Raw genomic sequence first — 57,671 nt, forward strand, 5'->3', positions numbered from 1 at the left:
TTCCGGAACAACGAGGACAGACAGTGGTGGATCGCGAGTGCTTGCAGCCGGGCCGGTGCAGGGCACGGCCCTGTCCGGCGCTTCGTCCCGGCCAGCCGCGGTTCAGACGGACACCAGCACGTCGCCCTGAGACTCGGCCAGCACGTGCTTGGTGACGCTCCCGAGCAGCAAGTCCTCCAGCATGCTTTCGCCGTGCTTCCCCATCACGATCAGGTCGCAATCCTGTTCCTGCTCCTGCTCGATGATGTTCCGCGACGCATCGCCGTGGACGACGATCAGGCGCGTGCGCTCCAGCGGCAACCCCACTTCGTCGCGCAGCTCGCGCAGTTTCGCCAGCGCCTCCTGCCGGGCGGCGATGCGATAACGGGCAAGCAGGTCATCTTCGATACCCGCGAATCGCAGCTTGCTCTCGAAAGGCACTTCGAACGCGTGCAGCAACACGACGTCCGCCGCGGGCGCGACGGCTTGCGCATTGCGCAGCGCCCGCAGCGAAAACGGCGAAAAGTCGACCGGCACGAGCAGTGTCCGGTACGGCTCGTGGGGAGGTTGCTTGACGATGAGCATCGGCCAGCGCGTCTTGCGCACCATCCGCTCGGCGGTGGTGCCGATCAACAGGTGTCGCATGAAACTGCTGCCGCGTGCCCCGAGCACGAGGAGATCGGCGGATATCGTGTCGGCGCGGCCGATGATTTCCGCCAGCACCGGACCCGATGCGACCTGGACCCCTGCTGCTATGCCGTGATGCTTCAGCAGATTTGCCGCCAGCTCGCGCATTTCTTCCCGTGCCGAATCGAGGACCCGCTGTCCGGTTTCGGCCGGGACCTCGGCAATGAGGAGGCGGAGCTTTTCCAGCGCCGTGACATTGGCGACATGGAACAGGTCAAGGCTCGCGCCCACTTCGCGGGCCACGAGCGCGGCGCGGTCGGCGGCGTGACGCGCCGGAGCGGAAAGATCGGTTGCGACTAGCAGCCGCTTGACGGGATTCATGGCTGCGGCCCTCCATTCGGCAAGAGATGCATTGCAGCGAGCATAACTGCCGTTGCGTTCGACATGACGCAGACCGATCGGTAGAATTTCCCGGCGCTCGCTGCAGTGCGTCAACACATGGCTACGATATTACCTTACGCCTGCACGAAGGAGTCCCGATGACGCAGATTCGCCCGGAGAACCTGTCAGTGACCGACGTGCGAGACATTCCCGGTCCGCACGCCGCGTCGGTCCGATGAACGACCGGTTAACGGCCGAGTCCTTCGAACGCGCGCCTGAACAGTGGCACACGCTCGATCCGGACGAGATTCGGCGACGCCTGCAGGCCCCGCAGGGCGGGCTGCCGGAAGTCGAAGCGCGGCGCCGGCTCGCGCAATACGGGCCGAACCGGCTGGCGCCGCCGAAGCGCCGCGGCCCGCTGCTGCGTCTGCTGATGCAGTTCCACAACATCCTGTTGTACGTGATGATGGGCGCGGCAGCGATCACCGCGGTGCTCGGCCATTGGGTGGATACGGGCGTGCTGCTCGCGGCCGTGGTGATCAACGCGATCATCGGATTCATCCAGGAAGGCAAGGCGGAAGCGGCGCTCGACGCCATCCGGGCGATGCTGTCCCCCCATGCCACCGTGATCCGCGACGGCCACCGGCGCGAAATCGACGCCGCCGACCTCGTGCCGGGCGACCTCGTGCTGTTGGGCTCCGGCGATCGCGTTCCGGCCGACCTGCGCCTGGTCTGGGTGCATGAACTGCGCGTCGAAGAAGCGGCGCTCACCGGCGAATCGCTGCCGGTCGAAAAGGGGACGCAAGCGGTGGCGGCGGAGGCGCCCCTCGGCGATCGCTACGACATGGCCTATTCGGGCACGCTGGTCGTCTATGGCCAGGCCAAAGGCATCGTCGTCGGCACAGGCGGAGCGACCGAACTGGGCAAGATCAATGAGCTGCTTACCGGCATCCAGGCCCTGAGCACCCCGTTGTTGCGCCAGATCGACCGTTTCGGCCGCCTCCTGGCGATCGCGATTCTCGCAATCGCGGTGGCAACGTTCCTGCTCGGCACGCTGGGGCGCGGTCATCCCGCTTCGGAAATGTTCATGATGGTCGTGGCGCTTGCCGCGTCGGCGATTCCCGAGGGACTGCCGGCGATCATGACCGTCACGCTCGCACTCGGAGTGCAGCGCATGGCGCGCCGCAACGCGATCGTCCGGCGCCTGCCCGCGGTCGAAACGCTGGGCTCGGTCACCGTAATCTGTTCGGACAAGACTGGCACGCTGACGCGCAACGAAATGACCGTGCAGCGCGTCGTGTGCGCGGGCCACGTGTTCGACGTCGGGGGCGTCGGTTATGCACCGGTGGGCGATTTCAGCGTCGACGGGCACATCGTCGACACCGACCGCTATCCGGCCCTGTCATTGGCGATCCGCGCCGCCGTGCTGTGCAACGACGCGCATCTGCGCGAAGACGACGGCCTGTGGCGGGTCGAAGGGGATCCCACCGAAGGCGCGCTGCTGGTTCTCGGCGACAAAGCCGGCTTCACGCGGAACGTGGCGGATTCCGATTGGTCCCGCCGCGACAGCATCCCGTTCGAATCCGAGCACCGCTTCATGGCCACCTACCACCGCGACGCCGACGGCGACCCGTGGATCTTCGTCAAGGGAGCACCGGAACGCATTCTCGACATCTGCGCGCAGCAACTCGGTCACGACGGCGAGCGCCCGCTGGATGCCGATTACTGGCGCCGCATGGCGACCGACACGGCCGCCCAGGGGCTGCGCCTGCTCGGCCTCGCGTGCAAGCGCGCCGCTCCCGCGGAAGAACACCTGCGTTTTGCCGACGTGGAGGAAGGCTACACGCTGCTCGCGCTGGTCGGCATCATCGATCCCCCGCGCGAAGAGGCGATCCATGCCGTCGGCGAATGCCACCGCGCCGGCATCCGCGTCAAGATGATCACCGGCGACCATGCCGAAACGGCCCGCGCGATCGGCGCGCAGCTTGCGATCGGCATCGGCAAGCCGGCCGTCACCGGCGCCGAGGTCGCGATCATGGACGACGCCGAACTGCGCCGCGTGGCGATGGAGGTGGACGTTTTCGCCCGTGCGAGCCCGGAGCACAAGCTGCGCCTGGTGCAGGCGCTGCAGGACGACGGCCAGGTAGTGGCCATGACTGGCGACGGGGTGAACGACGCTCCGGCGCTCAAGCGCGCCGACGTCGGCGTCGCGATGGGCATGAAGGGTACCGAGGCAGCCAAGGAAGCGGCCGACATGGTGCTCGCCGACGACAACTTCGCAACGATCGCCGCAGCCGTGCGTGAAGGCCGCGCCGTCTACGACAACCTCAAGAAGTTCATCCTGTTCATGCTGCCGACCAACGGCGGCGAGGCGCTGGTCGTGATCGCCGCGATCCTGTTCGAGCTGACCCTGCCGCTGACCCCGGCGCAGGTGCTGTGGATCAACCTGGTCACGTCCAGCACGCTGGGCCTTGCGCTGGCTTTCGAACCGTCGGAGCGGAACATCATGGCGCGCATGCCCCGTCCGCCCCGCGAGGCCCTGCTTTCTGGTTTTTTCATCTGGCGCGTCGTGATGGTCTCGTTCCTGATGATGACCGGCGCACTCGGCCTGTTCCTGTGGGAACTGGAACACGGCACGAGTCTCGAAACCGCCCGCACGATGGCGGTCAACGCGGTGGTGGTCGCTGAAATGTTCTACCTCGTCAACAGCCGCTACATTTTTGCGCCGGTGACCAATCGGGAAGGACTCACCGGCAACCGCTACGTGCTGGTCGCCATCGCCGCGTGCATCCCGCTGCAGCTGGCGTTCACGCACGCTCCGGCGATGCAGGCGATCTTCGGTTCGGCGGACCTGTCGGTGCTCGAATGGCTCAAGGTCATCGGTGCCGGGCTGCTGGTGTTCTGCATCGCGGAGCTGGAGAAACTGGTGATCCGGCGGGCGCGGCTGGCTGCGCGTGAAATCCAGGCTTGAGCGAATCAGCAGCAGGAACCGCGCGTCCAAGCGCCGCAGGACGTAAAATCGGCCGATGACATCGAATGCATTCAACGACGAGGCGGAGGACAATTCGCCGCCTTCGGTCAAGGAACCACGCCTGTGGCGTGACGACGGATGGACTGCCCGCGTCATCAAGAACGAAGACGACGAAGGATGGGCGGTCGAGATGATCATGGACGGCGAACCCGAGCCGGCCCTGGTCGGACCGTGGACGATGGGGCGCGACAAAAAGAACCCGAAGCCGCTCGACGTCAACGCGTTCAACACGCTCGTCAAGACCGCTTCCGAGGTCCTGCGCCGCCACGAGCAGCAACGGCATGCGATGTTCCACCAGAAGGTCACGGTGAACACACCCTCCGGACGGATCAGCGTCACGCTCGACATCGTCCCCGACGAATTCGACCCGCATGCATTGCTCGCGGCGTTTGATGCCAACGGTGAGGAACTGGCCGCGCTGCGCGTGGACGCCGGGTTCAAGCTGACGACGACCAGCGCGAACGCGTGGCTGGAAAAGCTGCTGCCGGATCCAAGCGGTCCGGACCCGGATTCCGTTCACCGCGATAACGGGGATTGACCCGAAGCGGGCACGTGCTCGCCCGGCACATCGGGAGTCGATCACCGCGATTCAGATTCATCGAGCAGGAACGAGATCGCATCGCGCCACCAGCGCTCATCGACGTGATCGACCCAGTCGTTGTGTTCCGCGCCCTCCACCACCGCCAGCCGCTTGGGATTCCCGAGCGCCCGATAAAGGGCGGCGCCGAAGCGGGCGGGAACGATGCTGTCCCGCTCCGCGACCACCACCAGCACCGGGCGGCCGAACGACGCCAGGTGGGCGGCGCTGTCATACCGGTCATACAGCAGCCACTGCACGGGCAGCCACGGATAGTGGAACGTCGCGACGTTCTCGAGTCGGTCCCAAGGCGTGATGAGCAGCAGCCCGGCAATCCTGTCGCGCTGGCTCGCGCTTGCCGCCGCCACGACGCCGGCGCCGAGTGATTCGCCGATGAGCAGCAGCGGCCCGCCGTGCAGGCGATAGGCGAGCGCGATGGTATGTTCGGCATCGGCGACCAGGTTCTGCTCGCCTACCGCGCCGCCGCGCGGGCCGTAGCCCGGATACTCGGCCAGGATCACGCGCAGCCCCAGCCTTGCGAGCAGGGCCGCGTAGAAGTCCCGATGGCCGGCATGGCCGGCGTTGCCGTGAAAGACGATTGCCGTGCCGCGCGCGGGGCCTGCCGGCTCGGCGATAAGGCCGCGAAAGTCCTCGGGCGTCGGCCACGCGCGCAGCCGGTCGGACACCACCTCATCGAGCGTGGCCCTGTCGGGGAAATAAAGCCAACGGTCCTGGAGCATAGTGACCCCGGCAATCATGATCAGAGAGGCAATGGCAAGCCGCAGCATCGTTCGGGAGAGCACTTTCGCCTCGTGCGAGCCCGGCCTGCGCCAGCCGACGCGTTGCGCCTCGCGGGATTGCTACGTGCGCCCTTTCAGCCGCGCCTTCAGATCCGCGAACGGCTGGTGCGTGGCCGGGGAAAGCTCCTCGCCCCCCGCGCTGCGCCCTGCGCAATCCAGGACTCGCGAATGCTCGGCGTCGTGGCAATACACGCAGAGCAGTTCCCAATTGCTGCCGTCGGGCGGATTGTGGTCGTGATTGTGGTCGCGGTGATGCACGGTGAGCTGATGCACGTTCTCGCGCGTGAATTGGCGTGCGCAGCGGCCGCAGATCCACGGATAGATCTTGAGCGCCCGCTCCCGGTACCCCTGCTCGCGCTGCTCCCTGGCGCGTCGCGCCTCGGCGACGAGCCGGTCTAGCCGCTCGTGATCCGGTTTGCTCATCTCGACTGCTCCCGCGAAATGGCCATGCCGGCGCACATTGTCGCGCGGCAACCGAGGCAATTCCAATACCCCGGGCACGACCGGCGATCGACTTGTCCGGAGCAAGGATGTTCACCCGCCCCAATCTGCCCTCGCGCGCGATGGCGTTACCATGAGCGGCTACGGCAACCACGATGAGACGCGCCTCGCAGTTCGAGGCGATTACTTTGGAGCGAGCAGGATGGATATTGCAGTGATGGGTGCCGGCGCGGTCGGCTGCTACTACGGCGGGATGCTCGCGCGCGCAGGCCACGACGTGGTCCTGATCGGGCGGGCGCCGCATGTCGAGGCGGTGCAGCGCGACGGGCTGTTCCTCGATACGCAGACTTTCCAGGCCCATGTGCCGATGCGCGCGAGCACCGACGCCGGCGCCGTGCGCGGGGCGCAGCTCGTGCTGTGCTGCGTGAAGTCGACGGATACGGCCGATGCAGCGGCGCAAATGGCGCCGCATCTTGCACCCGCCGCGCTGCTGCTGAGCCTGCAAAACGGCGTCGACAACGCGTCGCGGCTGCAGGCGCTGCTCGGACGCGAGGTGGCACCGGCAGTGGTCTATGTCGCGACCGAAATGGCCGGACCGGGTCACGTCAAACATCATGGGCGCGGCGAACTCGTGATCGGTCCGTCGGCCGCCAGCGAAGCGCTGGAGAAGCTGTTCGCCGAAGCCGGCGTGCCAGTGCAGATATCGGACAACGTCATGGGCGCGCTGTGGGCCAAGCTGATCCTCAACTGCGCCTACAACGCGCTGTCCGCGATCGCCCAGCTGCCCTATGGCCGCCTCGTGCGCGGCGAAGGAGTCGAAGACGTGATGCGCGATGTCGTGCGGGAATGCCTCGCCGTCGCGCAGGCCGAAGGCGTGAATGTGCCGGGGGATCCATGGGACGCGGTGCAGCATATTGCGCGCACGATGCCGACACAGTTTTCCTCCACCGCGCAGGACCTCGCGCGCGGCAAGCGCACCGAGATCGACCATCTCAACGGCTACGTGCTGCGCAAGGGCGAAGCCTTCGGCATTGCGACGCCGGTCAATCGCGTCCTGCACAGCCTGGTCAAGCTGCTCGAAGCGCGGCAGGCCGGCTGAAAATCCCGCAAGCCAACCCGCCCTGTACGCGCGGAAAGCCGCTCCGCGCGGCCGGACTTATTCGCCCTTGAGCGAGCGCTGCAGGACTTCGAGCACTCTCCTCAGGTCCTCGATCGGCACCTGTCCCGGCGCGGACGCCTTCTGGCCGACGGCGAAGCTCACCGACGAGCCGAACACCCAGCCGAACAAGCGGCTCAGCGAACCATAGGCGCCCATCGACATGCTGATGACCGGAAGCGAAATCTTCTTCTGCGCTTCCAGTGTCGCCTGCAGCAGCGTCAGCACGTCCTCGAGCCCCTGCGGCATCACCGCGACCTTGGCGATGTCGGCGCCCGCTTCTTCCATCGCCACGAGCGTCGCGACGATCTCGTCGGCCGGCGGCGTCTTTTGGAAATTGTGGAACGATGCGATGAGCTTCGTGCCGGTCTCGCGGGCGAGCGCGACGGCCTGCTCGAAATGCTCCGGCTCGCTGCTCAACTCATAGTCGAGAAAGTCGACCGCGCCCGAACGGGCGACCGCTTGGTATATCGACAGCACCTGCTCCTCGGAGAGGCCGATCGTCTCGCCGCCTTCGCGGATCGAGCGGCGCGTGAAGATGAGCGGAATACCGGCCGAACTCCTGCGGATCTTCTTCGCGAGCTCGACGACGCGGTCGACGTCGGAGATGCCGGAGTAGAAGTCGACCCGCCACTCGAGGAGATCGGGCCGCTTCGCGACGATCACCTCCAGCTCGTGCAGCACCGCCGCTTCGTCCCTGCCGACGAGCGGCGCGCAGATCAACGGCTCCTTGCCGCCGGCCACCGGCCGGCCTTTCACTTCGAGCGACCGCGTCATTGTCATGGGTTGATTTCCTTGAAATCTCAAACAGGTCCGGGTTTCAGCACGCCGCCGAACCCCTGACGGAGGGATGCCGGGATTCCCGAAAACACAATTCGCGCCCTACAAACCCGGCCGGCCGACAGCATAGCGTCGGCAGCCCGTTCCTTGCCGGCCCGCAGCTTGTTTCGACACTTTCCAGCAATATTCATTGACAGCACCTATGAGGCCGACTATAGTTCTGTTTCTCCGACGCGGGGTGGAGCAGTCTGGCAGCTCGTCGGGCTCATAACCCGAAGGTCGCAGGTTCAAATCCTGCCCCCGCAACCAAATAAATCAAGCACTTAGGCCAGTTCTCACGGACTGGCCTATTTGCTTTCTGGCCTCGTGTAAGCACTTTGTAAGCGCCAGCGCAAGCCAGTGTAGTCACTGGGCCGGGCTCCCCTGCAAAAACATCGGGCGCAAAAAACCGCCTCGGGGGCGGTTCGGTCGGGACGGCGCGCGGCCGGGTCGGGGGTGGGGGCGGTCAAATCTTCAGGCGTTCATGGGCCGTTACCACCGGGTTCCATCGCTTCGCACAGCCGCGAAATGGGGCGGTTTTCCGTGGGATGCACGCGGCCGGCGTTGCGCGGGTCTGGCGGGTCTTGCCGGCCTGTCTGTCGTCTCTCGTGGCGAAATGACCTCTTTACCGGGCTGAACGTGCTCGTCGGGGTGAATCGTGCTCCCGTCCGGGCGGTCCTCTGTAAGACGGTCAACCGTAAGACGGTCAACTATCTGATGTCAGATGTCTGACACAAGATAGCCCGGAGTCGAGCACGTGCGGTTCCGAAAACGAGAAACCCGGCGCGGGGCCGGGCGTGCGGCTGCCACTGCGTCGCAGTTACGGACGCGTCGAGCACCACGGGCGCAGCTCGCCAAACGGGAACGGCTTAGCGGCCGCTGCCCCTTGCTCGCCCTCCAGAAAGGCGAGGAGTTCCGCCGGCTTCGCGCCATTGGCCTTCAAACGCGCCAAATCGGCCACCAAGCGGCGTTTGACGACTTCGGCATACGCGAGCCCTTCCGCATGCGCGCGGCGGTTCAGGAGGCTTGTAACGGTTCGGGGAAAGTTCTGCATGGTGTCTCCTGCGCGCGAGCTGATGTCGCGCACGATGTTTCGGGTTAGCACTTGTTCGACGGGAACCGGGCGGTTACCGGGGTCGAAGCGCCAGACTTTCGATGCCCCCCTCCCTCCTACGCCTGCCGGCCGATTGCCCACGGCTTGCGCTTCGGTTCCAGCTCGGCCGGTAGCACGCTCGCCAAGTCGGTGGTGATGATGTCAATTCCCTTGCCATGCAGCCGGTAGGCGCGCGGCCCGGTCGGCTCGATGCGGATGCCGTTCCGCTCGCACAGTTGGCGGATGTTGGCCCGGCGTTGTTCGATCAAAGTCATGTCGTGTCCTCGGTATGCCGGGGGAAGCCCCGGCGCTTGTCGTCAGGCGGCTTTCGCGTCGCGCTCGGTCGCGGTGAAGAGTTCGCGGTTCAGCCAGTGCGGCGCGGTGATGCTCGGCTCTTGCCGGCCGAAGCCACCCATGACGAGTTCGTCAAGCAGCGCGTCCTCGGCAGCAATCGCGGCCTGAAGTTTCCGGATGGCCTCGCTCCACCGCATGCGGATGGCGGCAACGGCCTTTTCCCGGTCCGCCAAGGCTTCAGCGCGGGCGCGGATGCGCTGATGCTCCATCTCGCTCGGCTGCGACCGCAGCGCGGCGTTCAGCACTTCCAGCCGTTCGCGGATGGCAAGGTCACGTGTGCGCAGCTCGTCGAGTTCGCCGGCCCGATTGCTCGGCACGGGTGGGCCCTCAAGAATCGCCTTGGCCCGGTCAATCGTATCCGGCAGCGGCATGCGCTCGGGGTTGTCCCACCGCATGCGGCCGTGGATGGTTGCCTGCTCGGCGGTCAGGCGGTCACGCTCGGCGGTCAGGCGCTCCAGCAGGTCTTGAGCGGCGGCGAATCCGGCGTGTTCGGTTACGTGTTTCATGGTCAGTTCCTTTTGAGGATTCCCGGCCCGGCCGGGGCGGTTTGCTGAAAAGATGCAGCGCCAGAGGTGAAGTGTTTTTCCACTTCCCCCGGCACCTCGAAGGGGAAGGAAAAACGGAACTGCGCCGTTTTCCATTCCCCCTTTAGGGGGCGCAGTTGCGCAGTTCGATTTCTCCTTTTAAATCAATGACTTGGAAACTGCGCAAGGCTCTGCGCAGAAAGGGGTCTGCGCAGTTCGAAATGAGCATGAAACCCGCGCCGTTACTGGGTTTTCTAAAACTGCGCAGGATTGAACTGCGCGGCGCAGTTCGGTTTTCTGCGCAGTTCGTTGGCATACTGCGCAGGCTCATTCCGTCACCTCTGGCGTTGCCTCTTCGGCCTCTGGCGTCGCCGGGATGGCGGTTTCCGCATCGGCCGGCACGAGTCGCGCCCCTCCCCGGTAGGTCAGGCGCTTGATGTTTCCGTCTGCCAGCAGGCGGCCGGCCTGTTCCTCGAACCATTGGCGTTGCTTCTCGTGGAAGCTCTCGGGCAGCTCGAAGCGGCGGCCGTGCAAGCCGTTGTGCCCGGATGCGGAGGCGGCATAGGCTTCCCCGCGCTGCCACGCCTCGCGGATGGCGCGCAGCAGGTCCATGCGCATGGCGTCGGTGTCGCCTCCGGACAGGGCGTTGTATGCCTGCGTGCGGTCGGTCAGGATGCCGCGCTCGTTGCGGACGAACACGGAACGGTCGCGCCTTGCATCCCCGTAGGCTTTCGCCACGAGTCCGAAGGCAACGCGGCCTTCCTTGAACTCGGTCCCCAGCACGTCGCACACGTTGCGGCCCCCATCGGCCGGCGGCCACAGCACGTAAGCGGCTCGCGCGCTGCCGGCAATGGCTCCGCTTCCCCGGATGGCTTCCATCGCATCCAGCGCGCTCCTGATTTCCTTCGTGCTGCCCTTGGCGACGTGGTGAATCAGCACGACACAAGCGCCGGTCGCGCGGGCCAGCGCCGTTGCTTCGTTCATCAGGGGTTGCGTGGCCTGCGTCGTGTTCGTGTCGCCACTCGTCAGGGCTTGCAGCGTGTCGAGAATCACGAGCCGAACATCCGGCAGCGCGCGGATTTCGTCGGCAAGCTCGGACCATTCGCGGGTCGCGCGGAACTCCTTTGTCATCGGGTCGGGCTCGATGATGCCGAAGTGCCCCACGTCGGGCAGGCTCAGGACATGCAAGCGGTCGGGCATGTCGCTACCGCACAGGGCATGCAGGCGGCGGTGAATCTCGGGCTCGTCATCCTCGGCAGAGACATACACGGCGCGGCCATGCGCGGCCACCAGCGCGCCGAAGGCGACCGGCGGGCATTCCCCGTCCCGGCGGCCGGCGACCTTCGCGGCCAGCTCAAGCGCGAGGAACGATTTCCCGACGTTCGGCGGGCTCGCCAGCAAGCACGTCACGCCAAGCGGGAAGATGCCCGTCACCAGCCAATTGACCGGGGGCGGCTCGCCTTTGAACAGGCGCGCGGCGGTGCGCTCGGCCAGCTTGAAGCGGCGCGGCTCCACGGTGTCACGAATCAGCCGGGCTACAGCCTCGCGGCCGGCCTGCTGCGCCATGTCGTTGAAGTCGCTTCCGTCGTCACTGGCAAAGCTCGGGAATACCGTGATGGCATTTACCAGCTTGGCGGCCTCAAGGGCTTTCGTGCGGCCGGGGTTGCCCTCGGTCTGGCGGTCGTCGTCGCCGGCAATCACCAGCTTGGCGCGCGGGAAGCGTTCGCGCACGTTGCAGGCTACCGGGCGCAGGTTTCCGGCGGTGAAGCAAACCGCCACGGGCCAGCCGGTCGCCTCGCGGAGACTCGCGCCAGTGGCGAAGCCCTCGCACAGCACCAGCACGTCGGCGTCGGTCGGTTCGCCAAGCCAGACGCGGCCGCCGGTCATCTTCCCGCCGGGCATGAACCGCTTTTGGCCTTGTGCGTCGATACTCTGCACGGACTGAACGTTGCCGGCGTTGTCGAACACCGGAATGACAAGCGAGCCGTTCCGCTCACGGGCGATATGCGGGCCGATTTGCTTTGCAGATAGGTAGGGATGCCCTTTCGCCTGCTCAGCCGCCTGAAGCGTTGCAGCGGCCTTGCTGGCGGCCTGTCGATAGCCTTCCTCGCGCTCGGCTTCGGCTTCCCTGCGGATGCGCTCGGCATTGGCGCGGATGCGGGCCAGTTCGGCGGCGTCGGGGGCGGGGCCGTCCTTCTCGCGCTGCCACGTCCAGGCAGTGCCGTCGCGCCAGCTTCCGAATACCGCGCCGTCTTGGTCGGGGAATACGCGCAGCCAGCCGGCGGCATCGCCCTTGTGGCCATTGGTCGAGAAGCGCGCAAGGCGGCCGGGCTCGGGGTCGCGCTCGGGGAACGGCAGGCCGGCGCGCTCGAAGGCGTCGTATAGGCTCGGGGCGAATATCAAGTTCATGCGCGCTTCCCTCCCATCGGAATAGCGTCCGTCGCCAGCCGGAACCGGGACAGCACAACGTCCTTCGTGACCGGCATGTGAAGGCGAACTTCCTTCTGCTTCTGCTCGAACTTGCACAGCCAGATGCGGGCTACCGGCGGGCGAACAGGATTCAGCGGCGCGCGCATCGGCTACCTCCGTCCAGAAGCGCCAGCACGCGCAGCAGGCTCAGGCCGGACAACCAGCCGGCGAGCCATGCGCGAATCGCAGCGCGGCGGATGGCGTTACGCATGGCGGCCACCTCGCAGGTGCATCCAGCGGCGCACCTTGCGGCGGTCGGCTCCGGTCAGGTGATAGACGCCGGGGCGGCAGGGGTTGCCGTCACGGTCGAGGGCCGGCACGCGCTCGCAGGGAAGATCCAAGCCACGGCGGCGCAGCTCGGACGCGAGGTCGGGGAAGTTCGAGCATCCGGCGCGGGCGTCGAGTTCTTCGCGCTTGGCGGGGCGTTGCAACAGCAGCGCGAGGGCGCGCAGGTGACGCGGGTTCGTCGGTTCCTTGAAAGCGGCCTGCGGTACAATCGCGCTGTTCGACGGCGCTCGGGACTGCGGTATGGGTTCCGGGCGTTTTCATTTCAAGCGCCCTCCCCGGCGGTCAGGCGGGCTACTGCATCGGCAGGCCACGCCAAGAAGCGTGACGGCAATTTACGCGGGACGATGCCGGCGTAATGCCCGTCGCGGCAAAGGGCGGCGCGCAGGGTTTGCGGGCGGATGTGCAGGGCGGCGGCGGCCTGCTCGGTCGAGAGGGTGCGGGCGGCGAGCGGCGCATCATTGCGCCATGCGACAGGGATGGTTTGATTCTCGTTTTGCATGTATTTTTCCTTCGCTGCACAGCAGCGGCTAGCATTCGCCTCGTTCAAGGCGGCCACGCGAAGGTCATGCAATCAGGTTTGGTCCCCTTTACTGCGCCGGGCATGTTGTCCCGCCGGTTTCCCCTCATTTTCAGAGAGGAGGGTCGTTTGACTGCTTGATGAATCGTGACGGAACCACGATATTTAGCGGTATTGCATGGCGAAATTCGGGCGGAATGCCGGCGAAAAAATGGCGACTTTCCGGCGGTTTCTCGCCTCAGTCGCCTATTTCGCTGGCGGAAAAATGGCGGTTTAGTCGAAGTCGCCTGTCAGCAGGTGCCGCGAATCGAGCGAGCGGGCCGGAAGGTTATTGGCAAGCACTCGCGCGCATCGCTCCCACTTCCAGCCGACAGGGGCTTTCCTCGACAGCCACCAGCAGGCGGCGCGGTAAGGGTTGAACATCGCCCGACTCTCCCGTGCGGCATTCGCGAGGCCATTACTGGCGGCTTTGTCTGCATAGTTTGCCCACCCTTTGTCTGGAAACATCGCCTCTAGCTGCTCTTTTGCCACCGGGTCAAAGAGTGCGGCTAGTTGCGCGTCGGCGTCGTCTTGCGGGTCGCTCTGCTTCTGGTCGTCAGACGGAATGCCTGAATCCTGTGCAATGGCCTGCATCGCCATGAACTCATCTTCGATTGCTGAAAGCCTCTCCGCGATTTCGCCGTGCGTGACAATGCCTTCAGCTTCCGCCCACGCCGAGAATTCCGCCAAATCGACGGCGAGCGATGCCGAAAAATGCTCTCCGCAAAGCAGCCAGCCATTGAACGTCATCATCAGCTCGGCCGCACGCCGTTTGCTCTCTGGCGTTCGTGTATCGGGGAGGGCCGCGCGCTCCCATTGGACGATTGCTTCTATATTCGGCAGTTCGATGTTGTCTGCGGGCAGTCGCGTAAGGCTATCCCGCGCCTTAAACGCGCCTCTTCGCGCTGCCTCAGCGAGCGCAGCGTTCAGCCGAACAACCGCGACGAGGTAGCGGTGATACTTCCACCGCCATCGCTCGTTTGGATGCAGCCTGATTTCCGGCCTTCCCTCCTGTGCGCTTTCAACTGCTCGCAGGGCGAGGGCATGAACAATGCGGCGCAGGGAAACCGCCCCTTTCAAGCATGGTTCGCGTTCGAGTGCAAGGTTCCACTTCGTGTCGCGCAGCCGGCGTTTGCAAGCCAGGTCGATATCGGCTGCCGTCGCCTCTATTGCGGCATTCACCGTCGATTGAAAATCGTCCATCTCGTCGCGCTCCATCTCGCGCACCATCGAAAAAGGTGCCGCGCCGGCCGGGCGATGGTGTCCCGGTTTTCCCTCCGTCGAGGTAGGCGCGGCATTGCTCGTCAGGCCACTACGCGCAGCGCGGGCGCGGCCTCTTGCTCGGTCGGCTGCTCGATACCGGCCTGTTCCAGAATCCAGCCTTCAATCTTCGTGTGCCACTGGCGCAGCAGGTCGAGCGGCCGGCGGCGGTAGTGCTTCTCCGCGATGGCGCTCGGCTTATGCCCCATGATTTGCGCGCTGATGCCGGCCGGGCATTCCACCCATTCCGCCAAAGTGCCGAAGGAACGGCGCAGGCCGTGCAACGTCAGCTCCGGCAGGCCGGCGGCGGCCAGTGCCTTGTTATGCGGGATGCGCGGCTCTTGCAGTCGGCCGGATGCGGACGTTTTGCTGCTGAATACCCAAGGCGAAGCCTCCCATGCGTCGAGGTCATTGGCGATGCGCTTGCCGTGCAGAATGCGGTACTCCGGCGGCGGGGTGTCGTTGCGTGCCTTCAGGTCGCGCAGCAGGCCGGCGACATAGGGCGTAAGCGGAATGACGCGCTCGCCCTCCACCTTGTCCCGAATGGTCATGCTTCGCCATTGAAAATCGACATCATCCCACCGCAGGCCGGCCAGCTCTTCCCGGCGCGCTCCGGTCAGCAGCAGGGCTTGCAGGTAGGCGGAATGTACCGGGTTGCTGATGGCGCGCATCTGCTCGAACCACGGGCGCAGCATTTCGCGTTGCAGGCAATCGTCCTTGGCGGCCTTCTTCGGCAGTTGCTCGCGTGCCACGCGGGCGGCGCATGCGTCGGGCTGCACTTCCTTGGCGTACTCCGGCCGGTCAGCGCACCAGTTGAGGAAGGTCCGCAGGTTGCCGAATGCGATACGGGCTTGCGTCGGGCGCTTGGCGGCTTCATCCGCCAGCCATGCGCGCACCCGCTCCGCGCTCAGTTGCGCCAGAGGAAGCACCAGCAGCGGGCGCAGGATGCCGGGCTGCTTCTTCGTGTCCTTGATGGATTTTCGGCCTCGGGTTTTCGGCTCTCCGCCTTCGGCCGATAGGCGCTGATGGTCCAACAGGTTGCGGGCGCTCCACCGGGGGGTGCGGGCCTCAAGGTAGGCGTTCCATGCTTCCAGCGCAGGCGCGGCCGTGCGGCGGGCATCTTCGCGCTTGGCCTCGGTCGCGGCGATGCGTTCGGCCTTCTCTTGGCGCGGGTCGGTGCCCTGGTCAATCAGCGTTTGCAGGCGGCGCGCTTCGGCGCGGGCGTCGTCGAGGTTCCATGAGCGAACGTCGCCAATCGTTGCGCGGATGTCCTTACCGTTCAGCTTGCCTTGGAAGATGTACGCCTTCCCCTTGCTGTCGTCTCGGTTCGTGCTTCCCGGCGTGGCACGCACGGCGAGGCCGGGCGCTCCGGTGTCCCACAGGAAGGATTGGGCTTTGCCGGACGGGCATGTGAAGTCACGAATGCAGCCGGCGGTCAGTTTGATGCGTGCCATGTTCTCGGTCTCCGTCTGGCGCTTACATCGGGCCTTCCATGTAAGCACTTTGTAAGCGGTATTCTAGAACACGGCTCAATCTGTATCAACGTCGAAATGTGCTATTTCATTGTTTTTGCTCTGTTCTATGCCTTCTCGTGCATCTCATTCAACATAGGGAAATATGCTTTCTTTCGTTCTCATAACCCGAAGGTCGCAGGTTCAAATCCTGCCCCCGCAACCAACGTTATTTGACGTCGCTTCGATTCCCGGGATTGAGGTGACGGCAAAAAAGATGAACCCGCCGCAAGGCGGGTTTTTCTTTTCCGGATGCCTTCTGCACCTGCGGAGGCCTGGCTCCGGACGAACGCCGATGTCCTCCTCGTATGATGGCCCGCCTATTAGCGAAGACGGACGACCGTTGTGAGCCAGGGGGCATCAGTTCCCAGTCTTGCCGCTAACCCACTCATGATGCAGCAGGGTGTTCCCGCATAACCACGGATGATTCCGGCCGCAACGTTCGAAGTTACGCCAAAACCTACGTCGGCAGGAAACTGCCCGGGACGCGTTAATTTCAATGCAGCCCCGCGCATCAACCATCTGATTCGCGCCGTCCGGCACGCCCCGTTCGCGGGGATGGGCAAACGAGAGCCATGTCGACGCAACTTATCCGGATACTGGTCCCGCCCCGTCAACGACGAGCAACGCCTCGTTTGCCCGGTGGAGATGCCTACCTTCTCATCGCCGCGGGCGGTACCGCTGATGAACTCTCGCAGGGCTGCCGATTAGGCTGCGCGACGAAGGGTCCGCCGGAACCCGTCCTGGCGAGCCTTGTTGGGCGACATCATAATATCCTCGTCGGCCGGATGGGGCGCACCACCTTATCCCTCCCGAATCGTGAAGGTAATCGGCAGATGATCGCTGAGCCCTCCACGTCGACACCGCCACCGGCCGACGGACGCGAGAATCGTCGCGGGTGCCCGTTCTTGAGGCGGCTCGAACAGTTCCGGTTCCTCGTTTCGCTTGCCTGAATTGCGCTGGCAGTTGGGCGCGACTACGCTTTGAAGGAGCGCTTGCCACCGGCTCGCGCGGCATCCGGTCAGCCCCTGCAACCGGAACGGCCTTCGGGCCTGGGGCCCGGTGTTCCCACGCCTCCCGACGCAGACATCGTCTCGAGATTTCTCCTCGGCAGCTAGCGTAGGGGGATCGCTGCTTGTCTCACGACATCGCCCCCTGGGACGAGCGGTTACGCCGACGTTCTTCTCACACCGCCCCGTCGTCGATACCTTCTTTCCCTCCTGGACAGTCCGCCGGGGGAACTGGCTACAGCGCGAGGGGCAGAGCCCCTGTCTGTGCACGTCGCCCGCGGGTCGCTTCCTGCTCGCCGAGTCGCACCGCGCCGACAGGCAGCCAATCAAGAGGCTGCAAGGCGATCGATCATCCATGAGCGGGCCGGAGCGATTCGCCCCGGACGCAGCGGATTCCGACAACAGAAAACCTCGTTCGGCGCTGCAGGCCGAGATGCCGCGAAGCGCTTGCAGAGGGGGTCGCTCGAGCGTACATTTTGAACCGTCGCAACGACACTGTGCTCTTTCCATAGGCGCAGGGCTGCCACAATCGCCCTGCATGCCCGTCCTTCTCGCTGCCGTCTTGCTTTCGTTGAGTCGCGCACTGCGCCGCTCGACCTCATCGCCCCAGGCACTCGCCATTTGTTGCGCGTTGCGAACCCTTGAATCGTCATCGGCTGTTGCTCGGCCGAGTTCGCTGTGCGCAACCCTGAACAGGTTACTCATCCCGTCGGCGCCTCATCGTTTCGACGCATGAATGCGGGGCGCTTGCCGCCCGCAGCGTACGTCCTCCTCGCAGTCGTTGCTCACGGTCGCCCTCGGGCTCCCGTCGCGGCTTCGACATTCGGCGCCAAAGGCCCGCAGGGCCAAGCCAGCAGGTCATCAGCAAACGAGAAGAGAAAGACACGATGGAGAGATGCCATGCATACGAGAGCCAAGCTTCCCCGCGAGGACACCGACGATCCGGGCGAACTGACAGGCGCGCTGCTTGACGGCGACCGGAGTGACGGTGCGCATGAACCGAAGGATCCAACGAGTGCGCGCGTGCTCATCGTCCACGACGACCCCAGCGCCCGCGTGGCGCTGCGCGACGCACTGGAACTGAACGGCTTCGTCGTCGACGAGGCCGACAGCGGAGCATCGACGATCGGGCGCATCGCGCACACACGCCCCCACCTCCTGCTACTCGACGCGGCGAGTCCCTGCATCGACGGCTTCACTACCTGCAGGCGGCTCAAGGAACTACCGCAGTGCGGGGAACTGCCGGTAATCATGATTACGTCACTCGACGAGCAGCAGATCGAGCGAGCCTTCGCCGTTGGTGCGAGCGACTACGTCACTGAACCGCTGCACCCCCACGTCGTCGTGCAACGCGTGCACCGCGCCCTCGAAGCGAGCCGCGCCGAGCGCCATGTCCGCCACCTCGCCTACACCGATTCGCTCACCGGTCTGCCGAACCGCACCCGCTTCGAAACGATGTTGCAGGCCCGGCTTGTCCCCGCCAGGAACGCTTCACCGGGGCTCGCCGTGCTGTTGCTCGACCTCGACCGCTTCAAGTTCGTCAACGACACCCTCGGTCACGACATGGGCGATCGCCTGCTGCGAGCAGCCAGTCGCCGACTCGAGCGTGCGGTCGGTGCCGGCGTCGAGGTCGCGCGCCTCGGCGGCGACAAGTTTGCCGTCATGCTCGAAAATGTCTCCGCTCCCACCGTCGCATCGGTCGCTGGGACGATCACGATCGAGCTCGCAAAGCCCTATGTGCTCGATGGCTACGACATCTTCGTCAGGGCCAGCATCGGAATCGCTGTCCATCCAAGCGACGGCGAGGACGCCGACGCTCTGCTCCGCCATGCTGAGGCCGCCATGTACCGCGCGAAGCGCTCGAGCCACCGACGCGCGTTCTATGAAGCTGCAATGGAGGGGAGCGCCCGCGAGCACCTACGGCTCGAAAGCGACCTGCACCACGCCATCGGTCACGGCGAGCTCGTGCTCCACTACCAGCCCGAGATGGAGGCGGCGACCGGCCGCATGGTCGCCGTCGAGGCGCTTGTGCGTTGGCAGCACCCGTCGCGCGGCCTGATCGGCCCGGACAGGTTCATCCCGATTGCAGAGGAAGCCGGTCTCATCGGGCCGATCGGCGCTTGGGTGCTCGAGAGCGCGTGCGCCCAGCTAACGGTGATTGCGATGGCCGCCACCCCTGATGATGAAAGAGAATTCGGGGTGGAAGGAGGCGGGAAGAGGTCGCGCAATTTTTTGGCGGCTCGACCCCGCAAGCTAACGTGACCCGCCGAACTGACTCGTACCCCGGATTGCTTCCATAGAGAGCGCACGTTAAACAGGCCGTCGGCGACTTGTCGCCTTCAGGCACTTTCAGTTCTGGCACCCGCCCCCTTCCACTGTTGAGTGTAATTCGACGGGAGATGGCATGGAACTGGTAGCGCTACACAAACGAGTCATCGGACTGGATGTGCATCAGGCGCAAATTACGGCCTGCGCGATCCTCGAAGAGGCCGACGGCACGACGCGTATCGAACAGCGGCAATTCGGTGCGTTCAAACGCGATCGGCGCGCACTGGCCGACTGGGCGGCATCGCTTGCTCCCGATCAGGTGGTGATGGAGAGCACGGGCATCTACTGGAAGAGCCCGTATGCCGCACTGGAAGCGGTGGGCATCCGTGGGCAAGTGGTCAATGCCCGGCACGTCAAGAATGTTCCCGGACGCAAGACCGATGTCGGCGATGCGCAATGGTTGGCGACGCTCTCGCGTGCCGGATTGCTGCGCGGTTCGTTCGTGCCGCCGGCACGGCTGCGTGAGTTGCGTCTGATTTCGCGGCAGCGGCAGAAACTGGTGGGTCTGCTGGCCTCCGAGAAGAACCGCCTGCACAAGGTGCTGACCGACGGCGGCATCCGCCTGGGCGTGGTGGTGAGCGATCTGCATGGTCAGTCGGCACGCGCCATGGTCAAGGCCATCATCGAAGGGCACTCGCCGAACGAGGTGCTGAAGTTCGCCAGTCGGCGACTCAAGGCCAGTCGCGAGGAAATCTTCGATGCCTTGCAGGGGGAACTGACCGACAGCCATCGCTTCGTGCTCGATGAACTGATGCACCATGTCGAGGAGATCGAGGCGCGCATTGCGCGCTTCGATGCGCGACTTCTGGATGGACTGCAGGACGAACGAAACGCGCTCGCCTTGCTGCAAACCCTGCCCGGCGTCGATCTGATCGGCGCAGCCATGCTGCTGGTGGAAATTGGCACCGATATGGAGGCATTCGGCTGCGCGGATCGGCTGACGTCCTGGGTCGGCATCTGCCCGGGCAACAATGAGTCGGCGGGCAAGCGCAAATCCGGACGCGTTCGCAAGGGCAACCTCTATGTCCGACGCCTGCTCTGCGAGTTCGCTCATGCCGCCAGCCGCACCAAATCGGCCTTGCAGTCGAAGTTCCAGTCGCTCATCGTTCGCCGCGGCCACAAACGCGCCATCGTCGCCTTGGCACACAAGATTCTGCGCACCATCTACTTCATGCTCAAACGTGGCGAACACTACCGGGATTCAGCCACCGACTATGAGGCGCTTTCCGTTCAACGCAACGCTCCACGCTGGATCAAGGCTCTGACTCGCTTCGGCTTCATTCGCGCAGCCGCCTGATTCACCCGCCCTTCCACCCCATGACCTTCAGCGGTCAGGCGCGCGCTCGTCTCGGATGTGGGCTCTTTCACGTTAAAGGCGTGGCGCGACGTCGGTCACTCTTTGCGGGTCGCCGTCAACTTCTCCGCCGACCAGTTGCAGGATAGCGGCATCGCCGACAAGGTCGCCACCGCGCTCAACCGCTTCGGCCTGCCGGCCGACGACCTCGTCGTCGAGATCACCGAAAGCGTATGGCTGGATCCTCAAAGCGCCGCGATCGACAACCTCCACCGCCTCAAACGCCTGGGCGTTCGCCTCGCGATCGACGACTTCGGCACCGGCTACGCTTCGCTCAGCTACCTGAAGCACCTGCCCGTCGACATCCTCAAGGTCGACCGCAGCTTCGTCACCGACCTCGCCAACGTTGGCGTCGACGCCGCGATCGTCCGCGGGATCGTCTCGATCGCACACAAACTGGATCTGGAAGTCATCGTCGAAGGCGTCGAGACTGAGACGCAGTGCGAACTCCTGCGTGATATGGGCTGCGACCTCGTGCAGGGGCACCTGCTCGGCCGAGGCTTGCCCCCGACCGCGTTTACCGAAGCGCATTTCGGAAAACCTCCGGGATCTGAGCCGTTTCCCCCCTATCGCCGCTGACTCAGTATCGGCCTGGATCAACGCCGCGACGGACCGGCAGTGCCACCGCCCCTGCCCCACCCGCCGCTGCACGAAAGCCCTGTACGCCTCCGGGCTCGGCGCCTCAGGCCTGGCATGCCGCCTTCCGTTACAGCACAGACACGCCGCGCCGATGTTCCGCGCCCCCGAGTTCGACAACTACCGGGCGAAGGACTTCTCGCCCGTCTTTCATCATCGCGCGAAGTTCACCGACGACATCGTATGCACCATCGCGGTCGCCGACGCGCTGGTGAATGAGCGCGACCCGGCCGTGGCCTTCAAGGACTGGGGCCGGCGCTACTGGGACAACGGCGGCTGGGGGCAACGCTTTGCGCTCTGGCTCGCGTCCGAGGAGATGGGCCCTTATGGCAGCTACGGCGCGGCCATGCGGGTAGCCCCGGCGGGTCTGCTCGCCACCTCCGTCGATCATGCCATCGAGCTTGCGCGGGCCGTAACGCGCGTCACCCATGATCATCCGGAGGGGCTCAAGGGTGCGGAAGCGACCGCCCTGGCGATCTTCCTTGCCAAGCGGCGGGTGACGCCACACAACATCAAGGTCGCGATCACGGAGCGTTTCGGTTACGACCTCGAGCGAACCGTCGACGAGATCCGCCGCACTTACCGCTTCAACGAGACCTGCCAGGAAACCGTGCCGCAGGCGTTCGTGTGCGCCCTCGATGCGAAGGACTTCGAAGACGCCATCCGTAATGCGATCTCGATCGGCGGCGACAGTGACACGGTGGCCGCCATCGCCGGTGGCGTCGCCGAGGCCCTGTTCGGGATTCCCGACGACATTGCCGATGCCGGCTGGTGCTACCTCACGCACGAGATGCGGGAAGTCCTGACGCGCCTGTACCGCGAGGTCGGGGAACTCGTGTGAACGCGGAGACCATGCTTGTATGGCGACTTCCAGTCGCCGAGACCCAGTTCGGACGAACCACAGGTAATGGTATTGAACCGGCACAACTCGGCCACGAAGGCCGGCTGAGAGGGGCTTCGGACGGGCCCCTTGACGCCCTGCCGTTGCCAAATGACTATGCGGCCTGAAACCCATCTCACTCGAGTCTCATGGACCGCACGGAGCGCCTGTACCGCATCGATCGCCTTCTCAACGAGCGCGGTGTCGTGCCGCTTCGGATGTTCCTGGACGACCTCGAGATCTCGCTGCCGACGTTCAAGCGGGACCTGGAGTATCTGCGAGAGCGTCTGAACGCACCGATCGTCTGGGACCGCGAGGCCCGCGGCTACCGCTTCGACGTGGCGAGCACCGGCCCTCGCTACGAACTTCCCGCGCTCTGGTTCAACGCCTCCGAGGTCTACGCGCTGCTCACGATGCAGCAGCTCCTGAAGAACCTCGAGCCCGGCCTCCTCGCCCCCCACGTCGAGCCGCTGCTGTCCCGGCTTCGCATGCTGCTCGACCGCGGCGACATCTCTCCCGCCGAAGTTGAGAAGCGCATCCGCTTCCACCGGCAGGCAGCCCGCGCACACGACACCAAGCACTTCGCACCCATCGCGGCAGCGGTGTTGCAACGTCGGCGGATCGTGGTGCAGCACCACAACCGCGCGAGAAACGAGTCCTTGCAGCGCGAAGTCTCACCTCAGCGGCTGACGTTCTACCGCGAGACCTGGTACCTCGACGCGTGGTGCCACCTTCGGGACGAGCTTCGCAGCTTCGCATTGGATGCCATCAAGGACGTCAAGCTCAGCACCAACCCGGCTCACGAAGTGCCCGACGAGGACATCCGCCAGACGCTCGACGCGGGCTACGACATCTTTTCGGGCAAAGGCGTCCAGTGGGCGGAGCTCGAATTCACGCCCGAGCGAGCCCGCTGGGTCAGCCGCGAAACCTGGCACCCCCTGCAAGAGGGGCGCTTCGCCGAAGACGGGACATACCGGCTGCGCGTGCCCTTCAGTAATCCCACCGAACTTATGATGGACATCCTCCGTCACGTGCCCGCGGTGAAGGTGCTCGCGCCCATCTCACTGCGTGACGGAATTCTCGGACAGTTGCAGGAAGCGCTGAGATCCGCGTGAGAGGCTCACCGACTGAGCCACCATATCAATACAATTCCGTTTCCATGCAAATGACAAGGGAAACGGGATGCAGAAGCGTGGCGGGCAGGTCCTGTACTCCGCGGCCGATATCGTAGACGTTTTCGAGTGTGAACATCTGACCTCGCGCGATCTGATCAACCTCGATACGGCTCTACTCAGTACCGTGGATAACGACGAAGTGAAGCTGAAAGAGACCAAGGGCCACGCCCACGAAGACCGCTTTGTGGTACGCCTGAAGACGCAACACCGGACATTGAAATCGACGCGCTGGGCGGAGGACTGCAGGCAATGTATTTAGGGATCAAGCGGGGTAAGCCCCGCGGCGGCCGGTACCCGGCCTGTGTGCAGCAGATCTCCGTCTCAAGCAGAGATTGAAATCTGGAGTTGCCTTTTGCCCATATTGATGGCTGGGAGCGTCTGACGCATATCCAGGACGTCGCCACGAGAATCTATCCGAAGGTCTCAGTTGCACCGAGTGAGACGTTTCTGCATCACCCCGTAAATTTGATCACGGCCGCGGGTGCCGGATTAATGCATGCTATTCGGATCTATGGGCTCCATGTCTTGGTGCTGACCAGGGCAGTCTAAGTTCGCGCGACCTCGGCGCAAGAGGGTGCGCGCTATGTCCGTCGGATCGAAAATTTCAGGAGAGCGCCATGTATGTGGAGCTAGATCAATACGCCGCAGCGCTGCGCACCTACATCACCTCGACCTACCATGTCTCTCACCCGGCGCTGGTCGACCTACGTGATGACCTACTGGTCCGCCGGGGCGCGATCGCGCAGACGCCGTATATTGAGAGCACCGCTCGGTACGCGGCATCTCGCCAGTACGCGACCCTTTCGATCCCGCATGAGGTTAAGGAACTGCTCATATGCCTCGGCAAGCGCGGGGTGGTGTTCGACCCGCCGTACGACCACCAGGCCGACGCGCTGGAGTTGGCACTAGCGCCGTCGCACCGAGACCTCGTCGTTACGACCGGCACCGGGTCAGGTAAGACTGAGACCTTTCTCCTCCCGATACTAGGTCGACTCGCGGCGGAGGCGGCGACCCGCCCGTCATTCTCGACGCGTGCCGTGCGCGCGCTGCTGCTGTATCCCATGAACGCGCTAGTCAACGACCAACTTGGCCGCCTCCGAGTGCTCTTCGGTGGCAACGAGGTCTCGCGGTGGTTCACCGATCGCGCCGGGCGGCCGATGAAGTTCGCCCGCTACACCGGCCGCACCCTCTACCCGGGGCGCCGGAGGGACGACACGGCAGCGCACTGGTCCAGGTTGAAGCAGCCGATCGAGTTCTTCACAAAACTCGAAGACCGCGCCGCGTTGGAGCCAGCGACCCGCGACCTCATCGCGGAACTCCGGCGCCGTGGCAAGTGGCCCTCCAAACCGTCGTCCAGCCCCGACAAGGAGGACGGGGTCAGCGGGTGGCTCGGTAAAGGCAAGTGGAAGGATAGCCAGGGCAACTGGGTCCGCACCGTGGAGCGCAACGAGGACCCCGAGTTGTTCCTGCGGCACGAAGCGCAGGAGGGTGTGCCCGACCTTCTGGTCACCAACTACTCGATGCTGGAGTACATGCTCCTGCGGCCGATCGAGCGTGACATCTTCCGGACAACCGCCGCGTACTACAAGGACAACCCTGACCAGCGGCTGCTCCTCATCCTCGACGAGGCGCATCTCTACCGTGGCGCCCAGGGGACGGAGGTGGCGATGCTCATCCGGCGCCTCCGCAACAGGCTCGAGCTCCCGCTGGAGCAACTACAGGTGATCTGCACGAGCGCGTCGTTCTCGAACCCGGACGCGGCGAAGCGCTTTGCGGCCGATCTCGCGGGAAAGCCCGAGGGTGCGTTCGATGTCCTCACCGGCACGAAGCGAGCCGCCAAACCGTCGGGCGCGGGAGACGCCGCCGTCGCAGAGGCGTTCGCTGGGGTGGACCTTGGCCGTGTCCACGAGGGAGATCTGACATCGCGTCTTGCGGCGGTGCTCCCGGCCCTCCGCTTGGCGGACTCGAGCGCGACCGTCGAGTCGCTGCTGAGTGACTATCCTGCCACGGACCGTGCAGATTCCGTGGGGCGCGCGCTGCACGCGATGCTCAGCCAACTCCCCGTCGCGGGACGGTTGGTCAACCTCACGAGCGGGGCGACCGCCGAAGAGGACGACGAGCGCGATCCTGCAGGCGTTGGCCCCGCGCAGGACGCCTCCGCGCTCGCGTCGCGACTCTTCCCGGACGTCGCACCGGAGTTGGCCCGTGCGGCGACGAACAGCCTCGTCGAACTCGCGTCACTCGCGAAGGAGAAAGACGACAGTGCGCCCCTCCTAGCGGCGCGGGCGCACGCGTTCTTCCGTGGGCTGCCGGGGCTCTGGGCGTGCTCGGATCCCCATTGCTCGTGCGTCCCCGAGGAGCGCCGCGAGAACTGGGGGGCAAATCTGCCGCCGACGGGTGCGCTCTATGCCCAGCCGCGCAGGACCTGCGACTGCGGCGCGCGTGTCTTCGAGGTACAGACGTGCCGTTCCTGCGGGGCCGCGTTCTTCAAGGCGTACTCGTTCGACCCTGACGCGCCCGACTATCTTTGGGCTGAGGACGTTGGCGAGGTTGATGACGTCGACGGCGTGGTCCAGCCAGTGTTCCTCGCGCTTGAGGAGCCGCCCGCCGGATCTGGAACGCGCTTCGAGTACTTGGACCCGATCTCTGGCCGCGTCGGCTCGGGGAGCAAGGCAGCGAGAGAGATCTGGCTCCCGGCCGTCGGTCAGAAGGACACTCCGCCAGGAGAGTTCCACAGTTGCCCCCGCTGCAGTTCGCCGGGCAAGTACATCATGGACCACGTGACGAAGGGCGATGAGCCCTTCCAGGAGATTGTTTCATCGCAGTTGCTTGAGCAGCCTCCGCGATCTGGCGTAGCCACGCCGCTGAAGGGGCGCAAGGCGCTGATCTTCTCAGACGGACGGCAGGCTGCGTCGCGGCTCGCGGGCAAACTCCAGCAATATTCGATGCGCGACGCGGTACGCCCGCTCATCCTCGACGGTCTGGCGGAATTGGAGCGCAGGTTCGGAGCACCTGTGACGCTGGTGCATTCGTATGCTGCGCTCCTCACGGGCTGCGCGCTCCGCGGGGTCACGCTACGACCGGCGCAGGCACATCTCTTCGAGGAGGACCTGCAACTCTTCAAGGAATTGCTCGGGAGCGTTCCTGCCGTCACCGAGAAGGCGCTCTTCGAGCGCTCTGCTGAGTTGAACACGCAGCGCACAAACAAGGCGCTGATGCTCGCGCTTTATCCCGTACTCAAGGACCCACACACGGGCCTGAGCGCACTTGGGCTCGGGGCCATCCAAGCTCTGCTGGATCAAGCCGATCTGGCGGCGCTGAACAAATTGCCCGCGCCTCCAGGTCCGGCTGACATGTCCGACGAGCAGCGGCGCCTCGCGTTGCTGGATCTCTGGGTATACGACGCGGTGCTCAGTCACGCGCTCTTCCTCCCGACGACACCGAGCGACTGGCTTGACGCGCCGACAGGAGCGAAGATCAACCGGACCAAGGCCACGTTCCCGACGTTTGCGCAAGGCATTGTGGGGACCAAGTGGTTCAATGCCAATCTGAAGTCGAGCGCCGCGAGCCCGACGCCCTGGGCGAGTTTCCTTACCAAGACGTTCGGCGCAAACCCGACCGCCAACGGCTTTATCCTCCGGGCCTCGAAGGTTCGGGTCGCAACTGATGGGGTCCAATGGCGTCGCTGCGACACCTGCACCACGGCGCAGCCCTATAACCCGCTTGCCGGTGACCGCTGCAGGGTCCGGCTCGGGCAGCGCGCGTGCGGCGGGACGACGCGTGCGCTCGACCCGTCGTGCGATCCGGTGTTCCGATCGCGCAAGGGGCACTTCCGTCGTTACACGGAGCGGCTGGAGGCGGAGCCCGGCTTCGCACCTCACCCGTACGTAGCGGCCGAGCACTCTGCTGCGCTCAACGACAGCAGCAACAGCGCCGCCGTCGCGAGGGCTGAGTGGCACGAGATGCGCTTCCAGGATCTTGACGTCGAGGGGCCGGAGGGGCGAAAAGACGGGCCGATCGATGTCCTCTCCTGCACGACCACGATGGAGGTCGGTATCGACATCGGTAGCCTCACCGCGGTGGCGTTGAGAAATGTGCCGCCTGGCCGCGCGAACTATCAACAACGGGCTGGGCGGGCCGGACGCCGAGGCTCTGCGCTGTCAACCGTCGTCACCTACTGCGGCGCCGACAGCCACGACCAAGAATTCTACTCGAGTCCAGCGGCGATGGTGAGCGGGCCAGTGCCCGACCCAGCCCTCAACCTCGACAACGTCGAGATTGTGAGGCGCCACTGCTTCGCCCTCGTGATGAGCATGTTCCAGATGGACGCTATCGCGGACCCCCACGACGACAGCGTGAGCGCCAATGTGTTCGAGAGCCTCGGAATGCTCCGCGACTTTCGCCAGGGAAACGCTTCGGGCTTCTCGTACGGCGGACTCGAGCGGTGGCTTGAAGAGCACGCTGTGGCTGTTCATGGTGCGTTGAGCGAGGTGGTCCCTGCCCCAGTCCTGGCGGTGGAGTCCACCTTCATAGATTCTCTCCCTGCGCGGCTACTCTCCGCCCTGCGTGAAGTCGGCGCTGGCCCAGTGGAGGGGACGGACGTGGAGGCAGCGCTGTCGCCGGCCGTCGACGAACTCGTCGCTGAAGGCGGCGGTGAAGAGGCAGCCGCCGCGCGAGGCGGGCTAATGATGGACTGGGGAGACGCGATCGACTTCGACGCGCCGAGTACGCCGGACGTCGGTGAGGCGGCCAACGGCACCAAAGAAGAGCGAGCGGAGGAAGCACCTGAAGGTGGGCTCGCCCCGGAGAAGTTGCTCGACCGACTCTTCGATCGTGGTGTACTCCCAAGGTACGCCTTCCCCACCGATGTGGTGACCTTCCACGTGTTCGACCGGAACGCGAGTACTGAGCGGAAGGCTGTGATCCGATACTCACCGCAACTCGGGCTGAACCAGGCGCTGTCGAGTTACGCGCCTGGGCGTGAGGTGTGGGTAAACGGAGAGCGCCACTACTCGTTTGCGATCTGGACGCCGTTCAACCGCCGCGACTGTTGGCAGGCGTGGTTCGGCATGAAGGTCTACTTTGAGTGCGACCACTGTGGATACGCGCGCGTCGAGCAGCGGAGCGACGAGCACTACGTCGGCCAGGTATTGGACTGTCCTGCTTGCGGCACCGCGGGTTCTCTCGGAGTCGGCACCCGCTGGTTCCGGCCCCCCGGGTTCGCTCACCCGGTCGAACTCGACGCAGAACTCCCGCTCGAGGACAGCCCCAGCCCCACTCGCCCGACCCGCGCGAAACTCAGCGCTCCTTTCACGGACAGCGGCCCGCCTGCATCGGCAGCACAAGCGGCGAACGGAGCGGGGTACGAGGTTTGGACCGCGAAGCAGCGACTTGTGCTGACCAACACCGGTTCGCGGGACCAGATGAAGCCTGGGTTCCTCTACTGTCCTCGTTGCGGCCGCGCCGAGCCGAACGGCTGGGAGGCCGGCAAGTTCCGACAGGGCGGCCACCCGCGTCCCAACCCCGATCACCATCCGCACGGCGCGAGTTGCAACGGCACCCCGTCGATCGTCGTCCTCGGAAACGAGTTCGTGACGGACATCGCGCTGTTTCGGTTCCAACTCGGCGGAGCGGTCACGCTCCCTCCGGGTTCCACGGTCGCCAAGATCGTCCTGACGACGGTAGCAGAGGCCCTGGCGTCCGCGGCTACCAAACTGCTCGACATTGAGGAGTCGGACATCGGCGCAGAGTTTCGGGTCGCGATGACGAGCGGTGGTCGCACTGGGCGCCACGTTGAGGTGTACCTGTACGATCTTACGCCCGGAGGCGCCGGGTTCGTGCGGGCGGCGGCCTATAACCCTAGGCGTCTCTTCGAGTCCGCGCTCGAGCGGCTCGAGTCATGCAGTTGCACCCACGCCTGCTACGAGTGCCTGCGCAGTTACAAGAACAAGTGGGACCACAAGTACCTTGACCGCAAGTTGGGCGCCGCCTTCATCCGCCACGTCGTCTTCGGTGAGCGCCCGACAATCGCGGCGGAGGATGACCGTCGCCTGTTGCGCGCGCTCCAGGTCGACCTCGAGGAGGCTGGATACGACGTCATCGCGCTCGATGGCGCCCTTAAACTCCCTAGTTTCGCCAATCGCGTGGTCGCGCTTGGACACCCGATGACGCGCGGAGAGGCGGGGTCAGCATGCGGACGAACGCGGGTCACGGAGAGCGGGCTGCATGTCGTCATCGATCAGTTGTTGGTCGACCGGGCGCTCCCCGCGGCGGTGAAGATGGCGGCGGGGGCGTTGGCGTCCGAGAACACCGGGCTCTCGCTCCCGTCCTTTCTGCCGGAGGCAGTAGGTGGCTGCCCGGTGGTGGACCCGTCTGCGCTGGGGGGCGAGTCTCCACCTGAGCCGCTGGCGTACGTCGAGATTCCCGACGCGCTTGCGGGCGCCTTCGTCGTCCGCCTCTCGCGACAAACGCTTGAGCGGATGGGCAAGGGGGAACTCGGGATGGACGCCTGGGTGGTGTTCACGCCCTGCCCCCCCTCCGACTTCGCGGTCGGGAAGGATCGAATCCCTCGGCTCCTCGTTAGCAAGACTGTCGCGTTTAACGCGACGAACGCGAGGTGGACCTTCGGCCTCCCCTCTCTTCGCGGCGACAAGGTTCACATCCTGTACTTCTCGCACGTCGCGCCGCGCTCGGAGGCTCCACGCGCTGACGATGTAGTCGTCGTCGGCCGCGCGTTCGGCGTCTTCGTCGGTGGTCAGTTCCAGCGTCTGGGAGGTGCCTGATGGCGCGCATACTCCCGGACGTTGACCCGGCTCAGCTTGAACATACATCGGAGGAGCCCGTTTACATCGCACTGCGAGATCAGTTGGGCGTCGACTATTTTGTGCTGCACTCCTATCCGTGGCTCCGACCGTGGCGGGAGGACGCGCTGGCGGAAGGTGAGGCTGACTTCGTCGTGGTCCACCCCGAACGAGGCGTCCTCGTGCTCGAGGTGAAGGGCGGCGAAGTGCAACATGATGGATATCGGTGGTTTCGAGACAGCGCGAGCGGCCGGAAGGAGTTCAAGGACCCATTCAAGCAGGCGCAGCGGAACATGCACGCGCTCCTCGAAATCATCCGAGAACGGTCAGGCGGAAAGGTCCGCAGAGAGGATCTCGCTCACGGCTACGCCGTCGTGTTTCCCCACCTGGACTACACCGGCGCACCGCCACCCCACGCGGACAAGGCGATCATCATCTCGCGCCGCCACCTCGCTGCAATGGAGCATGCGATCGAGACGGCGTACGCGGCGTGGACGTGCGGCGGGCGGCGGCTAAGCGCCGAGCAATATCGAACGCTCCTCAACGACTGCCTCATGCCGAAGTTCCGGCTGTTTCGGCCGGTGGGGCCCGATATTTCCAAGGCATCAGATCGCCTCCTTGAACTGACGGAGACGCAGGCGCAGGTATTCGAGGGGCTCTATGTTCAGGACCGCGTCCTTGTCGAGGGCGTCGCCGGCTCTGGTAAGACGTTCCTCGCCTTGCACCGCGCGTTGGCGTTCGCGCGCGAGGGCAAGCGAACGCTCTTTGTCTGCTACAACAAGGAACTGGCCACATGGCTCCGGGGGCAGGTGGAGTCGGATCCGACGACCGCCGCCTTCCGTGAGCGCATCGTTGTGAAGCACTTTCACGCCCTCGCGGCCGAACTTGCCGCCGATGCGGGGATTGCCTTCGAACCTGCCGCGGGGGGACCCAAGACCGACGCATTCTGGAACGACGAGGTTCCCGACCTGATGGAGCAGGCCGTCCTCAGTCTCGACCTGGAGGGGTGCGCGACATCCTTCGACTCCATCGTTGTGGACGAAGCACAGGACTTCTGTCTCGGCTGGTGGTACGCGCTGACGCAGTCGCTGTTGTCCCGCCCTGACGGACCGCTTTACGCGTTCCTGGACCCGAACCAGTCTCTCCGTGGACAGGTGCAGTGGCCCGAGGTCGAATTTGCTGCTCGGTTCAAACTCACCATCAACTGCCGTAACACCCGCAAGATCGCAGTTGCGAGCGCCTCTGTGCTCGCGCTCACCGCGCACATCTTCCCTCGAGCGCCAGTCGGCGGCGCACTCCGCGTGCTACGCGCCGGGTCTGAACGTCAGCAGAAGGGCCTCATCCTTCAAGAACTCCGTTCGTTGCTCGGGCGTGAAGACGTAGCCCCCAATCAGATCGCGGTGATCGGCCCTGCCGCCAAAGAGAATGGGAGCCTCGCCGACCTAGCGGATGTCGATGGTGTCCCGCTCGTCATTTCCGCAGAGGAGTGGCGTCTTGGCGGCGGTGTCCTTGTTACGACAGCGCGATCGTTCAAGGGGCTAGAGGCAGACGTTGTGCTCCTCTATGACCTGGGTGGCTTCAGTCGCCTCTTTCGACGCGAGGACCTCTACGTCTCCTGCACCCGCGCGAAGGTGCTGTTGATCGCCATCGTCCACGGCGACGAGTGCCGGGAGGCCATCGTCACGGCCCAGGCCGCGGCGGAGGCGGAGCAATGACTGTTGAGACGCTCACAAGGGCCGAGTTCGCACGCGAACTCGGCTATGTCGATTTGAACGGTAATCCGAGCGCTCGAGCTATCGCACAACTTCTACGGGACGCGATGGGCCGGTGGGGGCTTAGCCCGCGGAGGGCGCTGTTGAGACATGCCCGAGAGCAGCTTCGAGCAGGCGATGTGCCCGTCGACAGAGTACCGGAGGTGCTGGAACGGCTCGTGGCGCTTGGCGAGTGCGCAGAGGTGGCGATCGGGCATGAGTTGTTCATCGCGCCAGCGGAGCCTCGCTGGATCGCGGTGGGAGGCGGGAGCGCGGTGTTGCTGGGGACTCTGGCGGTGCCGGCGGTTCTCTCCCCGGTAGCCGCGCTCCCACCCGACGACGTAGCCGTCCGGGTCACTCTCGATAGCGAGGAGGCGGCGGCGACCCTCGACGCGGTAGGGTGGCGGCAGGTGTCATTAGAGGAATGGCTCCACCCCCCCGGCTTCCTCCGGCACGTCGCGCGCCGGGAGGGGGACGCGGTGCGTGGTGATCAGTGGGACCTCGCGCGATTCTGGGAGCGTCTCGTCTCGGCGATCATCGAGGAAGGGCTTCTGCTCGGCCCGGACGCGGAACTCCGCGCGGTTGTAGGCGCTGCGGGGAGTTTCTTCGGCCGTCACACTGCCGCCGGCGTCGAGGGCCGCTGGGGAGAACAGCCTCCAAACGGGGTGTGGTGCGCTTACCGCAGGGGGCACGGAGACGACAGATGGTTGCCCACGCTTGTCTCGGTTGACGGAGACGAGCGCAGGGCACTCGATCTCTTCGATGACGATGAGTGGCGGTGGGCTCTCCTTGCAAGGTCGAAGGCGGTCGGCACTGCCGAGGTCGCCCAACGTGCACACGGTGAAGTGCGCGTAACCTGGCCGCTGCCCGCTCAGTTCCAAGCGGCAATGAACATCATCGGGGTGCCCTCTGGACCGTGGCGCTGGCAGGCCGCTGAGGATGCCCCGGATCTATGGTCACTACTTAGGTAGGCACCCGTGCATGGATGATGGCGCGAAGCAACTCGTGAGGGCGCAGCGCGCCGAGCGCTTCCTCGGTAGCGAGGAGCCACGCCTCTCGCTCCCGCCAATAGACTTCGGTCATCCTCGCTACATCGAAGGCCGCGTCGCAGAGGTTCTCCGCGCGGGTAATCTGCGCTCGGTTTCCGCGCTCCGCCGCGTCGGCGAGCGCAGCCTCGGCTCGTGCCAACTCCCGTTCCGCGAGCTCGGCCGCGTCTCTCGCCTCCTCGACGATAACGCGCGCGCGTGCTCTCAGTGCGGCACGGAGCACTGGCAGGTATGGGCTCCAGACGTCCTTGCCAGAAAGATCGCTCGACCGCAGGCGCGCCAGTTCGCGCTCTGCGTCAGCGATTCCTGCGGGGTCGGTCGCTGGCATCGCGCGGGGGAGCCCCTCGCGGCCGTGCGCGGTCGGGTCCACCAGCGCCGCGACGACGTCCGCCGGTACGGCTTGCCAGCCTTGGGCCGTGCGCATGTGCGCGGTGGTCTCCGCGGTCGCGGTCAGGATTGCCCGCAGCCAGCGTACGTCAGCCTCAATCGAACATACGGCCGCGCTCGTGAACGGAGCCACCAAGTTCTGGAGTTGCTCCACCGGCGAGCGTGTGACAGCGCCCGCGACCGCGTGGATGGTCTCCTCTAGCACACGCTCCGGTGCGAGCACCTCGGCCGGGTCCAAGAACGTCATCCGAAGCAAGAACCAACCAGGCTCAACGTACCTCCACAAGGCGTGATCATTGAAGTACATCACCCCAAGTGCACAAGACTCCGCTAGCGGCTGAGCCCAACGGTCGACAAGTTCGTCATGGAGCGCGTTGCCAAAGTTTGCGAACCGTAGCTGTCGCCGGACACGCTCGCCCTCAAGCGTCAGCGTGACCTCGAGTCGCGGCGGGTTCCCAATATCGCCGCGCCGCGTGATGAACGCGTGAGCGTGCTTCGGGCTCCTCGCGTGCGCCGGATCCTCGCCGAAATTGAACACGACCTTCGCCGTCACCGGTCTGTGTCCGTACATCTCGCGCTCACCAAACCGGTACCAGAGCGTGCGAAAGCGGGTCCCCGACTCGGGATCAGTGTTCCATCGCACGTGATAGTCCCCCGCCTTTGCGAGCAACTTGAAAATCGGCTCGACGCACCGGTCCCACGCCTTGGGCCCGGTGGCCGCGTGCTCCTTGAGATCACAGAGGACCGGGCCGACTGGGGCCATCGAGGCCAGCCGCGCTCGCTGCGCGGTCGCCCAACTGACGTCCCACGGGAGGTATCGCCGCAAGGCGGAATCCAGTTCCTGCACCGCGTCCTCCGCGGCCATCGCCTCGGTGCGGTCTTCCAAGTCCCGCCAGTTCACAATGTCAGGGCGTAGCGCCGCGTCCTCGATGAGTTGCGCCACCTCCCCGAGGTGAGCGCCGTCCAGGTTCACGCTGCGCTCGAACACGTGGAACCGTTGCAGCACGGTCACGACCTTCTCGTCCACGAGGCCATGCTGTGCGATGGTGTAGACGTCTATGGTGTGGGCCTCCTCCTTGTCGGAAAACGCAGCGATGTTGCCGATCCGGTCAAGTCGCCCAATCCATTGTTCAACCTCCTCGGGCCGCCAGGGGACGCTGTAAAGGACCAGCACACGGGCGCACTGGAGGTTCAGACCGACCTGCGCAGCCTCCGGCGCGAACAGGACCTGGGCCTCACCGCGCGTGAACGCCTCGAGGTTCTCGCTCGTCTCATTGCCGAATCCGCCTAGATCGTCGACAGCGTCGGTGGCCATCCCCTGTCGCACCCGCGCAGCGACTAGGGGAATGCGCGAGTCGAGGGGTCCAATCTCGGGTAGCCGAGCCTGGACTAACTCGAAGAGATAGTCGACCGTGAGGTTATCCTGCGCGGCAACCAGGACTCGTTCGCCCAACGAGCGCGCCCAGATCGTCGCGAGCAGATCGACCAGCGCGTCGAGGCGGGAGTCGCCATTGCTCCGGTGAACGAGCGGCTTGACCTGCTCGAGGAGTTCATCTCGCTCGTGACCTCTTCGTCGGAAGAAGTCGACACGCTGTTCTAGGGACGGAGGACTAAGGATGACCCGCTTGGCGAGGAGGATCGGATCGAACCGCGTGCTGAGATTATTGAGGTGCGCGAAGTAGCGCCACATCAGCGCCTGGCGGTCGGCCTCGGCCCCAAGCGGCTCCACGACGATTGCGTGGTGCCGTCGCCGCGGTAGGACGCCGCTGTAGTCGACGCGGCGTGTTCGGATCACGCGGCGATAGGCGCACAGCGCCATGGCTGTGGCCACGTAGTCATCGGCGCTTGCGGCTACTGCCGCGTCGCGATCCCGCGCTAGCAGCGCGTCGACTACCTCCCGCGCGGCCCATTCAGGCCAGCGCGAAAGTTCATCCGTGGCGGCGAGGCTGTGCTCACGTGCGGCGCCCGTCTGGGACACCACCCAGCGCGCGCGGGCGGTGCGCTCGGGCTCCAGCAGGGCGAAGAGCTGTGCGTGGCGCTCGGGGCGCTGAAACGACGGCGTCGCGGTCAGGATGAGGACGTGGTCAAATTCTGCAGAGACGCGGACGATCCGATCTTGGAGGTCGGCGCGCAGCCTGTGCAATTCGTCAACGATGAGGACTTGGTATTGTGTGGGGTCGATGTCTCCGAGCGCCAGGAGCGGCTCTCCATCCGAGCCCTTCTTCCGCAACTGCTCCTCCCAGGCGAGCCGGACGTACTGCCCCTCGCCGGGCGTGTGCGTCTCGAACGGCGCCGTGTGTGCGCGGGTCATCAACTCGTCGCGCCACTGATGGACCAGCCGGTCAGGGACCACGATCAACGCGCGGAGATCGCGACGCTGCCGGCGCAGCGCGTTGAGGATCATGAGCGCCTGGACGGTCTTCCCCAGACCCACCTCGTCCGCCAGCAGATGTCGGACACGCACGTCCGTAAGCACTCGGAGGACGTTCGCCACCTGGTGCGTGTAGATCGAGCCAGCCACCCCGAGCGCGGGCGCGAGGGGAGTCCTGACCTCCTCTACGCGCCGGCGAAGCGCCTGGAGATGCACGCACATGTCGGCGTACGCGTTGCGGCTCATGTTGCCCCTCGACGAGCGTCCCTGGCCTTGACCGCCAGATATCGCGTCGCTCGCGCGACCGCGCGCTCCGCCAGGAGGGTGTCTAGCGAACTGCGCCAGTCAGCGGTCAACGCCAGTTCTGGCTCTACCCATAAGGCGTAGATTGCCCTCAGCGTGTCCCGTGAGGGAGGTGTCCCTGCAAGCGCCGTCCGGGAGGACCTGGACCAGTCGGCGAGTTCATCCGCGACCTCGTCCACCGTTAGATCCCCAACGTCGAGTCTCATTAGGTGCTGCGCGGAGTTCGAGGGGAGGAGCATCGCCGCGAGCGCGCGCAACTCGATCGCCTCCCGGGATCGCCCGAGCGCCTGATCCCATAGGGCCGGATCATCGCCTGGGTCCGCTTCGTCCAACTGGTCAGCCAACTCCTCATCGCCGCGGGCACGGTATATCGCAGCGAGCGCTGAGTATGCGCTCGCGAAGGCCCGATCGAGCGCCTCATAGTCGTCAGGGCCGAGTTCCGACGGCGGCCCGACCCGAGACCACAGCCCGGGCATCGAGCGCCGGATCTCGTCAATCGCGAGGCGCCTGACCTTGACCTCCTGCGCGTCGGTAAGCGTGAGGTACGAGTCGTGCCCGAGCCCGAGTTCGCCGCACGCTCGGTCGAGGAGCGCCCAGGAGTTCCGAGGGGGCAGCGTCTCCTCTGCCCGCGCCCACTCCGCTCCGCAACAGAGCTCAGTCACCCATGCGTCGAGGAGCATGCTCACCTGACCACGGCGGAGGTCGCCGACCGCGCTGCGTGTCTCGGCGAGAGCCCAGCGGAGGTATGCCTCTACGAGGTCCTCAAGGCCGACGCTCAAGCCCGCGCCGCGCCGTCGTCGCGCGAGGCCGGGTTTTCTGACTGAGGGCAACGCCAACTGCACGCGGGCGGGCGCAAGGCAGAGGGATGTGAACGGCGCCGCCGCGCCGAACTCAGCCTGATCCAACCCGACGGGCGCGAGCAGGTGCGCATCGTCACCAGGCGGTCGCTCTGCCGGCGCACGGACAGGGTCATTTGCACATATGACCCCAAACTGGAGGGCCCCCACCTCGCTGAGCAGCGTCGTGCCTGCGCGGAAGTCCCACCAGCACGGCCGCAACGTTTGCTCCAGCCCCCACGACGCGACCGCGAGGTGCCCGACGCGCGCTCGCAGGGTCGCCGTGCCGGAACTGGAAACGACTTCCCTGACATCCTCTGCGAGGAGCTTACGGAGAATCGGATGCTCCGCAGAGACCGTCTGTGGGAGCGGCTCGAGCGCGCCGGTGGCGCTAAACCGCCTGCCAGCCGCCTCGAGTTCCACCGACAGTTGCAGTCCGCCGAGCGGCGCGAAGCTATCTACGACAAAGCAGAGGCGTCCTGCGAGGAGAGCGCCAACAGTCCGCTCCTCCGAGCGCAGTGCGACCCGGACCGCAGCGAGGGGGGGCGGTACCGACTCGACGCCGCGGAATGGGTAGCCACGGGAGTCGGAGCCGCTGGAGACCTCGAGCAGTTGCTCCCCACCTCCGACGACAACCCTCACCACCTCGGACGCGCCCATGACCGAGGTGTGCCCGTTGAGGTCGATCCTGAGCGTGGCTTCATCAGAGAGTCGGCGCTGCACGAGCACGCGATGCTCGCCTGTAACGAACGCCGGGATAGCGTCCTCCCGTCTGACTGGAGGTGGCCCTGCGAACCGCACGGACACCCCGAACCGCACTTTGTAGCCGAGGTGTGCGAGTGCCTGCGCGCCAACGTCGCGCTCGGGATCGACCTCCAGGCAGCATAGCGGCCCCAACTCGCCGACGACTGGCAGACCGCTGGGCCCCGCGCCCCGTTGGTGGAGCAACCAGTACCTGCGATACCCCGTGACATCGCTGCCTCGGACCTGGCGCGCGACCTCACCGTCGGCGCTCACCGCGAAGAGCAGGGGTGGGGCAAGCCGCAGTTGAAAGCTGTGCAGGAGCGCGAGGTCCGGCGGCTCGAGCCCCTCCAGGTGGATGTCGGGGAAGAGGGGAGTGTCCGGCGCTGGCAACGCCGCAAACTTCAGCGCGAAGGGGAGGCCCGACAGCAACTGGTCGCTCGGCACGCGCGTGGTTACCCCCCAGAGCCGCGGCGCGAAGCGCCTCCGCCGAAGGGACACGCGGAGGCGGGCGGCGGTGCCAGGGTCCAGCGGCGGGAACACCGCCTCCAGCATCAACGCGCTGTTTGCGCGCCGCAGTTGGAGCGTGCCCCGGATCTCAGCCACGGTCGGTACAAAGAGCGCCCCCTCAACTGCTCGCGAGGCGCGCTGGATGCTTCGGGCGATGGCCACACCTCGACGGGCGACGTCGTCGGCCTCGAGATCGTCGGACAACCTCTCAATGATCTCGGCGCTGAATTCCCCGTCGCGCTGGCCGAGCAGGCACCGCGTGAGCGACACGACCAGGTCGATGTCCCCGAGCAGCGTGGCGAATCGCGCGCTCGGGAACGGCGCCGCGGCGCAAATCGCGTGGTAGAGCGTGCCGTCATCTGCTTCGGCGACACTCACGCGGAGGTTCGCGAGTGTCATCGCGAACGGCCGATGGAACTCAACCGGCAGGAGCGCGTGCGTGATCGGCCACGCGATGAGGTGAAACGCGTGTGCCCAGGCCGTGGCTGGCGGGCGAGCGCCCCTGATCCGCCCCGTGGCGTGCTCGAAGAGGTCCTTGATCCGCTGGCGGCTCGGCGCTGGGAGTTCAACCTGCAACTCGTCCTCGAGCAGAGGCCAGAAGTCGGTGCCCGAACCGCGGTAGCGATACCCCACCTCTGTCGCGGCGACGAGCAGCGGGAGATCATTCTGGTCCCACCAGCCGCTCTCGATGGGGTTAGATCGCACGCTCGCGCGTACGCCGCCTTGCAACTCGTCGAGTTCATCAGCGCTCAGCCCGTGCTCCACGAGGAACACTGAGCCTCGGCGCGCGTCACGCAGTTCGCTGAAGCGTTCACGGAGGTGACGCTGGATGTCCATCATGATGCCCCCGCGGCGGCGACGGCCGCTCGGTCAGCGGCGGCATTGAGGCTACAACGCGACGCGAGCGCGCGCGGGCAGCGATTACAGGATGCGGGCGCATCGTGGCAGCAATCTGCTTCGTTCGCGCGGCGGTTGCTCTCGCTCATGAACATGTAGAGCGCCTGCTGGACGAGGCGCGGGTTGTATCGACGCACGCCGGGGTGGAGATCGTCAAGGTGGATACGTGCAGCGAGCGATTGGATGAACGCCCTCCGCGCGCGGTAGGTCATTGGCCCGCGGTAGTCGATCGCCTTGAGGAAGAGGTCGACGTTGCTGTCGACGACAACAAAGTGATTGGTGTCCACGCCGTCGGCCCACGGCGCCAGTTCCCCGGACAGATCTCGGTTCGTGAGGGCCGAGAGATACATCGCGGCGATCTTCTCGCTGATGCGCCAGGCGCGCGAGATGGCTCCCTCAAGCGCGAGGGCTCGCGCATGCGGGTCCGCTGTCTGCTCCCATATGCGAGTACGCAGGCTGGGTAAGTCCGCGACGCCCTGCGCGCTGAGCATCAGGGTCGCCGAGGTCGGCATCTTCCCGAAGTGCCCGTAACGCTTGAGCAACTCCGTGTGGCGCTTCAAGTGACACGTTGACGTGGGACGCTGGCTGCAGACGCCTCGCTTCGTCTCCGGACACTTCCCGAGGTCACACTGATTGAGGAGCGCGTCGAGCGTGCGCGCGAGTTCGCAGTTGTCATTTGCGAGGCTGAGCAGCCGGGTCGCGTCAGTCAACTCGAGCGCGTCTCCATGGGCGATCCCGCGGAGCACGCGCATGATCTGGACATCCGATCGCCGCTGGAACATGGCCATTGTGACCAAAAGCCGGAACAGCGCGTCGGGCGAGCCCGCCGCCAGCGCCGCGCGATCGATGGCGAAATGGCCGACGCGATCGCGTCGGCAGAACATGGCGGCGACGCCGACGTCCCCCGCGGTCCCGTAGTACGAGCGCATGTACCACGCGGTGACGCTACGGGTGGCCGCGTACTGACGGCGAGTAGGCCTTTGACCTTCGTCAGCCACCAATCCCCCCTCGCTCAGTACACCAGATCATCGAAGAGCGTCGGCTGAACCTCCTCAGCCGCGGGCGGCCGCACGCACGCGCCGTGCAGGAGATACCTGCCGTCCCGCACGGACGTGTGTCGCGCGACCTCGTCGAGGACGTCGTCCGACTCGATGCGGCGAGAGAGCCACCGCTCCATCCACCAAGCGGAGATCGCCTCAGTGCCGGCCCTTGGATCGTCCAGCGTGAAGATGTAGTCAGGCACCCCGTCCATCCCGAGCAGGTACTCGCGGAGGTTACGCGCGAGTGCGACCCCATAGACGATCCGCGCGCGACCGTGCTGCAGCAGAGCGTCGGTCGGGAGGTTCAACTGGTCGAGCCCGTCTCGGAGTTTCCTGAGCTTCGGGCTCACCCCCTCGCCGAAGATGCTGTTGACGCGCTGCCCGTTGCTGGACTGCTGGACCAGCTTCACCAAGGCATCGACGGTGCTCGTCGTGAAGTGGGACGTGCCGAAGGCCTCCGACCTCCCGATCTCGACGTATTCGAGGCGCTCGCCAGGGCGCCCGCCGAGCCGCTCCGCGGACATCCGGAGCCTGTTGTACTGGCTCGAGCCGATGCCATAGAGCGAGGTGGTCCCGAGGAACACCAACTCCGAGGGGCGGACGATCGGGCGCCCCGCCATCGATGACGCGATCTCGCTCTCTTGCTCCAGATACTTCCGCTGGTAGGCGTCGACGACCTCTGGGCTCGCCGCGAGCATCGACACCAGCTTGCCTCCGAGGAGCGGGCTGTAGGGCGCTACCGCACCGCACACAGTGATGTCCGCCATCGCGATGCCTACCCGGTCCGCCCTTGCCTTGCGGAGCACCTTCTTGACCATCCGCACACCGTCTGAGTTGGCAAGGAGCCGGCGAACCGCCTCGACGCTTGGGGAGCCACTGAGGTACCGCTGCAGCACCATCCTTGAGCGCAGCATGTCGGCGAGCGTGAGCGCGCGCTTGCTCTTGTAGAGGTGTGATTCGGCGCGGGCGCGCCAGTGTTCCGTGCTGTCGCCGCTCCGCTCACGCCGGAGGTCACGCTTCATCTCCGGTGAGTTGGCGAAGCGGTGGTGCTTCTCGCGCTGGTCCTCACCGTAAGCAATCAGCCTGTCGATCACCTCCACGCTTGGTGCGTGTAGGTCCCGGGCGGTGAGCAACTCCTCAGCGTAGAGATCAGCGACGAAGAGTTCACCGATCGCGGTGTCGATCGTCTTGTTCAGCCACACGCCGAGTTTGGCTGACGGGGACTCCGTCACGAAGTCCATGAACGCCTCGGGATGCCACCCGAGCCAGGCGTCCCGCTCTCGGATCTGCACGATGGGGCTCCCAAGTGCGCCGATCCCGATGACAGGGTGGTTGGATTGCGACCTGTCTCGCACGAGGAAGGCCATCGTGCGCCCAGGTGTGCTCACGTACTGATTCGTCCACGTGTGTCGAAAGTAGCGCCAGATGTCCTGCAGCCGGAGGCGCGTGTGCTCGCAGCGCTCGTCACCCTCGACGAACTGCAGGTACGGATCGATAACCCACCTGAGCGCGGCGGGGCGTTCCTCGCTTGGCAGCGCGCGTGCTTTCCGCAACGACGCGGCGAGTTCCCGCCCATCCCGAAGCAGGCTGTAGACGGACAACTGCTGCCCCCTTGGGCTCACCACGCTCTCGATGAACTTCCTAGTCGCCGGCTCGCGGAGTTGCTCATTCCGCTTCACGAGTTCTTGGCTGCGGAGCCGCGCCTTCTCGCGACGAGGGTCGAGGCGCTCGCCCGCCGGGCGCTGGACCTCCACTTCGCCTGCGTCGGTCACCCGCACCAGCCACCGCTGCCGCGCGAGGTCGGTGAGCAGCGACAGCGCGGCTGTCAGCTTCGTAGACCGCTCCTCCTTCGGCACGTCGCCACGCGCGGCCTCCAACGCGCCTCCCATCGTGGCGTCATCGGCGTCCTGCTCGACCAGGACCGCGAGCCGCTGCGCGTGCTCCCGGAAGACGCACCGCGCAAGGCTCCGCTCCGCGAACGGAGGAGAGAGGACCACCCAGCTATTATGTGCCTGCCGACTCATCCATCACTCGTTCAGGAAGGTTGCCAGGGTGTCGCTCCAGTCGGCACGGAGTTGCTCCGCAACCTTCAACGCGTCCTTCCCCTCGATCAGCGCCTCGGCGCGCGCCGCGGCGAGGAGGAGCAGGTCGATGCTCGTCCGCAGGGCAACGTCGCGTTGGTCCTCCGACTCGAGCAGCGGCTTGTAGACGAGTTTGTAGAACGGGTGGTCGGGGTTGAGGACGAGCACGAGTTTCCCCTCGGCGCGCGCGTAGTTGAAGAAACACGTGTCGCTCAACGCCTTTGGGACGATTCGGTACTCTACGCCCTCGTCCTGCTCGCGCTCGGTGTGAGGCGGTCGGGTCAGTTCCTTCTGCAGCGACTCGAGGACCAACTTGTCGCGGGGCCGGGGCTTCGGCGGGAGCGGCGTGAGCAGGTCGTCCTTCTCGGTCGCGCGATCCTCCGAGGACGAAAAGCGCTCTGCGATCTTGACGCTGAAGTGGGCCTTGCGCGCGCGGCTGTTGAGCGCGCGCGCAGTGCTCTCCATGTCACCGGTGAGCGCCTCGATGAGGTGCGGCCGAGGGCGGATCTGCTGCTTCGTGTGGGTGATGCCGAACGCCTCATCGAGTACGGGATCGAACTGGATCTCGCAGCGCCACCAGTCGTCGTAGTTCTCGCGGCGCTTGCCGCCGAGGAAGAACCACCCGTAGTCGACCTCGCGGCCTCTCCGGACGATCGACACCCCAGCACCCTTCGCGATGCCTCGCTCACGCTTCTCATGGTTGCTGAGCCTCGACCACTCGGCGACCGGGAGTTCGGAGAACGTCACCCGGACGATGCCGGTTACGCTGTGGTCGCCGGAATTCACCGCGATCTCTCGCTCGAACGAGGCGTGCTCCGTGGCCCCCTTGAACAGTGCCTGAGGGTGGAGGAAGAGCGGGTCGATGGGTTGGACTGGGTCGCCGTTCACCGTGATGGTGACGCCGTCCCAAAGAAAGTGACGGAAGCGCAGCCCAAGCGAGAGCAGCAACTTCCGCGCGAGGGTCGAGATGCGGCGGTTATCGAGACGGTCGCAGCGCGACCAAGTCACCGCGGTGCCAGAGCCATAGCCGTTAATGAAACTGGGCTTGCTTACACCGCGCGGAACAGGGACCGCCGTCAGTTCTCCCGATGCGATCTCATCGAGATCCAGATAGGAGCAAAGCACCGGCCCGCCAGACGAACGCCAGGTGTGGACAGTCACGCGCTGCGCCTGGCTCAACGAACTGTTCGGTAGGCCCATTCCGTAGCGCCCCAGACCATCTCTGCGATTGAAGCGGGTGCTACCGCCGAATCGAAGAGCCGTCCGAAGCGTATGCTGGTCCATGCCGGAGCCGTTATCGATCGCGGTGAGGATGATCGGATACTGGCTGTCCTCATCGGAAGCAGAGATCGACAACTTAATGACAGTCGCCCCCGCCTGCAGCGAGTTGTCTACAAGTTCCGCGACAGCACTAGCCGTACCCTTATAGCCAGAATCACGAGTGGCATGGATGAACTTGTCGACCGCAACGATCGAGAAATCCTGTTCCTCTGAATTCTTCATTCGTCAACCTCCTGGTGATGCGCGCCCGTCTGGCCGTCGGCGTGTACTCGCTGCCTTTCGAGGTAAGCCTCAAGGTCCTCACACTTCACGCGGACCTGACCTCGATCACCTACCCTGAACCCAGCAAGATCTCCCCGGTTGACGAGGCGGCGGATCGTCCTCTCCGAGACTTGGAGCGCGTCAGCCACCTCCCGAAGCGTGAGGAGTTTCAAAACACACCTCCTGGCCAAATGTGGCCTCACCTGTGCATCACTGGCAAGAGGGTACTTCTAATCCCTGACTGATGTCCATGGCGCCTTGTAGGATTACGCTCGCACACCGGCTACGGACCGGAACGATGTCGAAAGCGGAGATCGAGGCATAGTTGCGCGAGGGAGCCCTGCTCTCGCCAAACGGCATCATTGAGTCGCTCGATTCTCATGCGGCCGATCGATGCGCCGACGGCCTCGCGCTGGGCCGGAAAGGGCTGGCGGGCGAGCCGATCCATCCGTGCATGCCGATGAGGATCGGGCTTACCGTCGTAGACCGGCGGGTTCTGGCGGCGGACGGCCTCGAGCAGGCTGTCTCCGAATCCGTCGACGAAGTGGGACAGCGCGAGGGTCGCGGGCGCCGGACGTGTGACGGCCGGCGCGAATTGAGCTTCCCGATCGAATTCCATCTGCCGGATGATCATGACGAAACTCCGGTCAGGCCCACTGGCCCGCCCCATACGGGGCGGAACCCGATGGGCGCGGTTGGAGAAAGGGGTGGCGATGCCAGCGCCGCGAAGCGCTACGCCCCGACGCGTCGCACCGGCAACAGGAGGAGTTGTTCGCCGGCGGCAAGCGCTGATTTCAGGCTTGAGTCATTCGGCATGCGGACCGAGTACGCGCCAGCGTCGAAGAACACCGACTGCTCGGTCAGCCGGTCGGAGAGCAACGTCGCCAGCTCGGCGAGAGCGTCATGGACGGCGTCGGCAGCAAAGAGCACCGGATGCGCCCCCTCCCCGTGATCGCCCCTTTCCACCAACCGGTCGGCCAGGTAAGTGAGGAGCACGGATGCCAGGGCAAAGAGGGCTTCCTGCCAGTCGATGTCGCCGTCGGCGCCGAGCGGAATCTCCATCTGCTCGGCGCCGGCCTCGGGAAGCAACTCGCACAAGCGATTCAGCACGCTCGCGAGCGCGTGGTTGAAGGTGGTTCGCAGCCGTTGGATGATGGCCCGGAACGCGTCCGGCTCCTCACGCGCGCGACATGCCAGCGGCCATATCACCTCCGACGTGGCGAGCGCGCCGGCATGACACATCAAGCGCGTACGCAGATAGTCTGAGCACTCGGCTCTCCATTGGGCTTGGGCGAGCGCGCAACGCGGCGGCTGAGTTCCGGCCGAAGCAAGCACATCGACTTCTCGCACGAGTACCCATATAAGATCATGATCCATGACAAGTCTCCTGAAATGATAGGTGGCTACGCGGGCAACGGAAGGAGATAGCCCGAAGGGATGACCCCCATCGGGTTGCATTGCGGAGAAAGGTCGGGCGGGCATAGCCACCCGTCAGCGAGGGCGCAAGGAGTTCCGCAGCAGAGGTGAAGCCGGGCCGCGCCCCGCTCTTCACTGAATGGTGACGACGGCCCCGAGACTGGACCGCGGGGTGAACTCAATGCCGCGGACCCCCGGCGCGGAGCGGTCGATGAGGATGACCCTCTCGTTCGCGGGGCCGTCGGCGTTCTCGCTCAACTCGGGCGGCACCACACTCGACCGCGGCGCCCTTGAGCGTCTGCAAGGCGCATGCTTCACAGCAGGGATCGAAGATACGCAGGTTGTCCCCCGCAATATCGAGGGCACCGATGATGGGTTCCCAGGTCGCCTGGTCGGTGGGAACGTACCCGTTCTTGATGACGTTGCGCGCGGGGCGCGGGAAGATCAGGGCCCTGAGGCCTCCGTGAGGAAATCGCGGTTGCATCGGGCGGCGCGGGCCGACGACGACCCGCGGGGGTGGAAAAAGGTGTCCCGGAGCGAACGCTCCTGCCTGTTGCAGGGACTGACAGGCTTGCCGGGACGGCATTCGCCGACCACAGGAATGCATGAACGGACTCCCAGAGGCGGCCTGATTGCAAGCTGACTCTGGGAACCCGCGGGTTCCGCTTTGAATGCGAGGTTGGACGATACCTTCGTCGCACCGGTCGGCCCGGCGGCAAACGCTGGACCTAAGTCGGACCGGTGCGAGACACCCCAATGGAAGGCGCGGGTGCCGATGCAAAGGGCACGCAGGCGAAGCTGCCCGCGCAAACGCCGCAACACATCGGGCGTGTTGCTGCCCAGTTATCGATCACGCCCCGACGGGCTTTCCGAACCCATCCCGCATTCGTTCGGCGGATTCGGAAAGCCCGCAAGCGGGCGGTGCGCGGCAGCGGCCGCCCGCGCGGGGAAGCATCAACGTTCGGCCTTGTCGGCCAGATAGGCCTGGTAGCGTTCCGATTCCTGCGGGTACCAGATCTGTTCCTCGGGAACGAAGGCGTAATCGAGATCGGATTTCAGGCGGTTTCGCTGTTCCCTGAAGCGCCAGCGGTCGTCAATGGCCGGATCGAGCTTCACCGGCTGTCGGGCGGCGACCAAGGCATGGAGTTGGTCGCCGAACAACTGCAGATCCGGCGATTCGAGTGATGCGGCAGACCGCTGCGCGTCCGTCGGGACCGCTTCGTCGCTCTCCGTCAGCCGGTCACCGACACGGCATGGGCCGTGGGCGCTCTGGATGCGCTTGATGAGCAAGGATCCTTCGACGGTAACGCTCATGAGTTCGACCTCCATGGGGTTGCGATCGGAGGTCTCCCCCTTCGGGACGACGCCCCGACGGGTGAAAGAAGTGAAGTTGAGTGGCTCAGCCCACGAGAAAAGAGGTCCGCCAACTTTCGTTGGCGGGCCCGGCTTCGACGACACGTCGGTTTTCCGGACCGGCGCGAGGGTGCTGACAGGCAAACCCCACGTGAGAAAGCCCCAGGCCGAAGGCCGTACCTGTTTCAGGGGCTGACAGGTCGCGCAGCGCACGTTTTTGCCGAAACGTGCAAAACGGTGGAAGCTCGGAAAGGCGCTTTCTCCAGCCCGTGGCTCGAGGAAGAGCCCGTCACTGCTGGGCTCTCGAAGTGGGACGGCGTAGCCGGGGCGAATCTCAACCCTGAGTACCGTTGCGTTGCTCCACCTGTTGAGGCGGACGCTCATAGCGCGTCTCGCCATCCACCTTGACATGCGTCACGAGGAAGAGACGCCCCTTGATGATCGCGCGCGCCTCCTGTTGCACCTGGCCGGTGGCCTTGTCCTTGACCTCGGCCGTGTAGGAATGGGGATAGATGTCCCCGATTTTGAACGCAACGAAGACCTTGCGGCCGGCCTCCACGTCCTGCTGCAGCGACTGCACCAGCTCGAGGCAGGCGTCATCGGTGACGCGCACGTCGAAATAGCTGTAGCACGGGTCCGTCGTGTCGCCGTGCAGCGCATTGATCGCGCACGCGAGAAACGGCTTGCCCTGACGACCTGCGCCCTTGCGCGGATTCACCCACCGGATGCGAGACAGATAGCCGCATCCCTGCGTGTGCAGATCGAAATACGCCTTCTCGGGAGGAGCGGCTTCGGAGTGAGCTGAATGGGACATGGTGATCTCCTGACGAAAAAATCGGGAGATCACACGCCCGGCATCGGGAAGTGAGATCTTCCCGATCGAGTGGGTGACGCTGACGAGACCCCGGGCCCGAAGGCCGTTCCGGTTACAGGGGCTGACCGGACGCTGCACAGCCGATTGGCTGGACATGACGAACATTCTTACGCCGCTGCAACGCCACCGTCAAGGGCCACAGCGCAAGGGGATGACTGGACGGCGAACCGGCGGCAGAGGCCCCGGCGGCGCTGGCTGGCGCAGCGAGGCGCGGCCCGAATCCGCCGCCAAGCTTCGGTCGCGCAAGGGCCGCTTGAAATGTCCGCCCCGATCATCGATAGTGCGGCATCCGATCGACCGGCGATCGACCGGCGATCGATCACGGCCCTCGCTCAGCCTCGTCGCCAGGCCCCCCGGGTCGCTTCACGCCGTGTTTCCCGCGCTGCCTCGCTCGACCACCCCTCGCTTTTCTCGGCCTGACATACCCTCATCGATCGGACGTCTCACGCGCCCCCCGCGCCATGCCTCCCGAGCCGATCCGACCGCCATACACCTTCGTGAACAGGACGGAGATGACTATGACGAACGTCGTGCACCTCAGCACCCACCCTGCCCGCCTGCGGCCAGGCGAGCTGGCGATCCACGCGGAGTACGGATGGGTGGAGATCGTCGGGCGCGCCGGAGCCCTGCGGAAAGTCCGGTGGCTCCGATGTGCCCCCTCTACCCCGACTGTCGTGCGCCCAGAGGAAGCGGATTCCGAGTTCCTTGCGTTCTGCGAGGACTGGGTGGAGGCCGACTCCTTGATCCTCGCCTCAAAGCGGATTCCGGGCCCCCCTTCCCGGCTCATGCGCATCCCACCGCCTCGCCCGGAAGCGCCGACCTGAAGCTTGCCCGAAAAGCGCTGTCGGGGCGCTTTTCGCAAAGAGATTCCGATCCGCTGCGGCGGCAAGGCCGGGGGTTGGAAGCCACTGGAGGAATCCGTCGATGTCCGCGACGAAATCGAGCCAGCTCACCCTGAATTTCAGAGCGGGGCAACCGATTCCCGGATGGGTGCGCGAAATCATCGACGCCCACCTCGCCATCGAGGCGGAGGACGCACAAAGCGCCGGGTCGCTGGGGTTCATGGCGCGCGCGCTTGTCATCGCCACGATGCCCTACAAGGATCCTAAATCAGATGTCTTCAAGCGCCAGAACGGGGACTTTCGTCTGCGTATCGTCGCGGGCTACGAAGGCGGCATCCCCTACGGCATCTATCCGCGCCTGCTCACGTCCTGGGTGTCGACCGAGGCCGTCCGAACCCGCTCACCGGTGATCCAGCTCGGCGACTGCCTGCACACCTTCGTCCGCGACGTGATGGACTTACGCAGCAACGGCGGCGGCCCGCGGGGCAGCGGCAGCAGGGTCGCCGAGCAGATGAAGCGGCTGTTCGGCTCGCTGATCACCGCGCACTACACCGGCACGCAGCAGCAGCGCGGCTTCGTGCTGCGAAACGTGCTCATTGCGGACGAGCTGCAACTCGACGATGCCGAGCTCACCGGCCTCTGGACGCCCCAGCACGCCGAAGAGGCCGGCCGATGGAAGTCCCAGGTGCGGCTCAGCAACGGCTTCTTCCGCGAATGCCTCGACAATCCCGTGCCGATCGACCTGCGCGCCTACAAGGCGTTGCGCGGCTCGCCTCTCGCCATGGACGTCTATACCTGGCTGACCTACCGGATGAGCTACACCCATCGCCGCACCCGCCCGATCCGGTGGGAAGCACTGATGATGCAGTTCGGGTCGGACTACGGGACGGAGACCGCCCAGGCGGTGCGCGACTTCAGGAAAGCCTTTCTCAAGGCCTTGAAGCTCGTCCTTGTCGTCTATTCGCAGGCCCGGATCGAGGTGGACGATGCAGGGGTCGTGCTGTTGCCGTCGCGCCCTCAATCGCTGCTGCCGCCGACTCAGCACGATCTCTTCTAGGGCGCTGAAGAACTCCGCCCGCCTCCCGCCAACCCCCGCTCGATTGCCCGACAGCGTCTCGCGCCGAAGAACTCCCGTCTGCGAACAGAGAAGAATTTCCCGCTTACTTCCCGTCGGACAAGCTGTGGATAAGCCTGTGGATAACACAAGTTATCCACGCTGAAGAACTCCCGCCTTGATTTTTCTTTTTAAACAGTTACTTATCTTCACTTCGGCGACTTATCCACGCTGAACAACTCCCGCCTCGACACCCCCTCTATATAAACGTATTTCCTGTATGTATACCTGTATTAGACTCGGCGCAGCCGTGGATAAGTCGCTTTCGGACGCGGCCGCGGCGATCAGAGGGCGGTCGGCGGTAGCGCAACGAGCGATGTCGATGATGATCCATCCTGGGCGGAAAGCCCCCTTCCCCACGCAGGCGAGGAGGGGCGGTCTAGGCGGCTCGTGACGTCCGCACGCGGCCGTCCCGACCTGGGCCGCAAGCGGCCCACCCTGCGGGCGCCAAGACCCGGACAAATCGGCCGCGCCCCGCAAGCGGGTCGCCGCCTCAGCCGGGTTTCTGTGGAAACCGCCCCCCGGGCGCTTTGCCAACGCTGACCGCCGGCATGTCGGTCTGCAATCTTCGAAGGCGGCAGGACTGCCGAAGGAATAAATCGCCGCCAAGACCCTTTACGCGGTCGCAGAGCGGTTTTTAAGAGGCACGACGACCCGTACTACCCAGGCGCCTCTTATTGGGCTCTGGAGGCGTTTTTCCCACGCCCACGGATCCCGGGCGCAGTACGGCGCCCCGGGCGTCACCGATCGAGCGCGTCGTACCCCACTCGCCGGTTCCGGTGGCCGCTCAGGTTTGAGGCATATCAACGTCGTTTTGATCCGCTGCGAGCCGCGCGCGTTACGCGTCGAGAACGCTGGCGATCCGGCGGACCTCCCGCGCCGTGCCACCGTCGAGCCGAGCAAGCGAAAAACTACCTTGCACTTTGCGTAACGTATCGTACGGTTAAATCGTACCGTAACGTTCCACGAAGGAGCGGATATGCCCCGGGAAGCCACCATTACCTACGATCAAGTGGCGGCGATCGCTGACAGCATCAAAGCCGGTGGCGGAAGACCGAATCCGCGCCAGATCCGCGAGCGCCATGGCACCCGGCAGCCTCGGTACGATCCACAAACTGTTCCAACAGTGGGAGGCCGGTCAGGCTCAGCCCGAGCGTATCCTCGCCCTTCCCCCGCCGCTGCAGCGCGCAATGCTGGATTTCTTTGCCCAGGAACTGACCACCGCCCGGGCGGCTCTCGAAGCCAGGCTGTCTGATACCCAGACGGCGGCGAACGACCTCGCCGCCGAGAACGAGCGCCTGGCCGGCCAGATCCAGGGGTTGGACGAGTCCTTGGCGAATCTGCGCGGAGAAAATGCCGCCCTCACCGGCAAGATCGAGCAACTGGACGTCGATCTCGCTTGCGCCCGGAACGAAGCTGCCGAAGCGCGTCGAGCTGCCGAAGCCGCCCGCACCGAGTTCCCCAAGGCGCACGTGCGGCTCGAGAACCTGCCCGTCCTCGAGCAGGAGAACATGCGGCTTCGACGCGCGGTCGATACCGAGCGCACCGCCCGCACCGATGCCGAACGCTTGGCCGCGACCGCCGAGGCAAAGGCCGCGGGCCTCACCGACCGCCTGACCGATACGCAGGAGCGGCACGCACATGCGGTGGCCGGCCTCGAGCGCGAACTCCGAGAACAGAAGCAGCGCAACGTGCAGCTCGAGTCGGACCTTTTGACGATTCGCACGGAAGCCCGCGACCTGGCTACCCGGCTTGCGCAGACGGCCGGTGAGATCGAGGGACTGCGCGCGCGGGCCGCTGTCGGGGGCTTCGCCCGAGGATCGAGAAGCCCGCCCGAACGGCCGCTGAATCCAGGGCCGTGAGGCGGTCGGTCTAGATGGGTTACCGGCCATAGGCCTAACATCAAGCCGGACCGTGGTTCTTTCCTCTCGCGAGCTCACCTCTTCAATCCAATGTCGTCATCAGCATCCCTGCGAAGCGGCAGCCCAAGAGGCATGGAGGCCCGGCAACCTGATTCTTGCCAAATTTTGCCAAGCCACTTAAGGCTGAAGCCATGAGCACGATGAACATTTCCTTGCCCGACAGTCTGAAGGCCTTCGTGGATTCCCAAGTCAGCGAGCGTGGCTACGGCACCAGCAGCGAGTACGTGCGCGAATTGATCCGCAAGGATCAGGACCGCCAGCGGTTGGGTGGCTTGCTCCTGGCGGGCGCCGCCTCTGCACCGGCATCGCCAGCCGATGCCGCTTACTTCGAAAAGCTACGTGACCGGGTACGCAAGGCTGCCAAGCGTGTTTCTCGCGGGTGAAGATCAAACCGGCGGTTCCGCGCGAGCAGGCCAACCAGGACGTTGACGACGCGGTCGCCTACTACCTGGAAGAGGGGCCGCGTCGGTCGCACTCGATTTCATCGACGCATTGGAACAGGCCTACACCCACATCGGTCGCCATCCCAGCACGGGTTCGCCTCGCTATGCGCATGAATTGCACCTTCCTGATCTGCGCGCTTGGGCGCTGTCTCGCTACCCCTACCTCGTCTTCTATGTCGAACGGCCAGATCACATTGATGTCTGGCGTGTGCTGCAGGGCCAGCGCGACATTCCCGTATGAATGCAAGACCCGGAGGCCTTCGCCTGACGCCCCCGCCCGGCGTTCCATGAGCCAGTAATGCACACCGAGGCGGTCGAACGCGACGACGCGCCATCGACGACCCTCTACGACTGATACCGCTGTTCGTCGTTCGGGCTTCGGTTCGTCAGCTTCCAACGGTTGAGCCGCCATTCGGAAGTGCCAGGTGACCGGCAAGTGATCGGCCTGAACGGCCGTTGGCCTTGTAGCCTGAGTCGGGCCGCAATGTGCCGGACAACCGCCGTTCAGCCGCTGCTGACGGTCAATGGCGGCTTCCGCGGCCGATGAACTCGAACTTTCGACCCACAGCTGCCCTTCGCTTCTCCGCCATTCCAACGGCAGCTAACCAAAGTCGAGCAGTCATACGGACCGATTACCCACTTGCACCACCTCAACCTGAACGGACATTCGAGCTTTGGTCGCTAACGGCTGGAGTGTATCGTTCAGCCGTCGTAGCCTTAGGACCTGTTCACAGTAGCCGATTTGTGTTTCCATCCGGGATTTTGGATGTTGACCATGGATCGACGAATGTTGAGTGATACGCAGTGGGCTCGGATCGCAGACTTGCTCCCGGGCAAACCGACCGACAAAGGCGGCCGGGCGGCCGACAACCGTCGCTTTGTCGAAGCAGTGCTGTACCTCGCCCGAACCGGCTGTCCCTGGCGTGACCTGCCATCGGAACTGGGCAAGTGGCACTCGGTGTATGTCCGCTTTTCGCGGTGGGAGCAGTACGGGGTATGGGATCGCGTTGCCCAAACCCTGTGTGGAGAGGCCGATCTGGAAGAGCTGTTCATTGATTCCACCGTCGTGCGTGCGCACCAACATTCGGCCGGCGCGCCCAAAAAAACGCTGGCGATCAGGCGATCGGTCGCTCGCGGGGCGGACTGAGCACCAAGATCCACGCCTGCGTCGATGCGCTTGGCAACCCCTTGCGGCTGATTCTGACCGGCGGACAAGTTGCCGATGTCACCCAGGCGGCTGCCCTCATCGAAGCCATTGCGACCGACGCGGTCATCGCCGACAAGGGGTACGACAGCGATGCCTTCATCGAGACCATTGAAGCCAGCGGCGCACAAGCCATTATTCCGCCTCGGCGAAACAGGACTTCCCAACGACACGTCGACTGGCATCGCTACAAGGCGCGCAACCTCGTTGAGCGGTTCTTCAACCGACTCAAACAGTTCCGACGCCTGGCCACGCGCTACGACAAACTCGTTCATCGGTTCAACGCCTTCTTGCAACTGGCATGTGCCTACATCCGGTTACTGTGAACACGCCCTAGCAGTTGGCGCGAGCAGTAGGTGTAAACCGGTTCAATACGACTTGTAGCGGCACCTGCGATTTTTTGAATATCGGAGCCGGATTTTTCACTTCACACTGGCACTAAAACGGAAACAGGGTCGGGCTCTCTGTCCTCGAGGTCATCTTCGCCGCCGGCCACCTCGAACGGCAGCAATGCCGCTGCTTCAGCCGCCGGCAGCGCCTCTACACCACGGAGCTTGCGCGACACTGCACGGGTGCGCACCTGCGCCTTATCGATCGTTTCAGACGCCTGGTGGAGCTTCTTCTGGACGAGATCGAGCACATCGCTGTATTTCGCCCACTCGGTCTTGATCGCCCCCAGGAGATTCCAGACTTCGCTCGAGCGCTTCTGGATCGCAAGGGTGCGGAAGCCCATCTGAAGGCTGCTTAGGATCGACCAGAGAGTCGTCGGCCCAGCGATCACCACGCGCTGGTCGCGCTGCAGCGCCTCGGTAAGGCCCGGACGGCGAATCACCTCGGCGAAGAGGCCCTCGATAGGCAGAAAGAGGATGCCGAAGTCGGTCGTCGCGGGGGGACTGAGATACTTCGTGCTGATGTCGCGGGCGCACTGCTTCACGCGCGTCTCAAGCTGCTTGCCGGCGGCCTCCACCGCCTCCACGTCGGCCCGCTCCTGGGCGTCGAGCAAACGCTGGTAATCTTCTACCGGGAACTTGGCATCGAGCGGCAGCCACACCGTCTGGTCCCTGCTGTCACCCTGGCCCGGCAGCTTGATCGCGAATTCGACTCGCTCGCTGCCGCCGTTGGTGGCGACGTTGCTCCCATACTGCTCAGGCGTTAGCACCTGCTCGAGGAGCGCGCCGAGCTGGACCTCGCCCCAAGTGCCGCGGGTCTTCACGTTGGTGAGCACCTTCTTGAGGTCGCCCACCCCAGTGGCGAGCGTCTGCATCTCACCGAGCCCCTTGTGCACGAGCTCCAGACGATCGCTCACGTGCTTGAAGGACTCGCTCAGGCGCTTCTCGAGCGTGCCCTGCAGCTTCTCGTCGACGGTCAGCCGCATCTGCTCGATCTGCTTGGCGTTGTCTTCCTGCATGCTCTTGAGCTTCCCGTCCACCGTCGTGCGCACGGCTTCAAGCTTCGCATCGACCGACTGCGAGAGCTTGTCGATGGCGGTTGCCATCGCTTCGAGCTGGCTCTTCTGCAGGCTGGAGAGCTGCCCCATGGTCTCGCTGAGCGACGTCGCGATCCCCTTGAGATTTGTCGCTACCTCCTCGCGCAGGAGTTTCGCGCCGTTTGTCGACTCGGTGCGCATGCCGTCGAGCCGCTCGCCCAGCGACGTGTTGAGTGAGGTGATCTGGTCTGAGAAGTGCTTAAGCTGGGCATTAAGCGCCTCGGTCATCGCGCATGAGACCCGTTCGAGCGTCGTCACCATCTCCTCGCGCAATGCCTTGGCGACCGCGGCCTGGTCGGTACGCAATCCTTCCTGCTGCTCGGTGCTGGCCTTGGTGAACACGGCGAGCTGCGTGCCGAAGGCTTCGAGCTGCTTCTCCTGGATCTTGGCGGATTCGGCGACCGATTTGGTCACGGCGTCCGAGAGGGCGCCAATGAGTTTCACGACCTCTTCGCGCAGGCTCTTGCCGGCGGCTCCCGACTCCGTGCGCAGGGCCTCGAACTGGTTGGCGCTATTGCGCGAGAACTCCTGCAGATGGTCCGAGAACCCGTCGAAATGCGCCTTTTGCTGCTCAGAGTTTGTGAATCTTTCGTTCGCAGGACCGATTAGACGCGCGAGCGGGGTTAACGCCGTTTTGCTGGGCGCGATAGGGTTTTTGCACCGTTTGTGCTGCTATCGACGGTTCATTTGACGTTTTTCCCCATTTTTCGCCCCTTAAACCCCGATTCCGGGAACGGCAGACGCACCTATCCCTACCCCGAGCAATTCCGGTGCGAGGCTGACCATGCGCATCAGGTTGTGCGCCAAAGCAAAGATCAGCATCACACACTTGACCTTCGCCAGACCCCGCACCCGGAACTGCTGCAGGCCGCGGTTGCGGCTGTGCGCATTGACGCATTCGGCCGTTGCCGCTCGCCGCTTGTAAATGACCTTCGCCTCGTCCGTGCCCATCCGTTGCCGCCAGGCCGCCACCGCTTCGCTGTCGCCGGCCTTCGCCTGGTGAGGATCGACCGCCTTGTTCTTGGGTTGCGGCACCGGCCCATAGACGACGGTGCTTTGGCTCGCCTGCTCGATCTGCTCGTGTCCGACGTAGCCGCCATCGACCAGCCAGGCTTCGGGCAGCCGACCGCAGCGCGCGGTGACCTGCTCGATCATCGGCACCATCTGCCCTTGGTCGCTGCCGACGGTGGCCACCTCGACCCCCACGATCACCAGCGAGTCGGCGTCGCTCGCCAGTTGCGGGTTGTACGCCGGCCGAAAGCCGCCGTCGCCCATCTTCATCACCGTCGCTTCGGCATCGGTCATCGACGCGCGCGCCTGGTCGGGGTTTTTGCCTTGCCGCTGCTTGATCGCTTCGATCTCGGGCAGCCGCGCCAGCGCCTTCTCAAGACGCGCTTCACGCTCTTTCGCCGCCCGTAGCCGGGCCGCTTCCCGCGCCCGTTCGGCCTCTCCCGGGTCCGCCTCCACCTCGGCTTTGAGCCGCGCGACTTCGGCACGCGCCGCCTCCAGGTAGCCTTCGAGCTTCTCCTTGCGGCGAAACGAGCCCGCCCCGGCGCTGGCGCGCACACGCATCCCGTCCTGCGCCACCTGTTTGAGCTTGACTACCCCGGCCGCCATCAGGCTGGCGATGCTCACACTCAACAACTCGTCCAGCCCTTCGCCCTGATCCTTGCGAAAGTCCGAAAGGGTGTGGTGATTGACCTGAACCCCGCCGCACAACCAGCGGTAGGCGTCATGCGATTCGATCAGCCGTGACACCGCCCGCGCGCTGCCCACCCCGTCGAGCGTGGCGTACAACCACAGCGCCAGCAAAATCTCCGGCGCGATTGCCGAGCGGCCCACCCCGCCATCGACCGCACGAATCCCGGCGTAGAACCGTGACAGGTCTTGCCGCTCGACGTACGCCCACACCAGGCGCGCCCGATGCCCCTCCGGCAGCAGTGACTCCAGGTCACTCGCCCGAAACTCCATCTGCCCCCGGTTGGGCAGCAGCACCCGTGCTCGCGTCTTCGTCATCGGCGCAAATCCAGACCTCGTAGCAAGACCTAATTATACCAAAGGCATATAACTGGCCGGGGATTTTTCACAGCCTCTCAGCCGCCTTCTCGGCCAGTCCTGAGAGGTTTTGGCTCAGTCCCTTGAAGGCGTCCGCGAGCTCTTGGCGCTGCTCGCGCCCCGTCTGGTTCCACTCTTCGCGGTTGCGCGCCATCTCGTCGCGCACGAGCGTCTCCGTGCGCTGCTGTGCCTGCTCGAAGCCATCCAAGCGGGCGGTGAGCTGGAATGCTTCCGAGTTCGAACTCCGCTTGAGCAGCATGAACTGCAGCAAGCATACGACCAGCAGCAGGACGAGCGCGCCCATCAACAAATATTCGATCATTGTTCCATACCTCCCCATTCTGGACTCAATAAGGAGAGTATACAAGCTATTGTCATCGTACTACATCTCAACAGAATAGTTGATATATGCATAATGAGCACCGTTAGGTCGATGAAGCGAAGATCTGCCAGCCGGCGTGCTGAACGAGTCGGCCTGGAACGCCGATAGCCCTCGGATTGTGGGGACGTCGGCAGAAGCCGCAAGCCAGCTTGACGGATTGAGCCGCGGCAGTGCTGTCGACAACTGACGCACGGCGCTCAGCGAGGCGAACAAAAAAATGACCCGGGTAGAGCCCCGGGCCGAAACTACTACAGGAGTAAAGTGAGGCCAGGGCTATAGCGGGCTCAATGCATCAATCCCACGAGCAACATGCGCAGCTTTTCCAGCCCTCCGCTGTTGTTCCAGTCGATCTCATAGCACTTGGCTACCGGCTCGCCCGTCGCGTCCGGTTTGGCAAAAGCACGATAGGCGCTGTGTCGGAATTCATTGAGGCTAGAACGGACGTTCCGTGCGGCACGAACTCCCTGCTGTTCGTCCTCAAGCTCGGCCCGATACATCCCGGGTGCAACCGCGACCCGAATCGCGTTCAATCGGTCCTTGTGAATCACGACCGGATGGTCGAGCTGCGGTGACTCGACGACGATTGCGCGAACGCGAGACCCTGAGCCGGTCTTGGCTGGCTTCAATCTGCAGCCTGCGGATCGGATCGCCTCTATGAATTGAGCTTCGCGGTACATGTCGATGGTCACCACGCTTCTAAGAGTCATTGCTCATCTCCTATGCCACGGAAACAATTTCGTTTGGACTGTGCCTGAGTGGCAACAGAATCTTTTCTTAGGAGGATTTCATCGTCATCCTCCGCCGCTTCGAGAGCATTCAGGTCGATTCCGAGCTTGTCGTACACCGACCGGAACACTGAGTCGGGGAATCCCTCTGGAAGCGTTGAACGGATGAAGCCACGACGACCGGCGAGCCAGCGAATCGCCTCCCCGCGCTCCACGTACAAGTAGTGCCCGTCGCGCTTCACGGTCAAGCGCCGACTAGGCGGCTCACTTAAACGGGCAGAGTTTCGAACGCTTCGCTCGG

45 protein-coding genes, 1 tRNA gene and 1 pseudogene (1 of these 47 only partly in view) are annotated in these 57,671 nt (G+C 64.9%); 19 read left to right on the forward strand and 28 right to left on the reverse strand.

Annotation, left to right across the window (positions count from 1 at the left end; genetic code table 11):
* Positions 1 to 102: 102 nt before the first annotated feature.
* The gene (locus GO606_RS16900; RefSeq protein WP_169118132.1) at positions 103 to 987 is read right to left on the reverse strand and encodes a universal stress protein; all 885 of its coding nucleotides are present in this window, start codon (positions 985 to 987) and stop codon (positions 103 to 105) included.
* Positions 988 to 1,222: 235 nt separating this feature from the next.
* Between GO606_RS16900 and GO606_RS16905 the strand changes: the two genes are divergently transcribed.
* The gene (locus tag GO606_RS16905; protein WP_169118133.1) at positions 1,223 to 3,958 is read left to right on the forward strand and encodes a cation-transporting P-type ATPase; all 2,736 of its coding nucleotides are present in this window, start codon (positions 1,223 to 1,225) and stop codon (positions 3,956 to 3,958) included.
* Positions 3,959 to 4,013: 55 nt separating this feature from the next.
* Positions 4,014 to 4,556 carry a hypothetical protein gene (locus tag GO606_RS16910; RefSeq protein ID WP_169118134.1) on the forward strand — a complete coding sequence of 181 codons (543 nt, stop codon included), beginning with the start codon at positions 4,014 to 4,016 and terminating at the stop codon, positions 4,554 to 4,556.
* Between the two features lie 41 nt (positions 4,557 to 4,597).
* Here GO606_RS16910 and GO606_RS16915 read toward each other — a convergent pair whose 3' ends face one another.
* Together GO606_RS16915 and GO606_RS16920 are read right to left on the reverse strand one after the other, a co-directional pair.
* A complete protein-coding gene (locus GO606_RS16915) occupies positions 4,598 to 5,398 on the reverse strand; it encodes an alpha/beta hydrolase (protein WP_211166596.1) in 801 nt (266 codons plus the stop codon).
* A gap of 57 nt (positions 5,399 to 5,455) precedes the next feature.
* Entirely contained in the window at positions 5,456 to 5,818 is a 363-nt protein-coding gene (locus GO606_RS16920) for a YajD family HNH nuclease (RefSeq protein WP_169118135.1), read from the reverse strand.
* A gap of 220 nt (positions 5,819 to 6,038) precedes the next feature.
* Here GO606_RS16920 and GO606_RS16925 point away from each other — a divergent pair, with 220 nt between their 5' ends.
* Complete coding sequence (locus tag GO606_RS16925) at positions 6,039 to 6,935, forward strand: ketopantoate reductase family protein (protein WP_169118136.1); 897 nt, start codon at positions 6,039 to 6,041, stop codon at positions 6,933 to 6,935.
* A 57-nt stretch (positions 6,936 to 6,992) separates the two neighbouring features.
* On the opposite strand, the gene aroD is transcribed toward GO606_RS16925, so the two are convergent.
* Complete coding sequence (gene aroD / locus GO606_RS16930; protein ID WP_169118137.1) at positions 6,993 to 7,775, reverse strand: type I 3-dehydroquinate dehydratase; 783 nt, start codon at positions 7,773 to 7,775, stop codon at positions 6,993 to 6,995.
* Positions 7,776 to 8,004: 229 nt separating this feature from the next.
* On the opposite strand from aroD, the gene GO606_RS16935 reads away from it, so the two are divergent.
* Positions 8,005 to 8,081 (forward strand) — tRNA-Met (locus GO606_RS16935).
* Between the two features lie 550 nt (positions 8,082 to 8,631).
* Here GO606_RS16935 and GO606_RS16940 read toward each other — a convergent pair.
* The 9 genes from GO606_RS16940 to GO606_RS16980 all read right to left on the reverse strand — a co-directional run bounded on the left by GO606_RS16940 (position 8,632) and on the right by GO606_RS16980 (position 15,809).
* Complete coding sequence (locus tag GO606_RS16940; protein ID WP_169118138.1) at positions 8,632 to 8,865, reverse strand: hypothetical protein; 234 nt, start codon at positions 8,863 to 8,865, stop codon at positions 8,632 to 8,634.
* Positions 8,866 to 8,981: 116 nt separating this feature from the next.
* A complete protein-coding gene (locus GO606_RS16945; RefSeq protein ID WP_169118139.1) occupies positions 8,982 to 9,179 on the reverse strand; it encodes a hypothetical protein in 198 nt (65 codons plus the stop codon).
* Positions 9,180 to 9,221: 42 nt separating this feature from the next.
* The gene (locus GO606_RS16950) at positions 9,222 to 9,899 is read right to left on the reverse strand and encodes a hypothetical protein (protein ID WP_246979685.1); all 678 of its coding nucleotides are present in this window, start codon (positions 9,897 to 9,899) and stop codon (positions 9,222 to 9,224) included.
* Between the two features lie 210 nt (positions 9,900 to 10,109).
* On the reverse strand, positions 10,110 to 12,191 hold the full coding sequence (locus GO606_RS16955; RefSeq protein ID WP_169118141.1) for an AAA family ATPase: 2,082 nt from the start codon (positions 12,189 to 12,191) through the stop codon (positions 10,110 to 10,112).
* On the reverse strand, positions 12,188 to 12,358 hold the full coding sequence (locus tag GO606_RS16960) for a hypothetical protein (RefSeq protein WP_169118142.1): 171 nt from the start codon (positions 12,356 to 12,358) through the stop codon (positions 12,188 to 12,190). Before GO606_RS16960 ends, GO606_RS16955 begins: the two co-directional genes overlap by 4 nt.
* 96 nt (positions 12,359 to 12,454) lie before the next feature.
* Positions 12,455 to 12,682, reverse strand: coding sequence for a hypothetical protein (locus GO606_RS16965; RefSeq protein ID WP_169118143.1), 228 nt, complete (start codon positions 12,680 to 12,682; stop codon positions 12,455 to 12,457).
* Positions 12,683 to 12,801: 119 nt separating this feature from the next.
* Positions 12,802 to 13,038, reverse strand: a complete 237-nt coding sequence (locus GO606_RS16970; RefSeq protein WP_169118144.1) for a hypothetical protein — start codon at positions 13,036 to 13,038, stop codon at positions 12,802 to 12,804.
* A 291-nt stretch (positions 13,039 to 13,329) separates the two neighbouring features.
* Positions 13,330 to 14,325, reverse strand: coding sequence for a hypothetical protein (locus tag GO606_RS16975; protein WP_169118145.1), 996 nt, complete (start codon positions 14,323 to 14,325; stop codon positions 13,330 to 13,332).
* Positions 14,326 to 14,399: 74 nt separating this feature from the next.
* Positions 14,400 to 15,809 (reverse strand): tyrosine-type recombinase/integrase, encoded by a 1,410-nt coding sequence (locus GO606_RS16980; protein WP_169118146.1) that lies wholly within the window; start codon positions 15,807 to 15,809, stop codon positions 14,400 to 14,402.
* Between the two features lie 480 nt (positions 15,810 to 16,289).
* On the opposite strand from GO606_RS16980, the gene GO606_RS21970 reads away from it, so the two are divergent.
* The 10 genes from GO606_RS21970 (at position 16,290) to GO606_RS17030 (ending at position 32,771) form a co-directional block, all read left to right on the forward strand.
* The gene (locus GO606_RS21970; RefSeq protein ID WP_169118147.1) at positions 16,290 to 16,577 is read left to right on the forward strand and encodes a type II toxin-antitoxin system YoeB family toxin; all 288 of its coding nucleotides are present in this window, start codon (positions 16,290 to 16,292) and stop codon (positions 16,575 to 16,577) included.
* Positions 16,578 to 17,776: 1,199 nt separating this feature from the next.
* Positions 17,777 to 19,138, forward strand: a complete 1,362-nt coding sequence (locus GO606_RS16990; RefSeq protein WP_169118148.1) for a putative bifunctional diguanylate cyclase/phosphodiesterase — start codon at positions 17,777 to 17,779, stop codon at positions 19,136 to 19,138.
* A 142-nt stretch (positions 19,139 to 19,280) separates the two neighbouring features.
* Positions 19,281 to 20,501 carry an IS110 family RNA-guided transposase gene (locus tag GO606_RS16995; protein ID WP_246979205.1) on the forward strand — a complete coding sequence of 407 codons (1,221 nt, stop codon included), beginning with the start codon at positions 19,281 to 19,283 and terminating at the stop codon, positions 20,499 to 20,501.
* Between the two features lie 57 nt (positions 20,502 to 20,558).
* Entirely contained in the window at positions 20,559 to 21,137 is a 579-nt protein-coding gene (locus tag GO606_RS17000) for an EAL domain-containing protein (RefSeq protein ID WP_281503928.1), read from the forward strand.
* A 151-nt stretch (positions 21,138 to 21,288) separates the two neighbouring features.
* Positions 21,289 to 22,035, forward strand: coding sequence for an ADP-ribosylglycohydrolase family protein (locus tag GO606_RS17005; RefSeq protein ID WP_169119267.1), 747 nt, complete (start codon positions 21,289 to 21,291; stop codon positions 22,033 to 22,035).
* A gap of 188 nt (positions 22,036 to 22,223) precedes the next feature.
* Positions 22,224 to 23,189 carry a helix-turn-helix transcriptional regulator gene (locus GO606_RS17010; protein ID WP_169119268.1) on the forward strand — a complete coding sequence of 322 codons (966 nt, stop codon included), beginning with the start codon at positions 22,224 to 22,226 and terminating at the stop codon, positions 23,187 to 23,189.
* A gap of 67 nt (positions 23,190 to 23,256) precedes the next feature.
* Positions 23,257 to 23,508, forward strand: coding sequence for a hypothetical protein (locus GO606_RS17015; protein ID WP_169119269.1), 252 nt, complete (start codon positions 23,257 to 23,259; stop codon positions 23,506 to 23,508).
* A 358-nt stretch (positions 23,509 to 23,866) separates the two neighbouring features.
* Complete coding sequence (locus tag GO606_RS17020; protein ID WP_169119270.1) at positions 23,867 to 30,031, forward strand: DEAD/DEAH box helicase; 6,165 nt, start codon at positions 23,867 to 23,869, stop codon at positions 30,029 to 30,031.
* Positions 30,031 to 31,764, forward strand: a complete 1,734-nt coding sequence (locus tag GO606_RS17025; RefSeq protein ID WP_169119271.1) for an NERD domain-containing protein — start codon at positions 30,031 to 30,033, stop codon at positions 31,762 to 31,764. Before GO606_RS17020 ends, GO606_RS17025 begins: the two co-directional genes overlap by 1 nt.
* Complete coding sequence (locus GO606_RS17030; protein ID WP_169119272.1) at positions 31,761 to 32,771, forward strand: hypothetical protein; 1,011 nt, start codon at positions 31,761 to 31,763, stop codon at positions 32,769 to 32,771. Before GO606_RS17025 ends, GO606_RS17030 begins: the two co-directional genes overlap by 4 nt.
* On the opposite strand, the gene GO606_RS17035 is transcribed toward GO606_RS17030, so the two are convergent.
* The 10 genes from GO606_RS17035 to GO606_RS17080 all read right to left on the reverse strand — a co-directional run bounded on the left by GO606_RS17035 (position 32,764) and on the right by GO606_RS17080 (position 47,137).
* Positions 32,764 to 35,850 carry a DEAD/DEAH box helicase gene (locus GO606_RS17035; RefSeq protein WP_169119273.1) on the reverse strand — a complete coding sequence of 1,029 codons (3,087 nt, stop codon included), beginning with the start codon at positions 35,848 to 35,850 and terminating at the stop codon, positions 32,764 to 32,766. The two genes, GO606_RS17030 and GO606_RS17035, sit on opposite strands and share 8 nt — an antisense overlap.
* On the reverse strand, positions 35,847 to 38,834 hold the full coding sequence (locus GO606_RS17040; protein WP_169119274.1) for a hypothetical protein: 2,988 nt from the start codon (positions 38,832 to 38,834) through the stop codon (positions 35,847 to 35,849). The genes GO606_RS17035 and GO606_RS17040 overlap by 4 nt, the downstream gene beginning before the upstream one ends.
* The gene (locus GO606_RS17045) at positions 38,831 to 39,820 is read right to left on the reverse strand and encodes a hypothetical protein (protein WP_169119275.1); all 990 of its coding nucleotides are present in this window, start codon (positions 39,818 to 39,820) and stop codon (positions 38,831 to 38,833) included. The genes GO606_RS17040 and GO606_RS17045 overlap by 4 nt, the downstream gene beginning before the upstream one ends.
* An 83-nt stretch (positions 39,821 to 39,903) precedes the next feature.
* Positions 39,904 to 41,955, reverse strand: coding sequence for a Druantia anti-phage system protein DruA (locus tag GO606_RS17050; protein ID WP_169119276.1), 2,052 nt, complete (start codon positions 41,953 to 41,955; stop codon positions 39,904 to 39,906).
* A 3-nt stretch (positions 41,956 to 41,958) separates the two neighbouring features.
* On the reverse strand, positions 41,959 to 43,515 hold the full coding sequence (locus tag GO606_RS17055) for an ATP-binding protein (RefSeq protein WP_169119277.1): 1,557 nt from the start codon (positions 43,513 to 43,515) through the stop codon (positions 41,959 to 41,961).
* Positions 43,512 to 43,727, reverse strand: a complete 216-nt coding sequence (locus GO606_RS17060; RefSeq protein WP_211166712.1) for a helix-turn-helix domain-containing protein — start codon at positions 43,725 to 43,727, stop codon at positions 43,512 to 43,514. The genes GO606_RS17055 and GO606_RS17060 overlap by 4 nt, the downstream gene beginning before the upstream one ends.
* Before the next feature lie 110 nt (positions 43,728 to 43,837).
* Positions 43,838 to 44,188, reverse strand: a complete 351-nt coding sequence (locus GO606_RS17065; protein ID WP_169119279.1) for a hypothetical protein — start codon at positions 44,186 to 44,188, stop codon at positions 43,838 to 43,840.
* Between the two features lie 98 nt (positions 44,189 to 44,286).
* On the reverse strand, positions 44,287 to 44,931 hold the full coding sequence (locus tag GO606_RS17070) for a hypothetical protein (protein WP_169119280.1): 645 nt from the start codon (positions 44,929 to 44,931) through the stop codon (positions 44,287 to 44,289).
* A gap of 993 nt (positions 44,932 to 45,924) precedes the next feature.
* Positions 45,925 to 46,707, reverse strand: a complete 783-nt coding sequence (locus tag GO606_RS17075) for a hypothetical protein (protein ID WP_169119281.1) — start codon at positions 46,705 to 46,707, stop codon at positions 45,925 to 45,927.
* Positions 46,658 to 47,137, reverse strand: coding sequence for a DUF3577 domain-containing protein (locus tag GO606_RS17080; RefSeq protein ID WP_169119282.1), 480 nt, complete (start codon positions 47,135 to 47,137; stop codon positions 46,658 to 46,660). The genes GO606_RS17075 and GO606_RS17080 overlap by 50 nt, the downstream gene beginning before the upstream one ends.
* 984 nt (positions 47,138 to 48,121) lie before the next feature.
* Between GO606_RS17080 and GO606_RS17085 the strand changes: the two genes are divergently transcribed.
* The 5 genes and pseudogenes from GO606_RS17085 (at position 48,122) to GO606_RS17105 (ending at position 53,048) form a co-directional block, all read left to right on the forward strand.
* Complete coding sequence (locus GO606_RS17085) at positions 48,122 to 49,096, forward strand: replication protein RepA (protein ID WP_169119283.1); 975 nt, start codon at positions 48,122 to 48,124, stop codon at positions 49,094 to 49,096.
* A gap of 1,139 nt (positions 49,097 to 50,235) precedes the next feature.
* Positions 50,236 to 51,015: a DNA-binding protein gene (locus GO606_RS17090; RefSeq protein ID WP_169120664.1), complete on the forward strand. Its 780-nt coding sequence runs from the start codon at positions 50,236 to 50,238 to the stop codon at positions 51,013 to 51,015.
* Between the two features lie 191 nt (positions 51,016 to 51,206).
* Positions 51,207 to 51,458, forward strand: coding sequence for a ribbon-helix-helix domain-containing protein (locus GO606_RS17095; RefSeq protein ID WP_169120663.1), 252 nt, complete (start codon positions 51,207 to 51,209; stop codon positions 51,456 to 51,458).
* Between the two features lie 109 nt (positions 51,459 to 51,567).
* A complete protein-coding gene (locus GO606_RS17100; protein WP_246979689.1) occupies positions 51,568 to 51,759 on the forward strand; it encodes a type II toxin-antitoxin system RelE/ParE family toxin in 192 nt (63 codons plus the stop codon).
* A gap of 546 nt (positions 51,760 to 52,305) precedes the next feature.
* Positions 52,306 to 53,048, forward strand: a pseudogene (locus GO606_RS17105) (IS5 family transposase).
* Positions 53,049 to 53,149: 101 nt separating this feature from the next.
* Here the strand turns inward: GO606_RS17105 and GO606_RS17110 are convergent.
* The 5 genes from GO606_RS17110 to GO606_RS17130 form a co-directional block, all read right to left on the reverse strand.
* Positions 53,150 to 54,652, reverse strand: coding sequence for a DNA recombination protein RmuC (locus GO606_RS17110; protein ID WP_246979691.1), 1,503 nt, complete (start codon positions 54,650 to 54,652; stop codon positions 53,150 to 53,152).
* Between the two features lie 270 nt (positions 54,653 to 54,922).
* Positions 54,923 to 56,224 carry an IS1182 family transposase gene (locus GO606_RS17115; protein WP_169120921.1) on the reverse strand — a complete coding sequence of 434 codons (1,302 nt, stop codon included), beginning with the start codon at positions 56,222 to 56,224 and terminating at the stop codon, positions 54,923 to 54,925.
* Between the two features lie 67 nt (positions 56,225 to 56,291).
* Positions 56,292 to 56,585 (reverse strand): hypothetical protein, encoded by a 294-nt coding sequence (locus GO606_RS17120; RefSeq protein WP_169119554.1) that lies wholly within the window; start codon positions 56,583 to 56,585, stop codon positions 56,292 to 56,294.
* 344 nt (positions 56,586 to 56,929) lie between these two features.
* Positions 56,930 to 57,352 (reverse strand): hypothetical protein, encoded by a 423-nt coding sequence (locus tag GO606_RS17125; RefSeq protein ID WP_169119555.1) that lies wholly within the window; start codon positions 57,350 to 57,352, stop codon positions 56,930 to 56,932.
* Positions 57,349 to 57,671 carry the final stretch of a hypothetical protein gene (locus tag GO606_RS17130; protein ID WP_169119556.1) on the reverse strand. Its footprint extends 538 nt past the window's final position, so the window shows 323 of its 861 coding nt (coding positions 539-861); its start codon lies beyond the right edge, outside the window — the gene reads right to left on this strand; the stop codon is at positions 57,349 to 57,351. Before GO606_RS17130 ends, GO606_RS17125 begins: the two co-directional genes overlap by 4 nt.

Source organism: Aromatoleum anaerobium (genome assembly GCF_012910705.2).
Taxonomy (GTDB): Bacteria; Pseudomonadota; Gammaproteobacteria; order Burkholderiales; family Rhodocyclaceae; genus Aromatoleum; species Aromatoleum anaerobium.

What these genes read in the sequence shown, in the direction of transcription:
- GO606_RS16900 (WP_169118132.1), bottom strand. Translation starts at nt 987, where the DNA reads ATGAATCCCGTCAAGCGGCTGCTAGTCGCAACCGATCTTTCCGCTCCG.
- GO606_RS16905 (WP_169118133.1), top strand. Translation starts at nt 1,223, where the DNA reads ATGAACGACCGGTTAACGGCCGAGTCCTTCGAACGCGCGCCTGAACAG.
- GO606_RS16910 (WP_169118134.1), top strand. Translation starts at nt 4,014, where the DNA reads ATGACATCGAATGCATTCAACGACGAGGCGGAGGACAATTCGCCGCCT.
- GO606_RS16920 (WP_169118135.1), bottom strand. Translation starts at nt 5,818, where the DNA reads ATGAGCAAACCGGATCACGAGCGGCTAGACCGGCTCGTCGCCGAGGCG.
- GO606_RS16925 (WP_169118136.1), top strand. Translation starts at nt 6,039, where the DNA reads ATGGATATTGCAGTGATGGGTGCCGGCGCGGTCGGCTGCTACTACGGC.
- aroD (WP_169118137.1), bottom strand. Translation starts at nt 7,775, where the DNA reads ATGACAATGACGCGGTCGCTCGAAGTGAAAGGCCGGCCGGTGGCCGGC.
- GO606_RS16940 (WP_169118138.1), bottom strand. Translation starts at nt 8,865, where the DNA reads ATGCAGAACTTTCCCCGAACCGTTACAAGCCTCCTGAACCGCCGCGCG.
- GO606_RS16945 (WP_169118139.1), bottom strand. Translation starts at nt 9,179, where the DNA reads ATGACTTTGATCGAACAACGCCGGGCCAACATCCGCCAACTGTGCGAG.
- GO606_RS16950 (WP_246979685.1), bottom strand. Translation starts at nt 9,899, where the DNA reads ATGGAAAACGGCGCAGTTCCGTTTTTCCTTCCCCTTCGAGGTGCCGGG.
- GO606_RS16955 (WP_169118141.1), bottom strand. Translation starts at nt 12,191, where the DNA reads ATGAACTTGATATTCGCCCCGAGCCTATACGACGCCTTCGAGCGCGCC.
- GO606_RS16960 (WP_169118142.1), bottom strand. Translation starts at nt 12,358, where the DNA reads ATGCGCGCGCCGCTGAATCCTGTTCGCCCGCCGGTAGCCCGCATCTGG.
- GO606_RS16970 (WP_169118144.1), bottom strand. Translation starts at nt 13,038, where the DNA reads ATGCAAAACGAGAATCAAACCATCCCTGTCGCATGGCGCAATGATGCG.
- GO606_RS16975 (WP_169118145.1), bottom strand. Translation starts at nt 14,325, where the DNA reads ATGGTGCGCGAGATGGAGCGCGACGAGATGGACGATTTTCAATCGACG.
- GO606_RS16980 (WP_169118146.1), bottom strand. Translation starts at nt 15,809, where the DNA reads ATGGCACGCATCAAACTGACCGCCGGCTGCATTCGTGACTTCACATGC.
- GO606_RS21970 (WP_169118147.1), top strand. Translation starts at nt 16,290, where the DNA reads ATGATTCCGGCCGCAACGTTCGAAGTTACGCCAAAACCTACGTCGGCA.
- GO606_RS16990 (WP_169118148.1), top strand. Translation starts at nt 17,777, where the DNA reads ATGCATACGAGAGCCAAGCTTCCCCGCGAGGACACCGACGATCCGGGC.
- GO606_RS16995 (WP_246979205.1), top strand. Translation starts at nt 19,281, where the DNA reads ATGGAACTGGTAGCGCTACACAAACGAGTCATCGGACTGGATGTGCAT.
- GO606_RS17005 (WP_169119267.1), top strand. Translation starts at nt 21,289, where the DNA reads ATGTTCCGCGCCCCCGAGTTCGACAACTACCGGGCGAAGGACTTCTCG.
- GO606_RS17010 (WP_169119268.1), top strand. Translation starts at nt 22,224, where the DNA reads ATGGACCGCACGGAGCGCCTGTACCGCATCGATCGCCTTCTCAACGAG.
- GO606_RS17015 (WP_169119269.1), top strand. Translation starts at nt 23,257, where the DNA reads ATGCAGAAGCGTGGCGGGCAGGTCCTGTACTCCGCGGCCGATATCGTA.
- GO606_RS17020 (WP_169119270.1), top strand. Translation starts at nt 23,867, where the DNA reads ATGTATGTGGAGCTAGATCAATACGCCGCAGCGCTGCGCACCTACATC.
- GO606_RS17025 (WP_169119271.1), top strand. Translation starts at nt 30,031, where the DNA reads ATGGCGCGCATACTCCCGGACGTTGACCCGGCTCAGCTTGAACATACA.
- GO606_RS17030 (WP_169119272.1), top strand. Translation starts at nt 31,761, where the DNA reads ATGACTGTTGAGACGCTCACAAGGGCCGAGTTCGCACGCGAACTCGGC.
- GO606_RS17035 (WP_169119273.1), bottom strand. Translation starts at nt 35,850, where the DNA reads ATGAGCCGCAACGCGTACGCCGACATGTGCGTGCATCTCCAGGCGCTT.
- GO606_RS17040 (WP_169119274.1), bottom strand. Translation starts at nt 38,834, where the DNA reads ATGATGGACATCCAGCGTCACCTCCGTGAACGCTTCAGCGAACTGCGT.
- GO606_RS17045 (WP_169119275.1), bottom strand. Translation starts at nt 39,820, where the DNA reads ATGCGCTCGTACTACGGGACCGCGGGGGACGTCGGCGTCGCCGCCATG.
- GO606_RS17050 (WP_169119276.1), bottom strand. Translation starts at nt 41,955, where the DNA reads ATGAGTCGGCAGGCACATAATAGCTGGGTGGTCCTCTCTCCTCCGTTC.
- GO606_RS17055 (WP_169119277.1), bottom strand. Translation starts at nt 43,515, where the DNA reads ATGAAGAATTCAGAGGAACAGGATTTCTCGATCGTTGCGGTCGACAAG.
- GO606_RS17065 (WP_169119279.1), bottom strand. Translation starts at nt 44,188, where the DNA reads ATGATCATCCGGCAGATGGAATTCGATCGGGAAGCTCAATTCGCGCCG.
- GO606_RS17070 (WP_169119280.1), bottom strand. Translation starts at nt 44,931, where the DNA reads ATGGATCATGATCTTATATGGGTACTCGTGCGAGAAGTCGATGTGCTT.
- GO606_RS17075 (WP_169119281.1), bottom strand. Translation starts at nt 46,707, where the DNA reads ATGAGCGTCCGCCTCAACAGGTGGAGCAACGCAACGGTACTCAGGGTT.
- GO606_RS17080 (WP_169119282.1), bottom strand. Translation starts at nt 47,137, where the DNA reads ATGTCCCATTCAGCTCACTCCGAAGCCGCTCCTCCCGAGAAGGCGTAT.
- GO606_RS17085 (WP_169119283.1), top strand. Translation starts at nt 48,122, where the DNA reads ATGTCCGCGACGAAATCGAGCCAGCTCACCCTGAATTTCAGAGCGGGG.
- GO606_RS17090 (WP_169120664.1), top strand. Translation starts at nt 50,236, where the DNA reads ATGGCACCCGGCAGCCTCGGTACGATCCACAAACTGTTCCAACAGTGG.
- GO606_RS17095 (WP_169120663.1), top strand. Translation starts at nt 51,207, where the DNA reads ATGAGCACGATGAACATTTCCTTGCCCGACAGTCTGAAGGCCTTCGTG.
- GO606_RS17115 (WP_169120921.1), bottom strand. Translation starts at nt 56,224, where the DNA reads ATGACGAAGACGCGAGCACGGGTGCTGCTGCCCAACCGGGGGCAGATG.
- GO606_RS17120 (WP_169119554.1), bottom strand. Translation starts at nt 56,585, where the DNA reads ATGATCGAATATTTGTTGATGGGCGCGCTCGTCCTGCTGCTGGTCGTA.
- GO606_RS17125 (WP_169119555.1), bottom strand. Translation starts at nt 57,352, where the DNA reads ATGACTCTTAGAAGCGTGGTGACCATCGACATGTACCGCGAAGCTCAA.